Annotated in this window: 48 protein-coding genes, 2 tRNA genes and 1 pseudogene; 15 read left to right on the top strand and 36 right to left on the bottom strand. The window is 58.7% G+C overall.

Annotation, left to right across the window (positions count from 1 at the left end):
- The 3 genes from K9B37_RS23450 to K9B37_RS23440 all read left to right on the top strand — a co-directional run.
- The coding region (locus K9B37_RS23450) for an electron transfer flavoprotein subunit alpha/FixB family protein (protein ID WP_224316070.1) at positions 1–629 on the top strand (629 nt) is incomplete at its 5' end.
- A 78-nt stretch (positions 630–707) separates the two neighbouring features.
- The gene (locus K9B37_RS23445; protein WP_224316068.1) at positions 708–1,589 is read left to right on the top strand and encodes a 3-hydroxybutyryl-CoA dehydrogenase; all 882 of its coding nucleotides are present in this window, start codon (positions 708–710) and stop codon (positions 1,587–1,589) included.
- 120 nt (positions 1,590–1,709) lie between these two features.
- A complete protein-coding gene (locus tag K9B37_RS23440) occupies positions 1,710–2,717 on the top strand; it encodes a c-type cytochrome (RefSeq protein ID WP_224316066.1) in 1,008 nt (335 codons plus the stop codon).
- Here the strand turns inward: K9B37_RS23440 and K9B37_RS23435 are convergent.
- Positions 2,689–3,207, bottom strand: coding sequence for a DedA family protein (locus tag K9B37_RS23435; RefSeq protein WP_224316064.1), 519 nt, complete (start codon positions 3,205–3,207; stop codon positions 2,689–2,691). The genes K9B37_RS23440 and K9B37_RS23435 overlap by 29 nt on opposite strands.
- Positions 3,208–3,403: 196 nt before the next feature.
- On the opposite strand from K9B37_RS23435, the gene K9B37_RS23430 reads away from it, so the two are divergent.
- Entirely contained in the window at positions 3,404–3,973 is a 570-nt protein-coding gene (locus K9B37_RS23430) for an HNH endonuclease (protein WP_224316062.1), read from the top strand.
- 1 nt (position 3,974) lies between these two features.
- On the opposite strand, the gene K9B37_RS23425 is transcribed toward K9B37_RS23430, so the two are convergent.
- Together K9B37_RS23425 and K9B37_RS23420 are read right to left on the bottom strand one after the other, a co-directional pair.
- On the bottom strand, positions 3,975–4,463 hold the full coding sequence (locus tag K9B37_RS23425; RefSeq protein WP_224316060.1) for a disulfide bond formation protein B: 489 nt from the start codon (positions 4,461–4,463) through the stop codon (positions 3,975–3,977).
- A gap of 12 nt (positions 4,464–4,475) precedes the next feature.
- Complete coding sequence (locus K9B37_RS23420; protein WP_224316059.1) at positions 4,476–5,057, bottom strand: YqaA family protein; 582 nt, start codon at positions 5,055–5,057, stop codon at positions 4,476–4,478.
- A gap of 163 nt (positions 5,058–5,220) precedes the next feature.
- On the opposite strand from K9B37_RS23420, the gene K9B37_RS23415 reads away from it, so the two are divergent.
- Positions 5,221–5,305 (top strand) — tRNA-Leu (locus tag K9B37_RS23415).
- A 270-nt stretch (positions 5,306–5,575) separates the two neighbouring features.
- Here the strand turns inward: K9B37_RS23415 and K9B37_RS23410 are convergent.
- From K9B37_RS23410 to K9B37_RS23400, 3 genes are all read right to left on the bottom strand, one after another.
- A complete protein-coding gene (locus K9B37_RS23410) occupies positions 5,576–6,181 on the bottom strand; it encodes a hypothetical protein (RefSeq protein ID WP_224316057.1) in 606 nt (201 codons plus the stop codon).
- Positions 6,182–6,736: 555 nt separating this feature from the next.
- Positions 6,737–7,321 (bottom strand): protein-S-isoprenylcysteine O-methyltransferase, encoded by a 585-nt coding sequence (locus K9B37_RS23405; protein WP_224316075.1) that lies wholly within the window; start codon positions 7,319–7,321, stop codon positions 6,737–6,739.
- Positions 7,321–8,550 (bottom strand): RBBP9/YdeN family alpha/beta hydrolase, encoded by a 1,230-nt coding sequence (locus K9B37_RS23400; protein WP_224316055.1) that lies wholly within the window; start codon positions 8,548–8,550, stop codon positions 7,321–7,323. The genes K9B37_RS23405 and K9B37_RS23400 overlap by 1 nt, the downstream gene beginning before the upstream one ends.
- Positions 8,551–8,682: 132 nt before the next feature.
- Between K9B37_RS23400 and K9B37_RS23395 the strand changes: the two genes are divergently transcribed.
- Entirely contained in the window at positions 8,683–8,916 is a 234-nt protein-coding gene (locus K9B37_RS23395; protein ID WP_224316053.1) for a hypothetical protein, read from the top strand.
- Positions 8,917–9,019: 103 nt separating this feature from the next.
- On the opposite strand, the gene K9B37_RS23390 is transcribed toward K9B37_RS23395, so the two are convergent.
- The 7 genes from K9B37_RS23390 to K9B37_RS23360 all read right to left on the bottom strand — a co-directional run bounded on the left by K9B37_RS23390 (position 9,020) and on the right by K9B37_RS23360 (position 15,433).
- Positions 9,020–9,562 carry an RNA pyrophosphohydrolase gene (locus K9B37_RS23390; protein WP_224316051.1) on the bottom strand — a complete coding sequence of 181 codons (543 nt, stop codon included), beginning with the start codon at positions 9,560–9,562 and terminating at the stop codon, positions 9,020–9,022.
- Between the two features lie 214 nt (positions 9,563–9,776).
- Positions 9,777–11,093, bottom strand: coding sequence for a S41 family peptidase (locus tag K9B37_RS23385; RefSeq protein WP_224316049.1), 1,317 nt, complete (start codon positions 11,091–11,093; stop codon positions 9,777–9,779).
- A complete protein-coding gene (locus K9B37_RS23380; protein WP_224316047.1) occupies positions 11,093–12,448 on the bottom strand; it encodes a murein hydrolase activator EnvC family protein in 1,356 nt (451 codons plus the stop codon). Before K9B37_RS23380 ends, K9B37_RS23385 begins: the two co-directional genes overlap by 1 nt.
- Positions 12,449–12,451: 3 nt before the next feature.
- Positions 12,452–12,946 (bottom strand): 23S rRNA (pseudouridine(1915)-N(3))-methyltransferase RlmH, encoded by a 495-nt coding sequence (rlmH, locus tag K9B37_RS23375; protein ID WP_224316045.1) that lies wholly within the window; start codon positions 12,944–12,946, stop codon positions 12,452–12,454.
- Positions 12,947–12,961: 15 nt separating this feature from the next.
- Positions 12,962–13,291: a ribosome silencing factor gene (gene rsfS / locus K9B37_RS23370; protein WP_224316073.1), complete on the bottom strand. Its 330-nt coding sequence runs from the start codon at positions 13,289–13,291 to the stop codon at positions 12,962–12,964.
- A 151-nt stretch (positions 13,292–13,442) separates the two neighbouring features.
- A complete protein-coding gene (locus K9B37_RS23365; RefSeq protein ID WP_224316043.1) occupies positions 13,443–14,072 on the bottom strand; it encodes a nicotinate-nucleotide adenylyltransferase in 630 nt (209 codons plus the stop codon).
- Between the two features lie 23 nt (positions 14,073–14,095).
- Positions 14,096–15,433 (bottom strand): glutamate-5-semialdehyde dehydrogenase, encoded by a 1,338-nt coding sequence (locus K9B37_RS23360; RefSeq protein ID WP_224316041.1) that lies wholly within the window; start codon positions 15,431–15,433, stop codon positions 14,096–14,098.
- On the opposite strand from K9B37_RS23360, the gene K9B37_RS23355 reads away from it, so the two are divergent.
- The 4 genes from K9B37_RS23355 to K9B37_RS23340 all read left to right on the top strand — a co-directional run bounded on the left by K9B37_RS23355 (position 15,432) and on the right by K9B37_RS23340 (position 17,750).
- Positions 15,432–16,274 carry a DUF72 domain-containing protein gene (locus K9B37_RS23355; RefSeq protein WP_224316039.1) on the top strand — a complete coding sequence of 281 codons (843 nt, stop codon included), beginning with the start codon at positions 15,432–15,434 and terminating at the stop codon, positions 16,272–16,274. The two genes, K9B37_RS23360 and K9B37_RS23355, sit on opposite strands and share 2 nt — an antisense overlap.
- Before the next feature lie 158 nt (positions 16,275–16,432).
- Entirely contained in the window at positions 16,433–16,762 is a 330-nt protein-coding gene (locus K9B37_RS23350) for an ArsR/SmtB family transcription factor (RefSeq protein ID WP_224316038.1), read from the top strand.
- Positions 16,759–17,223, top strand: a complete 465-nt coding sequence (locus K9B37_RS23345) for an SRPBCC family protein (RefSeq protein WP_224316036.1) — start codon at positions 16,759–16,761, stop codon at positions 17,221–17,223. The genes K9B37_RS23350 and K9B37_RS23345 overlap by 4 nt, the downstream gene beginning before the upstream one ends.
- A gap of 113 nt (positions 17,224–17,336) precedes the next feature.
- Positions 17,337–17,750, top strand: a complete 414-nt coding sequence (locus K9B37_RS23340) for a GFA family protein (RefSeq protein ID WP_224316034.1) — start codon at positions 17,337–17,339, stop codon at positions 17,748–17,750.
- A 52-nt stretch (positions 17,751–17,802) separates the two neighbouring features.
- Here the strand turns inward: K9B37_RS23340 and proB are convergent, their stop codons facing one another.
- The 5 genes from proB to rplU form a co-directional block, all read right to left on the bottom strand.
- The gene (gene proB / locus K9B37_RS23335) at positions 17,803–18,921 is read right to left on the bottom strand and encodes a glutamate 5-kinase (protein ID WP_439651784.1); all 1,119 of its coding nucleotides are present in this window, start codon (positions 18,919–18,921) and stop codon (positions 17,803–17,805) included.
- Positions 18,918–19,952, bottom strand: coding sequence for a GTPase ObgE (gene obgE / locus K9B37_RS23330; RefSeq protein ID WP_224316030.1), 1,035 nt, complete (start codon positions 19,950–19,952; stop codon positions 18,918–18,920). Before obgE ends, proB begins: the two co-directional genes overlap by 4 nt.
- A 149-nt stretch (positions 19,953–20,101) precedes the next feature.
- Positions 20,102–20,746, bottom strand: coding sequence for a GNAT family N-acetyltransferase (locus K9B37_RS23325; RefSeq protein ID WP_224316028.1), 645 nt, complete (start codon positions 20,744–20,746; stop codon positions 20,102–20,104).
- 186 nt (positions 20,747–20,932) lie between these two features.
- Positions 20,933–21,199 (bottom strand): 50S ribosomal protein L27, encoded by a 267-nt coding sequence (gene rpmA, locus K9B37_RS23320; protein ID WP_109599731.1) that lies wholly within the window; start codon positions 21,197–21,199, stop codon positions 20,933–20,935.
- Positions 21,200–21,234: 35 nt separating this feature from the next.
- Entirely contained in the window at positions 21,235–21,627 is a 393-nt protein-coding gene (rplU, locus tag K9B37_RS23315; protein WP_224316026.1) for a 50S ribosomal protein L21, read from the bottom strand.
- Between the two features lie 264 nt (positions 21,628–21,891).
- Here rplU and K9B37_RS23310 point away from each other — a divergent pair.
- From K9B37_RS23310 to K9B37_RS23300, 3 genes are all read left to right on the top strand, one after another.
- Positions 21,892–21,981: transfer RNA gene (locus tag K9B37_RS23310), tRNA-Ser, on the top strand.
- Between the two features lie 228 nt (positions 21,982–22,209).
- The gene (locus tag K9B37_RS23305; RefSeq protein WP_224316024.1) at positions 22,210–23,181 is read left to right on the top strand and encodes a hypothetical protein; all 972 of its coding nucleotides are present in this window, start codon (positions 22,210–22,212) and stop codon (positions 23,179–23,181) included.
- Positions 23,178–23,765 (top strand): hypothetical protein, encoded by a 588-nt coding sequence (locus tag K9B37_RS23300; protein ID WP_224316022.1) that lies wholly within the window; start codon positions 23,178–23,180, stop codon positions 23,763–23,765. The genes K9B37_RS23305 and K9B37_RS23300 overlap by 4 nt, the downstream gene beginning before the upstream one ends.
- A gap of 144 nt (positions 23,766–23,909) precedes the next feature.
- On the opposite strand, the gene K9B37_RS23295 is transcribed toward K9B37_RS23300, so the two are convergent.
- The 3 genes and pseudogenes from K9B37_RS23295 to K9B37_RS25085 form a co-directional block, all read right to left on the bottom strand.
- Positions 23,910–24,227: a hypothetical protein gene (locus tag K9B37_RS23295; protein ID WP_224316021.1), complete on the bottom strand. Its 318-nt coding sequence runs from the start codon at positions 24,225–24,227 to the stop codon at positions 23,910–23,912.
- 370 nt (positions 24,228–24,597) lie between these two features.
- Positions 24,598–24,876 (bottom strand): terminase small subunit-like protein, encoded by a 279-nt coding sequence (locus K9B37_RS25025; RefSeq protein ID WP_369414417.1) that lies wholly within the window; start codon positions 24,874–24,876, stop codon positions 24,598–24,600.
- A 1,550-nt stretch (positions 24,877–26,426) separates the two neighbouring features.
- Positions 26,427–27,347: pseudogene (locus tag K9B37_RS25085) on the bottom strand (nSTAND3 domain-containing NTPase); the annotation flags it as partial.
- A gap of 1,801 nt (positions 27,348–29,148) precedes the next feature.
- Between K9B37_RS25085 and K9B37_RS23285 the strand changes: the two are divergent.
- Positions 29,149–31,695, top strand: coding sequence for an RNA-binding domain-containing protein (locus tag K9B37_RS23285; protein WP_224316017.1), 2,547 nt, complete (start codon positions 29,149–29,151; stop codon positions 31,693–31,695).
- Positions 31,696–32,113: 418 nt separating this feature from the next.
- Here K9B37_RS23285 and K9B37_RS23280 read toward each other — a convergent pair whose 3' ends face one another.
- The 12 genes from K9B37_RS23280 to K9B37_RS23225 form a co-directional block, all read right to left on the bottom strand.
- Positions 32,114–32,608: a helix-turn-helix domain-containing protein gene (locus K9B37_RS23280; protein WP_224316015.1), complete on the bottom strand. Its 495-nt coding sequence runs from the start codon at positions 32,606–32,608 to the stop codon at positions 32,114–32,116.
- A 133-nt stretch (positions 32,609–32,741) separates the two neighbouring features.
- Positions 32,742–33,053, bottom strand: coding sequence for a winged helix domain-containing protein (locus K9B37_RS23275; protein WP_224316014.1), 312 nt, complete (start codon positions 33,051–33,053; stop codon positions 32,742–32,744).
- Entirely contained in the window at positions 33,050–33,268 is a 219-nt protein-coding gene (locus tag K9B37_RS23270) for a hypothetical protein (protein ID WP_224316006.1), read from the bottom strand. Before K9B37_RS23270 ends, K9B37_RS23275 begins: the two co-directional genes overlap by 4 nt.
- A gap of 45 nt (positions 33,269–33,313) precedes the next feature.
- Positions 33,314–33,523, bottom strand: coding sequence for a MerR family transcriptional regulator (locus K9B37_RS23265; protein ID WP_224316004.1), 210 nt, complete (start codon positions 33,521–33,523; stop codon positions 33,314–33,316).
- A gap of 143 nt (positions 33,524–33,666) precedes the next feature.
- Positions 33,667–34,227: a hypothetical protein gene (locus K9B37_RS23260; protein WP_224316002.1), complete on the bottom strand. Its 561-nt coding sequence runs from the start codon at positions 34,225–34,227 to the stop codon at positions 33,667–33,669.
- Positions 34,224–35,429, bottom strand: a complete 1,206-nt coding sequence (locus K9B37_RS23255) for a tyrosine-type recombinase/integrase (protein ID WP_224316000.1) — start codon at positions 35,427–35,429, stop codon at positions 34,224–34,226. Before K9B37_RS23255 ends, K9B37_RS23260 begins: the two co-directional genes overlap by 4 nt.
- Before the next feature lie 224 nt (positions 35,430–35,653).
- Positions 35,654–35,953 (bottom strand): response regulator transcription factor, encoded by a 300-nt coding sequence (locus K9B37_RS25080; protein ID WP_439651785.1) that lies wholly within the window; start codon positions 35,951–35,953, stop codon positions 35,654–35,656.
- A 287-nt stretch (positions 35,954–36,240) separates the two neighbouring features.
- Positions 36,241–37,161: a S1C family serine protease gene (locus K9B37_RS23245; RefSeq protein WP_224315997.1), complete on the bottom strand. Its 921-nt coding sequence runs from the start codon at positions 37,159–37,161 to the stop codon at positions 36,241–36,243.
- A 130-nt stretch (positions 37,162–37,291) separates the two neighbouring features.
- A complete protein-coding gene (locus tag K9B37_RS23240; protein WP_224315995.1) occupies positions 37,292–38,257 on the bottom strand; it encodes an ABC transporter permease in 966 nt (321 codons plus the stop codon).
- Between the two features lie 8 nt (positions 38,258–38,265).
- On the bottom strand, positions 38,266–39,246 hold the full coding sequence (locus K9B37_RS23235) for an ABC transporter permease (protein WP_224315993.1): 981 nt from the start codon (positions 39,244–39,246) through the stop codon (positions 38,266–38,268).
- The gene (locus tag K9B37_RS23230; RefSeq protein ID WP_224315991.1) at positions 39,243–40,784 is read right to left on the bottom strand and encodes a sugar ABC transporter ATP-binding protein; all 1,542 of its coding nucleotides are present in this window, start codon (positions 40,782–40,784) and stop codon (positions 39,243–39,245) included. Before K9B37_RS23230 ends, K9B37_RS23235 begins: the two co-directional genes overlap by 4 nt.
- A 72-nt stretch (positions 40,785–40,856) precedes the next feature.
- Complete coding sequence (locus K9B37_RS23225; protein WP_224316072.1) at positions 40,857–41,981, bottom strand: sugar ABC transporter substrate-binding protein; 1,125 nt, start codon at positions 41,979–41,981, stop codon at positions 40,857–40,859.
- 16 nt (positions 41,982–41,997) lie between these two features.
- Between K9B37_RS23225 and K9B37_RS23220 the strand changes: the two genes are divergently transcribed.
- The gene (locus K9B37_RS23220) at positions 41,998–42,219 is read left to right on the top strand and encodes a hypothetical protein (protein ID WP_224315989.1); all 222 of its coding nucleotides are present in this window, start codon (positions 41,998–42,000) and stop codon (positions 42,217–42,219) included.
- Positions 42,220–42,408: 189 nt separating this feature from the next.
- Here K9B37_RS23220 and K9B37_RS23215 read toward each other — a convergent pair whose 3' ends face one another.
- The 3 genes from K9B37_RS23215 to K9B37_RS23205 form a co-directional block, all read right to left on the bottom strand.
- Positions 42,409–44,466, bottom strand: a complete 2,058-nt coding sequence (locus K9B37_RS23215; protein WP_224315987.1) for a response regulator — start codon at positions 44,464–44,466, stop codon at positions 42,409–42,411.
- Positions 44,463–50,309, bottom strand: coding sequence for a HAMP domain-containing protein (locus tag K9B37_RS23210; RefSeq protein ID WP_224315985.1), 5,847 nt, complete (start codon positions 50,307–50,309; stop codon positions 44,463–44,465). Before K9B37_RS23210 ends, K9B37_RS23215 begins: the two co-directional genes overlap by 4 nt.
- A 430-nt stretch (positions 50,310–50,739) precedes the next feature.
- A partial coding sequence (locus tag K9B37_RS23205) for a DNA translocase FtsK (RefSeq protein ID WP_305072174.1) occupies positions 50,740–51,167 on the bottom strand: 428 nt, incomplete at its 5' end.

Below are 51,167 nucleotides of genomic sequence, written 5' to 3'. Positions count from 1 at the left end.
TCGACGTGATGCAGGTCTCGGACATCACCAAGGTGGTCTCGCCCGATACCTTCGAGCGGCCGATCTATGCCGGCAACGCGATCCAGACGGTGCAGACCACCGATGCCAAGACGGTGCTCACGGTGCGGACCGCGGCCTTTCCTGCGGCGGCTGAGGGTGGCTCTGCCCCCATCGAGGCGGTCGGCCCGGCCGACGATCCCGGCCTGTCGCGGTTCAAGGGCGCGGAGATCGCCCAGACCGACCGGCCGGAGCTGACCTCGGCGAAGATCATCATCTCGGGCGGGCGCTCGCTGGGCTCGGCGGAGAACTTCGCCAAGTACATCGCGCCGCTGGCCGACCAGCTCGGGGCGGCGATGGGGGCTTCGCGGGCGGCGGTGGATGCGGGCTATGCGCCGAACGACTGGCAGGTCGGCCAGACCGGCAAGGTGGTGGCGCCGGATCTCTACATTGCGGTGGGGATTTCAGGGGCCATTCAGCACCTGGCGGGTATGAAGGATTCCAAGGTGATCGTGGCGATCAACAAGGACGAGGAGGCACCGATCTTCCAGGTCGCCGATTATGGTATCGTCGGTGACCTCTTCCAGATCTTGCCACAGCTCCAGGAAGAGTTGACCAAAGCCGGTCACTGAGTTCAGGAATGGAATAGGATCGGGCGCCGCCGCCCGGTCTCTTTTGACGGCACGGAAGGTGTCTGGGGCAGCAGGCAGATGGGTATCGAGATCAAAACGGTTGGCGTAATCGGCGCCGGTCAAATGGGCAACGGCATAGCCCACGTATGTTCGCTCGCAGGTTTCACGGTCCGGCTCCATGATCTCTCCGAAGAGCGGATCAATGCTGGACTCGCGACCATCAACGGCAACATGGCGCGCCAGGTCTCCAAGGAAGCGATCACCGATGCCGAGCGGCAGGGTGCTCTCAGCCGCATCATCCCGGCCCTGACCTACGACGATCTCGCCTCCTGCGATCTCGTGATCGAGGCGGCCACGGAGAACGAGGAGGTGAAGCGCAAGATCTTCACCAACCTTTGCCCATCCCTTCGCCCCGACACGATGATCGCGACCAACACCTCGTCGATCTCGATCACGCGGCTTGCTGCGGCGACAGATCGGCCGGAGCGCTTCATCGGCATTCATTTCATGAATCCGGTGCCGGTGATGCAGCTCGTCGAGCTGATCCGCGGCATCGCCACCGAAGATCCGACCTATGAATCCGCCAAGGAATTCATCGGCAAGCTCGGAAAGACCGTCACGGTCTCGGAGGATTTTCCGGCCTTCATCGTCAATCGCATTCTGCTGCCGATGATCAACGAGGCGATCTACACGCTCTACGAGGGTGTGGGTTCCGTCGATGCGATCGATACCGCGATGCGGCTCGGCGCCAACCATCCGATGGGCCCCTTGCAGCTCGCCGACTTCATCGGCCTCGATACCTGTCTCTCGGTCATGCAGGTCCTGCACGAAGGTTTGGCCGATTCGAAGTACCGCCCCTGCCCGCTTTTGGTGAAATATGTCGAGGCCGGGTGGCTCGGCCGCAAAGCCAAGCGCGGCTTCTACGATTATCGCGGCGAACGGCCCGTTCCTACCCGGTAGAGCTTTCCGAGCTTATCGTTACGCTTGTCTCTGGCGCTCGCCCCTTCCGGCTGCCATCATGTTCCGGTTCGTAAGCGTGGCGGTTCGATGCGTGGCAGATTTCGTTTGGCGACCAGGGCAATGGCTTATGTCGCGGCCCTCTTCCTTGGGACGCAGGTCCTTCTGGCGCAATCGACAGCGCCGGTACCGACCCCCGACCCGTTCTGGAACGTTCCCGATATCGGCTCCCTCCCCGATGACGACCATGGCCGTCTTGTGCGGCGCGGACGGGATCTGATCACCGCGACCTATGCGCATATCGGCCCCGAGGTGCCCGACCCGTCCAAGCGCTACGCGGGCAACAACCTCGCTTGCCGCAACTGCCATCTCGACGCCGGAGCCAAGAAGTTTGGCAATCCTCTTTGGGGACTGGAAGATCTTTTCCCTCAATATGGCTCCGAGGCCGGACGCCGGATCACTCTTAAAGACCGGCTCAATGCCTGCATGACCCGGAGCATGAACGGACGCCCTCTCCCGTTGGATGCGCCCGAGATGACAGCGATGGTCGCGTATATCGATTTCCTGTCACAGGGTGTAAAACCGGGCGAGGTTCTGACCGGATACGGCTCTGGTCGCATGGCGGAGCTCGACAGGCCAGCCGATCCGCGACGCGGCGAGACCATCTACCGGCAGACCTGCGCGATCTGCCACAATTCCGGCGGTCAGGGCCTTCGCCGGAGCCTGCCCGATACCGATCTCGGATACATGGTGCCGCCGCTCTGGGGACCCGACAGTTTCAACAACGCTGCCGGAATGAACCGTCTGACGACCATCGCGAACTTCATCCATGACAACATGCCGAACGGGACCAATTACCTGTTCCCTAGGCTGTCACCGGAGGAAGCATGGGACGTGGCCGCCTTCGTCGTCTCGCAGCCACGGCCGCAAAAGGCGGATACGGACAAGGATTACCCAGACCTGCTCCAGAAGCCGGTCGATACGCCCTACGGCCCCTATGCCGATGGGTTTAGCCGGGAGCAACATGTCTATGGGCCGTTCGGTCCGATCCGTGCCGAGCTGGCGCGCCTGAAGGCGGAGCGGGCCGTCTCCGGCCCTCGGCCTACAGGAAACGGCGGAACCAGTCGGTAAAAAGATACGGGCCGAAGCTCCAAACCCCGGCCCAGAGCCCTGCACCGATGCTGTTGGCGGCCACGAAATGGGGCCAGGGCATTCCCACGGAACCGGCCACGATGCCGTTGAGCTGCCGCAGCACCACGACGAAACGGGCCGTGAGCACCACCATGAAGCCCTTTTCGCGCGCCGTTTTTTCGAGGCTGTCCAGACGCTCAGGTGTCAGGTGGAGCAATCCACCGTAGCGCCGGAGCACGTATCGCCCGCCCCACCGTCCGATCAGGTAGCCGGTGCTGTCACCAAGAACCGCACCGCTCCATGCCGCCAGGAAGACGCTCGCAATGTGAAGATCGCCATGGGCCGCGAGCAGCGAAGCGGCGATCAGACCGCTCTCGCCAGGGAGAGGCAAGCCAAAGGATTCGCCATAAAGGATCAGAAAGAGGACAAGCGCCCCGTGAGCGGCGATGGCCGGCTGCAGCCAAGAAAGGCTCTCGTGAACGAGGTTCATGGGCCGCAACGCTTCCCTGAAAATCCGATAATACGTCGTGATTTCAATAACTTGGCCTGAGGCATCGATCTCACCGGGTCTTCGCAGGTTTCCTGTGGGTGCGTCATAGACGCCCTCGTCCAATGCTTCACAACAGCGTCACACTCTCTATAGTCATAATAGAACGGGATGCGGCTCTTCTTCATGGGGAGGTGATGTGACGATACACGTCCAGCCTGTTGTACGGCCGGAAGCTTGTCCGGCCCTCGTCCTCAATGCCGATTACCGGCCTTTGAGTTACTACCCCTTGTCCATCTGGTGTTGGCAGGATGCGATCAAGGCGGTCTTTCTCGATCGCGTCAACATCGTCTCGGAATACGACAAGGTCGTGCGAAGTCCGAGTTTCGAGATCCGACTTCCCTCGGTGATTTCTCTCAAGACCTACGTTAAACCTTCTCGGAATCCTGCCTTCACCCGCTTCAACGTCTTCCTCCGCGACCGCTTCACCTGCCAATATTGCGGCACTCATGAGGATCTGACCTTCGACCACGTGGTTCCCCGCTCAAAGGGCGGTCAGACGACCTGGGAGAATGTGGTTGCCGCCTGTGCCCCCTGTAACCTGAAGAAGGGGGATCGGATGCCACACGACGTGGAAATGTGGCCGCGACAAAGCCCCTTCGCTCCGACCCTCCACGACCTTCACTCCAACGGCCGTCTTTTCCCGCCGAACTATCTCCACGACAGCTGGCTCGACTACCTCTACTGGGACAGCGAATTGGAACCGTAGGTCAGGCCTTGCCTCTGTAGGCTGCCAATCCCGCCAGGGCGGCGAGCGCCACAGAGATCAGTGCATTCCATCCCGCCAGCGATATGCCAAGAAAGCGCCACGCCGCTTCCGTGCAGCTGACGACACGGATGTTTGAGAGCTGGCCGAGCAGATCTCCCACGTTGCCGGAGCTCGCCGCAGGTCCGCCGCCGCAATCGCTCGGGCCGAGCCAGAAGCCCCATTCGACGCCCGCGTGATAGGCACCCATGCCGGCGCTGACGACGAAAACGACGGCAAGGCACCACAACCCGATCCACATCCAACGCGGGGGCAGGAGCGCCGTGATAAGGGCGAGCGGGATGCCGAGATAATATGGGTTGCGCTGTTCAAGACAGAGCTTGCAGGGTTGATAGCCCCACACATGCTGGAAGATAAGCGCTCCGCCCACGGTTGCTGTCGCCGCCACGGCGACGGCAAGCGCCGCCTGCCGCATCGTCAGACGAAAACGCATCTCTCTCTCTCCTCAGAACAGATATCGGAACGCCACGAACCCGCCGATGAAGGCCGCGATCGCCAGGAAAGCCACCAGATTGAAATGGCGGTCTATCACAGACTTGATCGTCGGTCCGAAACGACTCATCAGCAGCGCGATCACAAAGAAGCGCGCGCCGCGGGTCAACGCCGACAGCAGGATGAACCAGCCGAGGCTGTAACCGGCGAATCCGGACGTGATCGTGACGAGCTTGTAGGGGATCGGCGTCAGGCCCTTGAGGAGAATCACCCAGTGGCCGTATTGGGCATAGCCGTGCCGGAACGCCTCCGCCCCATCGGTCAGGCCATAGAGCTGGAAAAGCCAGGCACCGAGGGAATCATAGAGCAAGAGCCCGATGAAATAGCCCAGGATGCCGCCGAGCACCGAAGCGATCGTGCAGACCAGGGCGTAGGACCATGCCTTGTCCGGCCGTGCCAGCATCATCGGCACCAGCATGACGTCCGGCGGCACGGGAAAGAAAGAGCTTTCCGCGAACGACACGGCCGCCAGGGCATAGGGAGCCGAAGGCTTGCCCGCGAGAGAAAGGGTCCAATCGTAGAGGCGTCTGAGCATGGTCATCCGGCGGCTGGAAGAGGTCGAGGCCTTGGAGCCCTGACCCTTTGAGCACAAGCCGGGTTCGCTGGCGAGAGGTCTCCGATGCCGCGGCAAGAGCTCAACAGGTTCAAGGCCGCGATTGACCGCCCTTCCCGGCCCGTGTTACTCGGCTCTCCGCGTTGCCCCTGTGGCGGAATTGGTAGACGCGCTCGACTCAAAATCGAGTTCCGCAAGGAGTGCTGGTTCGATCCCGGCCAGGGGCACCACGCCGTTTGAAGCGGCTTTCCAAAATCCCTGCGAATCAAATGCTCTCTTTGAAACTACCCTCCGCAGGCTTCCCGAGGTGTCTTCGCTCGGCCTCGCCGTGAAACGTCGCGAAATCTCAAGGACGTGAACATGATATGGGCGATCTTTCGTCCCGTCTCGGGCGACGCGGATCCATTCATCTCTTGAAGAAGACATCGGGCCGATCCTGAGCGTCGAATCCACGCTCAAGATCGATGCCTTAGCCGCAAGATCGAGGCGCACCGGGGAAATCATCCGGTTGGCAGAGTTGTCGGCCGGCCTCCGTTGTTGAGAGTCCGCATTTCATTGATGAAATCCGCCGGATACGACAGCGTTGACGACGGGGTCTTGAGCCCCATGAACTTTGCAATGTCGGCGACAAATGCGTTGCAGTTGTAAAGGACAGCGTGCCACATCGGCGAATTGGCCTGCAAATCAGCAATGAAGGCCGTAACCTTGCGGTATTCGGCTTCGCTCAGGGGCACCCGATAACGGGCAGAGACGTATCGCTCCTCAAGGTCGCCGTCGCTCGCCCCGGTTTCTGACGGCACGAGAAAAACATGGCCAATCATCCAAGGAACGGGGCTGTCCCCGGCGGGATGGAGGCCGGCAACCCTGCTTTCGACAATCTTGCCCTGCCCATTCAGCCGACCGAATGTCGCGTATGTGTGGCCATAGCTCAAAGCCTGCCGCGCCCGGAACTCGATAAAATACTGCGTGCCGGCATGTTGAGCCTTTTGTGCCGTGGCGGAAACATCGTAGCGAGAACTGGCCGTTGCGGCCGTGGACATCGAGAGCACTAACAGGGTGGCGAGCAAGCCCGCACTCATGCGGTTCTGAGAAAAGATTTTCACCATCAACTCCTGGCAGTTATTCGCCCCCGTTTCGGATCGTTACGGTCGGCACTGCATGCCAAGCATCTGAAAATCATCACATTCTAGATTCTAGGCCGAGGAAATCATTTCGTCACAGGTTTGGAAGGGCCAGCGCGTCCGGCCCCTCCTGGATCCCCAAGGATATCAACCCTTTCGGACCAACGGAGCCGCCGGGGCCGGCGCAGGCGGCGGAGCCTTGCCCCATCCATATCCCGGAGCTTTGCCAACACAAGCGGCCATCCCGAACGCGACGACAGTCAGCGCGGCAGCGAACGCAATTTTTCTAGCAATCACCATGCAAACACCCCTCCTGTTGTACGGAGGAAGCGTAAATTTACTTGGGACCATTTGCCAACTGCCCTAAAGATTTGGGATTTTCTTGCCAGCAAAGTGTTGCCTTACGCTGCGTTATGCCCAGTTTAGTCGAGCTGGCCACTACTGATCGAAAATTGCCCTCAATCGCCCAGTTTCTTGCCAATCAATGCCGCTCCGCACGCGTTGACGCTCCGCGAATCACTGCGAATCAACGACGATTTGTCAGAGAATCCAGGGAACGAGTCGCGCCGTGCGGGCCATGTAGGCACGATACTGATCGCCAAAAGTATCGAGCATCAGGCGCTCTTCCTGGCCGACGCGGAAGAAATACAAGGTGCCGAATCCAATCATGCCGGAAAAGCCCGCCACCCAATTAGGGAGCAGCAGCGCTTGCGCGAGAGCCCACATCCAAAAGGCCGTGTACATGGGATGGCGGACGCGTTCGTAGACGCCTTCAGTCACGAGCTTGTGGCGCTCTCGGACCTCCAACGTCACTGACCAGTTACGCCCGAGCGCCCGATGCGTCAGATAGAACATGATCAGGGAGCCGATCGCCAGCAGAATACCCATACCGGCGACAGCTGGCTGGAACGGATGGCTCGCAATACGGGGAAAGCCCGTAACAACATAGATGAACGGAAGGATGCCGAGGCCTGTGAGCGAGATGAGCAACAGCACGATTTCCCTCATGCCCCGCGCACTCCGGGAGATCGGCGTACGCCGGGAGCGTCGAGCATGCGGAACACGGATAACGTACCAGCCGGCCGCGAGGAAAACGAAGACCGCCTTGGCGATGGTAGGCGTGATCAATGGGCAGCCCTTTCTGCACGCTCAAGAAAGGATGCCTCGCCGGAATTGATATCGAGAAGGCACCCGTCCGACCCAATAGCCGACATTGCGCCGGTCGGGGAATGGATCTGCACGGCTGCGGGCAGCGGACCGCACAGGAACATGAAATAATCGTACGATGTCCGGCAATCGTTTGCTCGGACGAACTGGCAATGCACGCGGAAGAAGTTGCGCCGGATACGTCTGTAGGCCGCGGGTTCAAGCATGCGCCTGATGCGCACCACGCGAACCACGGGAGACCTCTCAGTGGCCAGCCCAAGGCATGCGACCGGGTTTGTCTTGTAGAAATTCATGACATCGGTAAGGGCCTGGTACTCGCCCCAGACCACCCCTTCGGCATTCGCCACACGCTGAAGAGCGGCGCGAAAACGGCTCGCTCCCCGGTGCAGCCCGATCTTGAGGATTGAGGATCCGACCGACAACAGGACCACGCGCGTGTCGCTTCGACCGAGCGCGGGATAAAGCGACAAGGCTCGATCGAGAATATCGACAGCAAGCACCGCTCCGAGGCTATGCCCGACCAGGACGATCTCCTCAGCCCTCAGGTCCCTTGCCGCTGCAACGACCTCGTGCGCTATGCGTTCAAGGCGACGATCAAGGACAGGATCGAGCGCCTTGATATAGGCCCGCGAAAAATTCCAATCATCGAAAAGCAGCGGCAGGTGCAGCCAGCGCCCCGGCCAATGGATCAAGCCTGCGAAGGCCGCAACGCCGACAAGGATTCCAGCCGAAGCAACACCACTCACGCGCCCGACGAACACTCCGACAAGTACCGCTACGGCAACCAAGACCGCGAGCAAGACCACCGGATAAAGGAAGAAACCTGCATAACGCCAGTTGGTGCGCAGATACGCACCGAGCGCCCCCCCGGCGAGGAAATCGGTAAAGGCGTGAACGCCACGCGGAATCCTTCGCCACAACGATCCACGTTCCGACGATTCGATCAGGTCGTCCCAGCGGACCAAACGATAGTCGGTTTTCACCCGCCAATTCGGGCCCTCCGTCAGGAGGTTCCAGCGCGCCTCGTCAGCCGTAATGATTGGCTCAGACGCGACGGCTTTTACTGACCAGGTCGCCTCGAAACGACGCAACTCTTGCACGAAGCGTCGATGTACGCGCTCTGGCGATCGGGGATCATAACCGCCGACATGGAAAACCAGCCTTGTCGACGTGACCCTATCCGCCATTCGCATCCAGCTTTCGACTTTCTTAGGCGCCCCAACATAACTTGTAGTCGATGGTTAAAATGCCCGCCATACGTTTTGGGCGCCTCCCCTCTAGATCACAGTGGGTTTCTCGCAGTCGGGATGCTGCTCTACATGAGCCACGACAAGCAACTGCGGGAATGGGACTACATACTTGGTAGTCATCGACGAATTTCTTCTCATTTTATCGAAACGGGAGTTCCGAAGTCTGCTCGATGGGCGGTCATGGGCACTACAATTATCTCGGCGCCCACTGCCGAAGCTTATCGCGCCCAACTGGAGGGCGATGCAAATGCGGCAAATATCTCGCTTGATGGGGTTTCATCAGTTTCATCAAAAATCTGCTGAGAATCCTGCGGGAAGCACCACGACATAGGCACAAGGTGGCCACACCGCCCTTGGGATATTTCGTCCACAGATTGGAAGACGACCTGGGCGATGGTTACGCCGCTCACCGCCCTGCGCTACCTGCCTCCAAGTGGCGGAAGACGCCGACCACGTTCTCGTAGACCGGCCGCTTGAAGGGTATGATCAGTTCGGGAAGGAGACGCATCTCTTCCCAGCGCCATTCATCGAATTCGGGGCGATGATGGCCGCCGCCCGGATGCTGGACCTCGATTTCGCTCTCATCGCCCTCGAACCGGAACGCGAACCATTTCTGCGTCTGGCCGCGATAGCGTCCACGCCAAGCGCGACCGGCGACCATGGACGGCAGGTCGTAGGAATACCATTCGGGGGCCTCCGCCAGAAGCTTGACGGACCGAACGTTCGTCTCCTCGTAGAGCTCCCTCAGGGCAGCCTGATAGGGCTCCTCGCCGGGATCGATGCCTCCCTGCGGCATCTGCCAGGCATAGCCGTCGGACACGTGGTCCCCGCCCCCCTCGGACCTTCGACGGCCGATGAAAACTTGGCCTTGTCGATTGAGAAGCATGACGCCGACACAGGCACGATAGGGAAGATCTGTCCTGGCCTGCTGTCCTCTCGCGCCTCTCATCAGATCTGACCTCCCGTTCGCAGATGCTCGTGCCCCACACCAAGCCATCCTGTTATGATCGCGGGATGCGTGTGTTGGTTCCGAAGCAGGCTGCAAGAGTGCCGTGGCGTTTCGTCAGGCACAAGCCTTTCTGTGCGCTCATGCATCGACCAAAAGAAAGACCCGGCGGTTCCTCACCGCCGGGCCCTGTTTTCGGATCGTCTGTAACAACGATTCAGTTCGGCACGTTGGTCGTGTTGGCAGCGCCCTTGCGCACCCCGTGCAGGAAGTCATAGGCGGCAGTGAGCTGCTTGTCCTTTGCCGGATCCGGCGGGACATAGGCCGAAGACCCGCCGCGCTCGTCCTTCTCGCCGCCATTCATGAGGTGACCACGCAGACCGGCTTCGCCCTTGGTCTCATCCTTGCCCTTCAGCTCGTCCGGGATGTCCTGTGTGACCTCCTGGTCCGGCTCGATTCCCTTCGCCTGAATCGAGCGGCCGGACGGCGTGTAGTAACGTGCCGTCGTCAGGCGCACGGCACCGTTGCCACCGAGCGGGATAATGGTCTGCACGGAGCCTTTGCCGAAGGAGCGGGTTCCGAGCACCGTCGCGCGCTTGTGATCCTGCAGAGCACCGGCGACGATTTCCGAAGCGGAAGCGGAGCCGCCATTCACGAGCACCACGAGCGGCTTACCCTTCGTCAGGTCACCACCCTTGGCCGTGAAGCGCTGCGTATCCTCCGGGTTGCGGCTACGGGTCGAGACGATCTCGCCGCGATCCAGGAACGCATCGGAGACCATGATCGCCTGATCGAGGAGACCACCCGGATTGTTGCGCAGATCGATGACGAAACCGGTGAGCTTGTCGGCTCCGATATCGCTCGTCAGCTTCTCGATACCGGCGCGGAGACCCTCGTAGGTCTGCTCATTGAACTGGGTGATGCGCAGAACACCGATATCGCCCTCGGCACGCGCCCGCACCGGCCGAACCTTGATCGTCTCGCGGGTGAGCTTCACCTCGATCGGATCCTTCGCTTCCTTGCGCTGGATCTTCAGCGTCACGGACGAGTTGATGGGGCCGCGCATCTTATCCACGGCCTGGTTCAGGTTAAGGCCCTGGACCTGCTCACCATTGATCTGGGTAATGATGTCGTTGGCCAGGATACCGGCCCGGGATGCCGGGGTTTCGTCGATCGGAGCCACGACCTTCACGAGGCCGTCCTCCATGGTGACCTCGATGCCGAGGCCACCGAACTCGCCGCGGGTCTGGACCTGCATGTCACGGAAGCTCTTCGCATCCATGTAGCTGGAATGCGGGTCCAGTGAGGTCAGCATGCCATTGATCGCCGACTCGACCAGCTTCGATTCATCCGGCTTTTCGACATAGTCGGTCCGGATCTTCTCGAAGACATCGCCGAAGAGGCTCAGCTGCCGGTATGTATCCGCGGAGGCGGCAATCGCACTCGTCGAGGACAGCAAGCTGGTCTGCGACACCGCCGACATGCCGCCGGCGCCTATCACCGCACCTAGAATTAAAAGGGACACTTTGCGCATTATCCGCGAACCTTCTCGCCTTGCGATTTCGCCCACCATGGACCTGGATCGATCGAACCGCCGTCTTTCCTAAACTCTACATAGAGAATCGGATTGTTCTTTTCTATGGCACCGCCCGCCAAGGAAATGAGAGAGGTGTCTCCCATCGCGGCAACCGGTTCTCCAGCGAGCACGAACTGCCCGACGTCGACATTGATCTGGTCCATTCCGGCCAGGAGCAAATAATACCCCCCGCCGGCATTGATGATCAAGAGTCGCCCATAAGACCGGAACGGTCCGGCAAAGGCAACCCAGCCGTCCGCCGGTGATACGATAGATGCCTTCTGACGGGTCGTGATCGAAATGCCGCGCGTCGTTCCGCCATAGCCGTCGGAAATGCCGAATTCCTGCACGACATCGCCGCTGACAGGCCTTGGAAGCAGGCCTTTTGCGGCAGAAAACGGGACTTTCGGAGCAAGGCGCGCCGGATCCTGGAAAGCGGCCTGGGCGAACCGGGACCGGGCTTCTTTCTCCTGAGCTTCCGCAGCCTTGCGGGCCTCCTCGGCGGCCCGCTGGGCGCCGGAGATTTCCTTTTCCATACGGTCGATCAACTCTTTGAGAGTGCCGGCCTGTTGAGCCAGATTGGCGGCCCTTTCCTTCTCGGCCCCCATGCTTTTCTCCGCCTCGGCCAGGCGCTTCTGCCGGGCATCGACAAGGGCGGTGAGGCGCTCCTGCTCGGTATTGAGGGCTTTTAGCTCCCCGCTGAGGGTCGTACGGTCGGTGGTGATGGCGTTCTTCAGGCGGACAAGCTCTCCGAGATCGCTTACGAGGGTCTCGGCCTCCGCGCGCAGCTCCGGCAGCACGGCCCCGAGCAGAATCGAGGCACGGACCGCCTCGAGCATGTCCTCCGGGCGGACGAGGACCGCCGGCGGCGGCCGACGTCCCATCCGCTGGAGAGCCGCGAACACCTCGACGATAATGCCGCGGCGGCTTTCCAGGGACCGTCGGGTCGCTGCTTCGCTTGACGTCAGGTCCTGAAGGCGCTGCTCCAGGTCCCGAATGCGGTCCTCCGTCGCACGGACGCGACCCGCCGTATCGATCAAGGCCGCGTTGAGTTTCGCCCGATCAGCTCCGATTGCCGCGACCTCAGTCTCCAGCCTCCGTCGCGCCTCGGCGCTCGCCGCCATCGCCTCTTCGAGAACCTTCAGGTCCTTTTCGCGCTGATTCTTTTGCTCGACCGTTTCGGGGGGAACGGCCGGTGCAGTCGGCGCAGGCGGCTGCGCCTGCTGAGCCTGGACAGCTCCCAGCGCGAGAAACATCGAACATACTGCAAGGCCGAGAGCCTTGCGCGGGAGCGGAGACGGAAAGCGGATCATCCCTTACGTATCGTCGTGGCCGGCACGATGATAAGGGTGACCGGCGATGATTGTCAGCGCTCTATAAAGCTGCTCGGCCACAAGTGCCCGCACAATCTGATGCGGCATGGTGAGTGCCCCGAAGGACACCACCGATTTGGCTTTTCTGAGAATCTGAGGATCGAGCCCGTCCGGCCCGCCAATCACACAGGCGACCCCCGGAGCCCCCTCGTCCCGCCATTGTCTGATTCGCTCCGCGAATGCCTCGCTCGGCGGACTCTTGCCACGTTCGTCGAAGGCGATGAGAAAAGCTTGGCCAGCCCTTTCCAGAAGCGCCGCCGCCTCCTCGGACCTGCGGTCGTCATCGCGACGCGCCCGGCTTTCCGGAAGCTCGACCATATCGAGACCGGTTATGCCGAGGCTGCGGCCCATCGCCTCGATCCGCTGTCTATAGCGCTCGACCAGCTCCCGCTCGGGGCCACTCTTGAGTCGGCCCACGGCCAGCAAGCTCAACCGCAACGCTTGTGTTTCCCGTCAGCTGGCGCGGTCTTGCGGACGGTCGGCGCCCCACATCTTCTCGAGGTTGTAGAAGCTACGAACCTCCGGACGGAAAATGTGAACCAGGATGTCGCCGGCATCGATCAGCACCCAGTCGCAGGCGGGCAGCCCCTCGACGCGTGCGTTCCCGAAGCCCTTGTCCTTGAGATCCTTGACCAAGCGATCGGCGATCGCGCCCACATGACGCTGGGAACGTCCCGATGTGATGATCATGGTGTCTGCAAGCGAGGTTTTGCCGGCAAGGTCGATCTCGACCGTATTCTCGGCTTTCATATCCTCGAGGCTGGCCAATGCGACGGCCTGAATGTCCTCACCCTGCGGAGCCTCCGCTCCGGAGAGAAGGGGAAGCGGATTCAGTTCCGCTTCAAACGAAGATAGTCGGTTCAGGTTCAAACCCTTTCAACCAGCGCCACATCATGCGCCGTGACTCTAAGATAATGTCGAACGGCACTCTTTTTCAACGTCCCCCGACGGGAGAAGTTCGTCGCAAACGGCGAAGGTCAGTGGAGGAAAGGAAGGAGCGCGGGCCATGCAGGAAGACCCAGGCCGGCGGAGCAAGATCAGCCAAGGCTGCAGCCGCGCTCTCCGGAATGCGGGCCTTCGACAGAGCGAGCGCCGCCCGGGAGTTCATGGCCTTCAAAGTCCAGCGTGGCCGGTCGATCACGGCCATCGGCATCATCCCGGCAATCCGCTGCCAGCCACGCCAGCGATGGAAACTGGCCAAATTGTCCGCTCCCATGATCCAGACGAAGCGGACGCCAGGATGCCGGCGTGTCAGATAGGTCAGCGTATCGATGGTGTAGCGGGCCCCAATCGCCTCTTCGAAGACGGTGACGTCGATGCGGGGATGATTGGCGATGCGCCGCGCCTCCTGCGCCCGCTCGGCCGTCGAGGCCAGTTCTCCCGGGTCCTTCAGCGGATTGCCCGGCGTGACGATCCACCAGACCCGATCGAGCCCCAGGCGCTTGAGCGCCAGCATGCTGACGAGCCGATGGCCCCCGTGGGCTGGGTTGAAAGACCCGCCATAGAGCCCGATCCGCATCCCTGGCGCGGCATAGGGCAGACGGGCGAGACCTGACGGCCTCAAGCGAAACTTCGACGGCGGCAATCTCACGGACGCGTCTGGCCCGAACCACGGATACGGTATTTGAAAGAGGTCAATTGCTCGACGCCTACCGGACCGCGGGCATGCATGCGCCCCGTCGCGATGCCGATCTCCGCTCCGAATCCGAACTCGCCGCCATCGGCGAATTGCGTCGAGGCATTATGCAGGACGATGGCTGAATCCACTTCGGCCAGGAAGCGTTCCGCCGCCTCATCGTCGTCGGTCACGATGGACTCCGTGTGGTGCGAGCTGTAGGTCTCAATATGATCGATCGCGGCCGACAGGCCATCCACCACCCGGACGGAGATGATCGCGTCGAGATATTCCGTCCGCCAATCCTCTTCGGTGGCGGGCGATACCCGTGCGTCAACCGTCTGAGCGGTTGCATCGCCCCGCACGGCGCAGCCGGCATCGAGCAGCATCATCACCAGGGGCTTCAGATGGGTTCCGGCACAGGCCCGGTCGACCAGAAGCGTCTCGGCCGAGCCGCAGATCCCGGTGCGGCGCATCTTGGCGTTGAGGACGATCCTCTCGGCCATGGCGAGATCGGCCTTCGCATGAACGAACACATGGCAGATGCCTTCGAGATGAGCGAAGACGGGAACCCGCGCCTCCTCCTGCACCCGGGCCACGAGGCTCTTGCCGCCACGCGGCACGATCACGTCGATATTGCCGTCCAGACCGGCGAGCATGGCCCCCACGGCAGCGCGGTCGCGAGTCGGCACGAGGCGGATCCCATCAGCGGGAAGGCCCACCTCCTCCAACCCCTCTCCCATCGCTTCGGCGATGGCCATGGAGGTTCGGAAGCTTTCCGACCCAGTCCGCAGGATCGCCGCGTTGCCGGCCTTGAGACACAGTGCTCCCGCATCGGCGGTCACGTTCGGCCGGCTTTCGAAGATCACGCCGACGACCCCTAAGGGCGTCGCGACGCGCTCGATCAGGAGCCCATTGGGCCGCTCGAACGCGGCGAGAACCCGCCCGACCGGGTCGGGCAGCGCGGCGATGCTCTCCACGGCTTTCGCAATCTCTTCCAGCCGCGCGGGATCGAGGGTGAGGCGATCGAGGAAGGCGGGCGTCTGCCCCCTCGCCCGAGCCGCAGCCAGATCCTCTCGGTTGGCAGCCAGGATCGCGTCGGCCCGAAGGCGAATTCGCCGGGCCATGGCCATCAACCCCGCCTCCTTCTCGGCAGCAGTGGCGGTGGCGAGACGGCGGGCCGCCTTGCGCGCCCGACGTCCCAACGCGTTGAGCAGGGCCGGGATGTCCTGCGCTCCAACCGAATCCGCAGCGGCGGCGTTGAGTCGGTCAGCGGGGTCGGCCCCGCTCACGATCAGAGTATCATCCATGTCCAAGCCTCGCGGACGATCCGCATCTCACCCTAAATCCATCGCGCGCTCGGCAAGCCGGGATCCCAGCCGCACCCTCTCTCCGAGCAAGGCCGGTCATGGGCTCACAGCCGAGCAGCGCATCGGCACGTCGGGATGGCATTACAAGAGCTGGATCGGCCCCTTCTACCTGCCCGATGTGAAACCGAAGGATTTCCTGTCCTTTTACGTTGAACATTTCAATACCACCGAGATCAACAATTCCTTTTACCGCCTGCCTACGGAAAGGGCCGTCAAGGCATGGCGCGAAAGCGCGCCGCGAGGCTTCCTGTTCGCCTGGAAGGCATCCCGCTTCATCACCCATCTCAAGCGACTGAAGGACGTCGAGGACAGCATCCGTTTGATTTTCGGCCGCATGGCTGGGCTCGGCCCGGCCTTCGGTCCCGTCCTGTTTCAGCTACCGCCGACCTTCCGGGCCGAATCGGAGAACCTTCAGAGGCTGGCGCGCTGCCTGAAGCATATCCCGGCGCATCGCCGATGCGTGGTCGAGTTCCGTCATCCGAGCTGGTACGAGGAGCCCGCCCTCGACCTGCTTCGCGACCATAACACGGCGCTCTGCATCTCGGATCACGAGGCTGCACCGGCCCCATGGGTCGCGACGGCCGATTTCGTCTATATCCGCGCCCACGGGACCGCGGGGCGCTATGCCGGGCACTACAGTCCCAACACGCTGCAGAGCTGGGCAAAGAAACTCGATCACTGGCGCCGGGAAAGGCGCGATACTTACGTCTACTTCGACAACGATGTGAAAAGCGCAGTTCCTCAGGATGCGCAGAAGCTCAAGGCGATTGTGGCCGCGTGACAAGACGCATGTTTCTTTGCCCCGTTGGTCGGAAGAAGTGCGTCGCGACAAGCCTCATGGCCAGCATCAATGGCAGCACGCCCCAGCTGCGGGGGCAGCGCCGCCGGTCCCAATGAATTAGTATTGACTAATTGATTAGTGTTCGCTAATTATTTCCCATGCATGAAGCAGCCAACATCAACAGCGTGATGCGCGCCCTTGCCGACCCGACCCGGCGAGCCGTGTTCGAGCGGTTGGTCGGCGCCGACGAAATTACAGTGGTCGAGCTGACGCGGGGAAGCGGCGTGACGCAGGGCGCCATCTCCCAGCATCTCAAGGCGCTGAAGCAGGCCGGCTTGGTCACCGAACGGCCCGAGGGCAGGAGGGTCTTTTATCGCGCCGAACCGGAGGGCCTTGCTCCCCTCTTCGATTGGATGAGCCACTACGGCGTCTTCTGGCGTGAGCGGTTCGCCAACCTCCGTACCCTTCTGAAAGAGATCGATCCATGAACGACGCCGTATTGAAATCCGACACGCAGGAGATCGTGATTGACGAACTCTTTCCGCATGCGCCGAAAACGATCTGGAGGACGCTGGTAGACGGCGAACTGATGGGCCGCTGGATGATGGCGCCGACAGGATTCAAGCCTATCACGGGCCAGCGCTTCACGTTCCAGACGAAGCCAGCCGGTGACTGGAACGGAACCATTCACTGCCAAGTGCTGGAGGTGATCCCGAACGAACGACTCGTCTATGCCTGGAAAGGCGGCCACGAGGCCAATGTCGGGTACGGCTCCCAATTGGACACAGTTGTCACCTGGACGCTTTCCAGGGCAGCAGGCGGAACACGGCTCCGCCTAGTCCATTCCGGCTTCGTCCTGCCCAGGAATGACACGGCTTACAAGAACATGAGCGAAGGCTGGAAGAAGGTTGTCCAAAACCTCGGTAATACCGCTGCCGAACAGGACTGACGCGACCGACAAGACGGCGGCCCGAGCCTGCCGCGGAACGCGAGGCGAGCGAACATGTTCGACGCCCTCGAACGCACCCTGGCTCGACAATACTTCAAAGGAGATGGAAAGACATGAGCGAGCCTTATACGGGAGGGTGCGCCTGTGGCGCGCTCCGCTACAAAATCTCAGCCGAACCGGTGATGATGGGCGATTGCCAGTGTCGCCAATGTCAGCGTGAGAGCGGCACTGGGCACGGATCTCATCTCACCTTCCCGCGCGCAGCTGTGGAGATCGAGGGCGAAGCGGCACACTGGAACTTGGTCAGCGACAACGGAACGGTCAAAACGCGCGCTTTCTGCCCTACTTGTGGATCACCGATCGCTATGACGTTTCCCGACATGCCGGACTATTTCGTCGTGCGCGCCGGAAGCCTCGACGACCCAAGCCGGTATAAGCCACAGATGGTTTTCTGGAGCGCTGCCAGTCAGCCCTGGGACCATATCGATCCAAACCTGCCGAAATTCGACAAGATGCCGCCTATGTGACCGCTGACTGCGGCCAGACGTCATTCCGCAGGCCGGATAGGGGGCCCTGACCCTACTCGGCCTGCAAGGCCATATCGTCCCGGTGAACCATCTCGGTCCGGCCCGGATAGCCGAGGATCGCTTCGATCTCGCGGCTGGGCCTGCCGATGATCCGCAAGGCATCCTCTGCATCGTAGGCGACGAGGCCGCGCCCCAGGATACGGGCCTCGTTACGAATGGTGACAGCGTCGCCCCGGGCGAAGATGCCTTCAATCCGACGAACGCCCACCGGCAGGAGACTCGCTCCGCCCTGAAGCGCGCGCGTCGCTCCATCGTCGACGTAAAGAATGCCGCGTGGCTCGAGTGCTCCCGCGATCCAGGTCTTGCGGGCCGTTGCGGGGTTGGAAGGGGTCAGGAACCAGGTGCAGCGCCCACCTTCAGCGACACATTTCAGCGGGTTCTTCGCGCGTCCATCCGCGATGATCATATGCGTGCCACCGGCGGCGGCGATCTTGCCTGCCTCGATCTTGGTACGCATGCCGCCGCGGGAGAGTTCGGAGGCCGCCCCGCCCGCCATCCCCTCGATGGCCGGCGTGATGCGGTCGACGACGGGAATATGCTGCGCGTCAGGATCGGATGCAGGCGGCGCCGTATAAAGCCCGTCGATATCGGAGAACAGAACCAGCAGATCGGCCCCGATCATGGTGGCGACACGGGCCGCCAGGCGGTCATTGTCGCCATAGCGGATCTCGCTCGTCGCCACCGTGTCGTTCTCATTGACGACCGGCACGGCCCGCATGTCGAGGAGCTTCAGGGTGGTCGCCCTGGCATTGAGATAGCGACGACGCTGCTCCGTATCGGCGAGCGTCACCAGGATCTGCCCGGCCGTTATCCCATGATGCGCCAGAACCTCGGACCATGTCCGTGCAAGGGCGATCTGCCCGACCGCCGCCGCCGCTTGGCTCTCCTCGAGGCGGAGAGGCCCTGGCGGTAATCCCAGCACCGTGCGGCCCATGGCAATGGCACCGGAGGAAACCACAAGCACGTCTGCCCCGCGAGCATGCAGGTCCGCGATATCCTCCGCCAGGGCGGCTAGCCAGGCATGGTTGAGGCGCCCCCGGGCACGATCGACGAGAAGTGAGGAGCCGACCTTGAGGACGATGCGGCGGAACTGGCGAAGGTCAAGACTCACGGACGCCATTCCTCCTGGGTCTCGACCACCTTTTCTGCGACCCTGGCCTCATCGATGATGGAGAGCAAGGCCTGCAGAACTTCCTGCACCCCCTGTCCGGACGCGGCGGAGACCACGTAAGGGGTTCGCTTGGCGGCGCGCTTCAGGCGTGCCAGCTGTTCTTTCAAGGTGTCGGGATCGAGAGCGTCGGTTTTGGAGAGAGCGACGATCTCGGGCTTGTCCGCCAAGCCGTGGCCATAGGCCTCGATCTCGTGCCGGACGGTCTTGTAGGCCTTACCCGCATGCTCGCTGGTTCCATCGACGAGATGCAGAAGCACACGACAGCGCTCCACATGGCTTAAGAATCGGTCGCCGAGACCGACGCCTTCGGATGCGCCCTCGATGAGACCCGGAATGTCGGCCAACACGAATTCCCGGTTGTAGGCCCGCACGACGCCAAGGCCCGGGTGCAACGTGGTGAAAGGATAATCGGCGATCTTCGGTTTCGCAGCCGTCACGGTCGCAAGGAACGTTGACTTGCCGGCATTGGGCAGCCCGACGAGGCCGGCATCCGCGATCAGCTTGAGACGCAGGATGATCCAGCGCTCCTCCCCCTCCTGGCCGGGATTGGCACGACGGGGGGCGCGATTGGTGGAGGTGGTGAAATAGGCATTGCCGAAGCCGCCATTGCCGCCCTTGGCCAGAAGCACTTTCTGGCCGACCTCGGTCATGTCGGCGATCACCGTTTCGCCGTCCTCATCGAGGATTTCGGTGCCGGCCGGCACCTTGAGGATCACGTCGTGCCCCTTACCACCGGCACGGTTCTTCCCCATGCCGTGATCGCCCTTCTTGGCCTTGAAGTGCTGCTGATAGCGGTAGTCGATGAGGGTGTTGAGACCCTCGACGCATTCAGCCCAGACGTCTCCGCCGCGTCCGCCGTCGCCCCCGTCGGGCCCGCCGAACTCGATGAATTTTTCACGGCGAAACGACACGCAACCGGCGCCGCCGTCGCCTGAGCGGATATAGATCTTGGCTTGGTCGAGAAATTTCATAATCCGCTCCCTTTACGGGACTGGAGCATTTTTCGCAAAAGCGTATCCCGTTCTGCGGTGAAAAAATGCGACCGTCTACATCCATCGTGCGGGGGCAACGCGCACAAGGCGTCGAGCGCTCCCAGTTCATCCGGGAGCGCTCGACGGACTTAGCTTGCCAGCGAAAGTTCCGACCCCGCCTCGGGCGAAACCGGCTCGCGGACGAGGCCTGTATGGCCCCAGCTCTTCAGGCTTTCCCAGGCCCGCCGGTCGAGACGAAAATGATCGGCCGGGTAGAACCCGCCCCGGGCCTGGAGTTCCGCAAGGCCGGAGCCCTGATAGGCAAAGCCGCACTTCTCCAGCACACGGCGGGAGGCCGGGTTGATCACCCGAGTCGATGCCCTCAGCTCGCTTTCATGGCCGTAGGCGAAGAAGGCATCGATGAGGGCCCGCGCTGCCTCGGTGGCATAGCCCTGCCCCCAGAACGGGATGCCGAGCCAGTAACCGAGACTGGGACAACCGTCCTCCGGGCTTGGGCCGATGCCCACGAGCCCGATCAGATTGTTCGGCTTGCCTTTTGGCGTGATGGCGAGCTGCAGGCTGAGGCCATCCGCATTGGACTGCCGGGCCTGGAAGATAAATCGCTCCGCCGTCTCCGGTGCGTATGGATGCGGAATTCGAGCCGTCATCTCCGCGACAGCTTTCTCACCGGCAAGGCGTACGATCGCTTGGGCATCCGCAAGGCGGGGCCAGCGCAGCCACAGGCGGCGGGTTTCCAGGCGGAAAACATCGTCACGGGTGAGGTCGGGAAACATAGTCGTGCTCCGATCCGGTCGGGCCCTTTCTGAGCCCTGAAATGACGAAGGGGAGGTGGACATCCCACCTCCCCTGTCGATCTCGGATCTTCTGGAGCTTGGCCCTTTTAGGCCTTTTCGGGAGCTACCTGGATCCGCCGGGTCGGTGTGATGCCGGCGGGAGCTCCTTCGTTTTGCTCTCGCCGTTTATTCTGCGGCCTCTTGGGCCGGGACGACCGATACGAAAGCTCGGCCTTGTTTCGTAAGGAATCGGACTCGGCCATTGGCCGTGGCAAAGAGGGTATGATCCTTGCCCATGCCGACATTGACGCCCGCGTGCCACTTCGTGCCGCGCTGACGAATAATAATGTTGCCCGCTACGACCTGTTGATCGCCGAACTTCTTGACGCCCAGACGACGGCCATCGGAGTCGCGACCGTTACGAGACGAGCCGCCTGCTTTTTTGTGAGCCATGGGTTACTCCCGTGTTCTGTCTTTCGAAGCCGCGATTATTCGGCGGCCGGCGCAGCGTCTTCAGCCGCAGCCTTGGTGGTCTTCTTCTTTGCCGCAGCCTTCTTAGGCTTCTCGCCCTGACCCAGGATCTCGGTGATCCGGATCACGGTATAGTCCTGGCGATGCCCGCGCTTGCGGCGCGAATTCTGGCGACGACGCTTCTTGAAGGCGATGACCTTCTCGCCGCGCGTCTGTTCGACGACCTCGCCCGCCACGGTGGCGCCCTCGATGAGGGGCGCGCCAACCTGGGTGCCGTTGTCGTTCGTGACCATCAGAACTTGGTCGAACGTGACGGCGGCGCCCGGCTCGCCCGCGAGCTTGGCGACGGTGATGACGTCATTGGCGGCAACGCGATACTGCTTGCCGCCGGTCTTGATCACTGCGAACATCTTTCGATCCTCGTGTTCAAACCCGGCTCTCCGCGGGAGACCCGCGCGGCCGGCTTTTTGGCAGTTCCGGCTTCAAACCACGACAGGCACGAGGCCCGTCGCAACGAAAAAGCGCGGGCATACGTCCCCACGCTCCAGGGAGCCTCTCCTAGGGGAGGATCCTTGCCATGTCAATCAAATCCATCGATTTAAGTGCTTGTGAAGACAAAAAACGCATGATATCCACCCGGCCTCAACCAGCGGGCCTTACGGCTTTCGCCCTCCGGAGAGGTGGCAGAGTGGTTGAATGCACCGCACTCGAAATGCGGCATACGGGCAACCGTATCGGGAGTTCGAATCTCCCCCTCTCCGCCATTTATCTCTACTAATGACTTAGTATCTAAGAGAGATTTCTGTTCCCATAGCGGTCTTCCCCACCGCCTTCCCCATCCAGCGTTCTCGGTCCTTGCCGAAGCCCTCGGAGGCCGCAGGGGCACAGTACCCAATAGAAGGGTAGAGCCTGTCCACAACGGCGCAGCGACACTTGTCCCGTGAGCCGGTTAACTCATAAGGTTGCGCTCGTTTAGGTATAAAGGCTTATCGATGCCGACCAAGCGCGTTCGTGTTCACTATCGCCGTTTCCACCGAAGTTCAGAGCCGCTGATTGCCGAGACGCTCTCCCTGTCGGTTGCACAGGCGCTACAGCATAAAGTCGACGGCGTGCCGTTGGATACAGCAGCCAAGCTTCGGACTTACCCAGATCCAGATTACGGGAGCATTTTGCTCAATGGTCGAAAGGCGACCAGGACCGGCGATGTTTATGGGGAGTTGGTCCGCTTCCGCGAGGACACTCATATCCCGCTCCTTATGCAAAATGCCTCCAACGTGGCCGAGCTTGAGGTCCGAGAACTTGTAAAGCCCAACGATGCCGAAGTCCTACGTGGCATGAGCTTCTTTTTGATCCGAGGCGATCACGTCCTGATTGTCGAACAGGATCTGACCACGAGTGTCTTAGAGCGGTACCTTTATTGGCTTCTCTGCGAGAGAACCCAAATTGCGACCAGAAATGGAAAAGTTCAGCTTCTGCGCGAAGTCCTGCTCGACGACAGCGCACACATCCTCAAGGATGTGAACTCAATCAACCTGCGGCCTCCGCCTGTCAGTCTGGACGACCTCAGATTGGACCCCGAAGGCAGTTTCTCGGTGCGAGCGACAGGAGAAAGCCCAACAGACGTGTGGGGCGTTCTTCAAGCCGCGCATTTCGATACCGGCGTCATTGAGAAGATTGCCGGCGACTACGGAGCAACGATTGAAATTAATCTTAGCGTTTCCTTGAAAACCGGCCGGAAGAAGCTAACCCTTAAGGGAGATGAGGCCCTCGCCATGCTCCGGCATATCCCTGATGAGGAGTTAGTCCTTAAAGGAAGCGGGATGCAGAGAAACCGTGGGAGGCTTGAACGTCTTAGCGTTGAGGCCGATATTGAACATAGAGGGAACATCCTGATTCGGAGCGAGGCTTGGCGGGCTCTGCAAACAGCAGCGACCTCCTATAGGGACGCGGGATTAATCGAATGAGACGCCTACGCCTCACGGGATGGGAAACGATTGTAGCCTTGGCCGCAGGTATTACCTCGGCCATCTTCATGCCGAGCGACTTCTACAATGATGGTATTGCTGAGATTGTGACAGTGATCGGCTTTCTCATGGCCGCTTTCATTCCAGCAATGGTCCTGGGCGCAACCGCACTTCGGGCAGGCAATTTCAGTGTAAAGCGCCTTCGCTCGATTTCCGGAGCAATCGACCGGCAAATTGCGGTCTTCGGAGGCCTATTTCTCTATGCCCTCATGGCATGTGTGATAGCTGTCATGGGCAAACTTTTAAAATGGACACTTCCGGCACTTTCGACAGGGCGGGAATTGGTGCCTACGATCCCACTCGGACAGCTCCTTCCGGCAGCACTTACCTACGCTCTCGTTCTGCTAATCCTGCGTTCAATCAGAGTTATTGCTGCGGTACGAAGCATTCTTCATCTCTCGACGACAATTGCGGAGGATGAGGCTCGGGCGCGTGACAAGCCTGCGACAGATGCCGCCGTGGACGAACTCGACGATTACCAAATGCCCCCTGGCTATGGCTCACGAATTGAACTGCCCCATTAAATATGTCCTGCCTCTTGTGACCGGCGAAAATTTGAGCGTTGGGTGCGTCCCTAATTGGATGGGATAGGTTGCCTGCTGAAGCAGTCAAGAGTCGAGACTGGAAAGACGCAGCCAGCCAAACTTACTCAATATGAGCAACCAATGTCAGAATGGCAGAGTGTCTGTTGTGGGGAATGCTTGACACCGAGCGCGCTCGTCCTCTGATATTGCCCACGATGCTGTTGCGTCTGCCAAATCCCGGCACAGGTTATGAAAATCAGCTCTCGCAACTCTAACCAGCTCTTCATCCCGATAGGCGCTGTCATATGTCAGAGCGACCGTAAGAAACTCCTTCTCTGATAACTTTGCATCACGTTGGAACACGGCGAGCGTCACAGTCTTTGTAGAATGAAGAGTAATTCCTCCAATCTTCTTCGGCTCAATCGAAACCAGCCGAATTTGCTCTTCAGAAATCATCGTCATCCCGCGCTTCCTTGATTCTTCACTCATGGAAGAATGCACAACTGCCGTAGGACTTGCGGCCGACTTTAACGTCAATCCACACTATCCACAGCGTTGGCCCGAGCGCCCTAAGTCCGCACAATGTAAGCGGTGTCTGATAGCCGCGAAATGTTGCACTCGTGCAACGAGATTCATCCCGAGACCTGTCGAAACCCTACCGCAAAATCGTCAAACTGATACGCGGGCTCTCACCCGTGCTTCTCTTTTGGACAAGCGCGTAGGCCACAGGTGGCTGATTGCTAAGCATCTGCTAGGACTGCAAGGATCGTACGTTGAAAACAAGGTCAGGATCTTCGCCATACACGCCGATGCTCTGTCGAATTCGGCTGCCCTATTTCCTCGGTGCGCGCTTCGCTAGGATCCAAATATGCGTGTCAAGTCCGGTCTTTGAGTGTTGAATGTGATCGAAATAGACCTTCCAGCCGATGATTGCCCTGCCAGAATTATACCGCGTCATCAAACCGTTACGGGCATTGTCAGTAATTTCCACTCCATGAACATAAGCTCGATGCTTTTTGCGCGCGTATTGGCCCCAAAACTCAGGATCGGCATCACTAGCCTGAGCCCCGTAGATCGTAGAGCGGTCAGACATATTCTCGCTTTTCACCATTGACCTGACCGTTGCTGCTCAAGATGCGGGTACAGATTCTGGCCTTTAGCTATGGCGTCAGCACCTTCGGCCGAGCCACCACACCATCTAGGAGATCCAGCTAACCTAGTAGCACCACCACTTTTTGCCCCGAGTTCCGGAGTGCTTAGGCGAGTTGTTCGCGACCGCAGGGATCAACCACGCTCTAGCAGTGGCTGAAAAAGGTTGCACAAATCAGCGTCATCGAACTGGTCTGGCTCTTTTTTTGGGCCGGTTAGGACAGGCGCTTCTGCCACAGAGGTTTCTTCCTGCAGTTCGGCCATACGCTCTTCGACGACAGACACCGCGCTTTTCAACTGAGTGGCACCGATGCCTGCCCTTGGCCCTAACTTTTGTAATATGCTGATGTAATCACCAAGAGTCGACTCCGAGTCGATATTCTCTACGACCGAGCTTACATACTCAAACTCCTCGCGGATTGCGTTTCTTACCGCGTCCAAAACTTCGGAACTCAATGTGTCGGGCGAGTCTTCAATAGCGTCCGAGAGCGTACTAAGGTCATCGGAAGACATGCTATTGTTGACCATCAGACAAAGGCCGTCCTCAAGGGTTTCTATAAGCGCCTCACGCAGCGGGAAGTTTTCATAATACCACTCCGCCCTCAGCCTGCCGATCAACTCGACTAGCTTTTCGCTATCTCGCCAAGAGCTAAACAACTGTCGTGTACCAATATCGAGTGGGTTCTTTGCTATCTCAAGCGCGCGTTCGGTAAACCAACCGTCCCCGCTAGCGTCCCACCACTCAAGCAACAGTTCGATGCGATCACCATTTGATGTATCCGCCACTTGGTATGAATCGTCATTCGATTTAGCGCGCTTCCACGTGGGTAACTGACCGAAGCGGGATGCAATGCTCTTGAAGAGCAGCGCGAGTTCTCGCTTCTGCTCCGGATCAATCGCCAGGCTCCCCGCCTTGATCCATACAGCCTTCGCCCAGCTGATTGTCTGTGCAGCGTTAGCGCAATCGCATAGTAGATTGTAGTCAGCGACGTAGCCGTCCATATAGTCACGGAAAGACGGGTTGATGTAGTTGACTGATGTATCGCGGATTGCAATGAAGCTGCCTTCGAGTATCCGGACAGCTTCTTCGAAATCCTTTGGATCACGAACATTTCCATACTTTTTACAAAAATGCTGATGAAGCGCTTCAAAGACCTTTTGGAGCTCGGTGATTTCAACGCCATATTGCGAGCAAAAAAACATCGCCACAAGGAGGTGGCGACATTTCTCCGGAATGTGCGTCCTATAAGCGGTATCCCAGAGCCGCTGCGGATTGGCGAGCGCGGCCAGGAAGGCGTCTGGGTACTGTTCAGGAGCGATTTCGGATAAGTGGATTGTTTCCGTCATCCACTCGACCACTCGGGGATTGTAATTCCTATGATCGACAATCGATGGCAACTTTCCGCTCTGAATGAGCGTTCGGATGTAAGGCGGCGGCGTGCGCGCTACTAGTAAGTGATTGTAGAGAATGCGGGCGCGGATGCGTCTCGTATAGACACCAAGGTCGAGCACATACTTACTAATGTCGATGCGCTGATCCGCCAGATGCTCCGAAACGCGACGAGCCTCTTCGAAAATGTAAGCTCGTGTCGTCAGGATGAACCGCGCGTTCGGAGAATTTCGGACACGCTTCATGAACCGGGCAAGGTCCGAATCCTTGGCGGCTAGTGCGCCCGCGTCCAAGGCAATCTTGCCTAGAAAATCATCAAACAGGAATACCTGCTTCTTGGTATCGATAATGGCAGCAAAGCCATCATCGAGGCTTCGGATAGCGACGAGCTCCCATTTGTCACTGATGTAGGCGAAGGAGAGCATCTCAGCCAGGGTCGTTTTTCCGACCCCTGGTGGCCCGGATATGATGAGGACGTGCTGTTTCTCCAGAATGGACCTAGACTCTGTGAAGCTCGGGTTATGGGCATAGACGCCCACCTTGGCCTCGATTTCCTCACGGGTGATGGAATTGAAAGTGTGGGCCGCCGCGTGAACAAGCCTATCGAGAACTGTTGAACTGGAGAGCCACAGCTTGAAGTGGGCGCGCTCGATCTCCGGATAGTTTCGAAGGAGGGCATTGAGGTCTCCAGGGCCGAAAATATCGTCCTCGGCCTTAAGCGATGGGCCGATCAACGCCGCAAGCACTCTCTTGTTCGGAGGCGTAAGCCGACGAGAAGTCGCGAGAATGTAGCGAGCGGGCGTCAACTGGTCGATTGCCTTTCTTTCTCGCTTCATTGCAGACTTGAGTGTGGAGAAGGGAGAACCGACGAGGTGCTTGGCCTGGATGATAGTCGTCTTTTCGCCGCGAGCGTGACGGCCATCGATTCCGCCGTCTGGACCAGCGGCGAATGCTTCAAACCGGATGCCGATTTCGCGCCCGATGAGCTCACGGACGATATCCTCAAAGTCGGCAGGAGATAGGCTGGTGAAATCGTAGTTCATGCGTCAGACTAATGTCCCAGATATCAGAATATATGTCCTCCGTTGCCCTGTGCGACGGGCTAAGCAATGATATCCACAGGTGCGGTGTCGAACCGATTAGCGAATAAGTTGAGCTGGAGCCGCACTTTGGAACGAGAGCTACCGAGGAGGCACAGCCTCAGGAGCTGCGATGGCGGGAAAACATATCGATGAGTTAGTTGGACCCTCAGCGGCGTGTTGGGTGGACAAGAGCGATAGCGATCCCTTCCTCTTCCACGAGCCTGTGTCATCGCCCAGATGGTCCGGGCCACACCTTGAGCCACACCTTGACCCGACTCCCGTCAGCATCACCGCTGTCCGCGAGAGTAGCGCTTAATCGCTCTCGTTCTGGAGCTCACCACGGCCAACATTGTGCCCGCCGGCGCCTCCCTACCTCAAGGAACCGAAATGCCGCTCACAGCGCCTTCTGTGAGTCTGGTGTGCCGATTGAAGTGAGGCTGATGCTCATGCGGGGCGACGGTTCGCAAGCGACATGGGACGAGCGGCCAAGGATCGCCTAGTCACAGAAACCGAGTCAAAAAGAAGCGCCTCATCTGGGCACTGAAGGTTCAGTCTCGCTCAGGCAAGATTGGAGCCCCCTGAGTGTAACATATATCTCTGAATTAGCCTCCTGATCGACTGCCTGAAGTCAGGGATGGAAGAGGTAATATAGTGGATTGCGAAAATCAGGCTGGCCTTCGCGCTTGTGTCGCTCCGCCACGAGCTGCCACCTTTGACGTGGGGCGAAGCCGTCGGGCTGATCGCTACAGGCCTTCCCTTTGCTTACTGCGCAGCTTGATCAGCCCTCACAATCCGCTCGCAAGTCCAGCTAAGGATTATCCGAAGCATTCACGCGCCCTCGGGGCCATGCACCGTGAGCTGGTCAAGGACGAAGAGTTTCGGGACCAGTACGCGCGGGCGCGGGAGACCCGCCTTCTGAGAGGGAAACAAGGACTAACCGAATTTTCGGAGGCCATAAAAAGGGGAAGGTGCTCGCCGATGCCAATGTCGCCGAGCGCCTCTACAGCCGTACCGTCGGCCGCCGTTGTGAGAGAGCAGCGAATCTTCAGAGGCAGTCAAGTGCCTTTGCGCGCTCTCGGAACGTGAGCTGTCGAGGAGGAATTTTGCGACCAGTACGCGCGTGCGAGGGAAATCCGCCGTCTAAGAGTGGAGGAAAGGCCACTCGGAGTTTTTTCAACGCCAAAAAGGCGACAATCACGCTAGTTGTTACCGGACAATCGCTTTCGCTCCGGAGCCTGCCGGAGGCATATCTCTGCTCAGCTGGCTTTCTATGCATGGAGGCCTGAAATACCGCCGCAATCGAAAGACCCTCCAATGGTACTCTGGAACGTCTTCTTTGTGCGAACAGCTCCTTTTTGCGCATCAATGCTTCGAGCTGGCGAGCGACCGCTCGAACGGATTCATGTCGGGCGAGCAAATCGACACGTTATAGCGGAAACAATCCGACTGTTTAGATCCCCTGAGTGCCTACCACCTTGCGCGTGTCCAAATTATCGAACTCGGCCATCTCCCCGAGGAGAGTTCTGAGACCAGCCTGCTCGACATAGTCGGTCGGCCTATGTCGCCAACCATCGGACCGCTCAGTACCAAACTGCTAGCGCGCAAACCGACCGTGGGGATTGCAATCTTCTAGTAGTCCCAGGATCTGTTGGCATTTCCAGGAGGCCGCTTTCAAGTACTGAATCTGCAAAGTCTTTATCTAGACAATCATAGCCTGATTCGGCATTTATTCATCTCTGGGCTGTGGCTGGGGGATGTGCAAATGATTGCAGATATTAGATCCGTCATTGAGTCTGGCGACCTGCCCGATGACAAAGCCAACGCGATTGGCTTCCTCCTTGAAGATGAAAATCGTTTTACCTCGCAAGAAGGACAATACTGGGACTTTAAGCACGAGTGGCCCTTTTCATACTCAGATAACTATTTTGGTGGCATCGCACGGCTCATATGTGCCTTCGCAAACTCTGGCGGTGGAATGATCATCTTTGGGGTTCACGATGGAACGAGATTGCCTGGGCATAACAAAGTTATTCCTAATGTTGACCGGCTTCAGAAGGCGCTCGATCAACTACTCACGGAACAGGTAACTATCTCGCTGCGTCGGTACGAAACCGGAACTCCGACGGCGGTCGATGTGCTTCTCGTGCACCCTCTGAAATCTTCCACACTTCCGACCCGATTTAAGAAAGACATTGGCCCATATAAGGCACGTACTATCTGGGTCAGACAAGGTCATGAAGTAATCATTGCAGAACCCAAGCACGTTCCCCTGCTTTATTGCCGCAGCGATCCGACCCAAGACAATCTTGAAAGTGATTTAACTCTTGGCGGCCTCCTTCCTCCCAGCTCTGCAACTGTCAAGAAATTTGTAGGACGGCTAGACACAATTGACCGAATATTCGGATGGCTAAAGCACTCGGATGAGCCACGGACCTTCTTGTATGGAAAGGGTGGCTCAGGAAAGACCACAATAGCTTATCAAATCGCCAAGGTTTTGAAGTCTAATGGAGCAGGTTTTGTCATCAGTGATGGCGAAGCTCTCGACAACGTGATTTTTGTTAGCTCAAAACAAAAGACGCTCAATACTGTTACCGGGACGCAAAGCGACTTTGTAGGACTTGACTTCAGCACCGACCGGGAACTGTACCAAGCAATTCTTTCGCTGGGAAATTGGACCTCAGCCGACCTGAGTGAACTTTCACTCAACGAACTCAAGGAAGAGATCAGATCATTTTTTGATACGGCATCAAATTTCGTCGTTATCGATGACATCGACACATTAACGACCAAGGGGCAGGAAGCTGGTTTTGATTTCTTATACGGAGTGCTCTGGAGAGCGAAGCGGAAATCAAAGATCCTCTATACCTTGAGGAATGCGCCCTCGCACTCACTCGCGAATGCTATTGAGGTTCCCGGACTTTCTCGTAGAGGTGAATTCGAAGAGTTCGTTACTGTTTGCTGCGCGCAGTTCCGGGTAAATGAGCCAGATCCAGTGTTTAGAGATAACAAGCTCGCAATCGTTTCAGAGCAACGGCCGCTAGTCATAGAGAGCATAATAGCCTTAAGGCGCAACTCCGGGAATTATGACAGAGCTATTCAGCTATTTGAGGAATCAAGTGGCGACGACGTTCGGCGGTATGTATTTCAACGAGAATGGGATGCTTTACCAGCGGACAACTATGGACGCTATGTGCTCGCAATTTTATCTCTATATGGAGAACCTTTGAGCTTTGCCGACCTAGCTGCACTAACTCGATATGATGAAAGTCGCATAACTGATGCGATTGCAGATATCCGTGAGATGTTTCTCCGCCTTAACGAAGTTGGTTCCGAAACCACTTATGAGGTTGGCAATCTGACTCGCGCATTTGTCGCAGAGGAGTCTAAGAAGCTCGATCACTACGCAGCCATACGTGAGCGAGTGGAGAAATATAAAAAGAGCATTTATCCAGAGAATCCTCTTCTAACCCGACTCCGCGACAAAATCGAAGGCCTCATCGAACGTAGTCATAAACAACGCGAACCGGCGGCCACAAGCGAAGCATGGAAGCTCGCATCAGATAGAAATCTGTCGCCAAAAATTTCAGAAGATCCAAGATTTCTCTCGTTACAAGGCTATGTCGCAGCGAAGCAAGTTCCACCAAAGCTTGATGACGCGCGGCGTTTTTTCAACAATGCGTTTCTTATGAAAAGCGAGCCTGAGATCCACCATCTTCGAAGTTGGTTTAATGCAGAACGCCATTCTGGGTTCGGAACAGCTGAATGTATTAAGATTGCGAACTTTGTACAAAGCGGCAGAAGATATAGCGACGCTGAGAAGATCGAGTTTCTATCGAAAAGAGCAATCGTTCAGTTTGTCGCGGGTCGAGATATGCGCTTCTCTGACCCAGGGAAAGCTGTCGAGCACCTCAGGGCCGCCCTAAAAGGGCATTTATCCTGTCTATATCAAGCTACGAGATCAGAGTCGATTAGGCTTGAGAAGTTCGAGGAGTATAGCAGAAACACCGCTTATGTTCTTTTTGATATGCTCACATTACCAAGCGTAACAGAAGACTTCTTTCAACTTTTGCAAGAGCTTCAAAATGAGCGCAACATTGTACTAGACCCCTTGGAAGGGCCACTCGGACGAGCGCTTGGGTTTATCGGAGAAACGCGAGGCAACAAGGCAGATCTGAACAGACTTCGTGGCCGACTCGATAATGGGTTTCGAGGAATTGAAACAAACAGCCTATGGCAGGACAGTTCCGCAGGAAAGCGCATTAGTCACGTAGTTGAAAAGCTTCGTACCAAACTTGCAAACAGGGTCTAATTTCGTATTCGACTTTGCTTGTCTGGAAGCTGCGTCCATCAGCAGGCGTTTCTCAGCGATGCGCCTTCTTAACCCTCGCCAAGAGCTTTTGGGCTACATTATGAGTCCGGGCAAAGTCATGTATGCCTGCGTCTCTGCCTTGTGAAGAGCGAGCGACCCCCCTGCCGCAAACACGCTCAAACTTGATTCAGACAGATTGAACTTGTCAGTTGTTTCCCGACTGTCAGGATTTTTCGGCAAACAGCGCTATGGCGGATCAAAGGCACCCACAGATAGCATTCCTCATACGTCGAAATGAGCGGCGCAGAACTAACGCACCAAGTGGCGCGAACAGCTCTCCAGGCATCACCCTCACATGGTAGATTATATGTGTACCTGTGGTGACACCGTGAGAGGCATCGGAGCACGCATCACGGTCCTATGAGAGGGACCGTGAGCGGTAATTTTCTTTCGCGGAGAGCAGAACTGACCCTGCGGTGACACCGTCAGTATCTCCAGTGACACCGCTTATAAATTTTTCCTTGTCAGGAGGATGCCAGTTCGTAAAGGCTTTTGATGCGCGCTCGCCAGTGCGGTGACAGTCATAGATTGTCAGGCGATACTCGGCAGCATGACGCGACTTCCGATTAAAATGCCCTTGCTGCATGCAGCGAATGAAGCCTTTCTGCTCTAAGTCGATGAAGGCTCGCGCCGCCGTATTTTTGGAACAGCCAACCCGTTTAGCAGCATCTCGCGCCGACAACGCCAGCCAGCCATTGTTGCCGCCGTTATAGATGGTCGCCAGTTCGATATAGACGCTCCGCGCGACCGGCGAGAGCGAGTGCCAAGCGTCGGTGCGCAGCATATAATACGGCAGAGACACATAACGCTCCTTTATTGTGCTCCGGCCTTTTTGGTTGTGACGTTTCGGCATCTGGATGCCTCATGGCAGTCCTGATTAGATCAAGGACGCCCTTCTTGATGATTAAAAAGGGAAATGGCCGGAGCCCGAACCCCGGCCATCGGCTGTCTCTGACGCTTAGGAGGCGCGATCCGTCAGAAAGAGGTCACGCTGCACGGCGCTTCTCCCCAGCGCGGACCACCTTGCGAATCTCGACCGTGCCGTGCAGCACGTAGCGCGCATGAGTGCCCGCATACGCCCCAGCGTGCTTCTCGGTGATGGTCTCGATAACAACGCCCTTCTGGCGGAGCACGAAGACATAGTGACTCCAACGGGGCGCAGGCTGCTCGATAGGCGTGCAGCCCTTCTCGTCGGCATGGATCAGCTCGAAGAGCGTCCAGGCGTAGCGGCCGACGAACTTGCGCTCGGAGCCGCCGTCAATCGAAACGTGAAGCTCAACGACATCGTTGGCGCTCATTCGCTCATCTCCAGGAAAAGGCCGGCAAGCTCCGCAACTGCGCGCGCCAGCGGCACGGAGAGGCCGTGCCGTTGCGCGAGCTTGGTGATGATGCGGGGCTCGGTGGGGTCAATGGAGGGGGCCGAGCAGTAGGCCGCTCGGCTCTGGAAGGGCGGCTTGCGGGAAGGCAAAGCTCCGCCCTTGCGGCACAAGGCCGGTATGGTAGGCTTCAACATTGTCAATAACCTTATGCCCGGCTTCCAGCCGGGCTTTTCTTTGCGCTACTGTGCAGTCGCCTTCACAGCCGGAAGGGAGTCGAGCCACGACTGGCGGTCGTGCTCCAGCACGATGGTGCGGCGTCCGAGTTTCTTGGCGCGGAGGCGGCCGCTGGCAATCGCCTCATAGACGATGCTGCGTCCGCAGCCAGATTTCTTGGCGGTTTCCCGAACCGAGAGACCGACAAATTCGGGAGTTTGATCCTTGGTCGTCAAGGAGCCCTCCTTTGATCCGGGACAGCTCCCGACAGCACGTCACGGGACTGCCCGGACGCCTGGCGACATTGGGCCGATTAGGACGGATCATCATCAGCGAACAGGTGCATTCATCAGGGTATTAGAATGCGAGGAACTACGTCCTACTTGGCGCGTCGTAGTGCTCTTACTTCAGCAATCGCTTTGAGCACCGTCCTGTCTTTGAGGCGATGCTTGTCGCCAATCTCACCTCGAACCCTTTTCCAAAGACCTCGCGAATTATGACCGTCTCTTATCAGACTCTCATAACGCTCGATGGCTTCATTCCCCACCCAGATGAGGTTCATCATTGCCTCATCGGCTGCAACCGGGTTTCCGGCCCTGCGCCTCCGGAAAACCAACTGCCAGTCAGGATCGCCATTCAATCCTGGATCAAGCATCCTTGCGAGTCGCTGGATTGTTGTCGAATTGGGGCCCGGCGTGCGATTCAGGTAGTCGGACAGGGTTGCCATGTCGCCCTGTCCAGCAAGACGCAGGATCGTCTCGTGATCGGGTACAGGCGAGAGCGCAAGGTATTCAGCGATGGTTGCTTCGTCCCCCGCTTCAAGGGCTATATCCACCTTAGCCAGCGGAACAATCCGATGCCTTCTCAGGAGGGCCTGATATTCATCGTCGCTGAGGTGCGAGAACTGCTCTTCAAGCTGCTTTTCGCGGCTTTTTCTCATGAGCCTACTCCTGTGCTATGCCGCTTGAGCACAACCACCGGTGCTTCGGATATTGGCCCACAGAAGCGCGCCCAGGCGTCCATGAGCCGCCGTCGCTTTTCCAGGGCGTCCCCACGTCGGTAAGCGCGCTCGATTGCGTCGCCCACAAGGTGAGCGAGTGCCGCTTCGGCAATCTCGCGCGGGAACGACGTGCGTTCGCCTGCCCAGTCGCGAAACGCGCTGCGGAATCCGTGAACCGTCGCATCAACCTTCATGCGGCGCAGCACCATCTCCAACGCCATCGCCGAGAGCGGCTTCTCTCGCTTCATGCCAGGAAATACGAAGGCGTTCAGGCGCACTTGCTCCAGCTCGCGCAGGATCTCGACGCTTCGCGCCGAGAGCGGCACGCGGTGTTCGCGCCCGGCCTTCATGCGCTCTCTCGGCACGGTCCAGAGGCCGCGCTCAAGGTCGATTTCGTCCCAGCGCGCGCCTAGCACCTCGCCCGAGCGGGCTGCCGTCAGAATGGCGAACTCCAGCGCGCGCGCAGCGACACCCTCCTGTTGCCGCAGGACAGCCATGAAGTCAGGCACGTCGGTGAAAGGCAGGGCCTTGTGATGGCCGCGCGTCAGCTTGGCGCGCTTGGGTAGGATCGCATCAAGATGGCCACGCCAGCGGGCCGGATTCTCGCCTGACCTCTGTCCCCGTGCCTGCGCGAAGTCGAAAACGCGCTCGATGCGACCCCGCAGGCGTGAGGCGGTCTCAGGCTTCGTCGTCCAAAGAGGCATCAGAACGTTGAGGACATCCTCGGTTGCCACTGCATCGATCAGCTTTTCCCGCAGCGGCGCGCAGTAGGTCGTCAGGGTCATCACCCATTGGGCGCGATGCTTCTCGTTGCGCCAAGAGGAGGACATACTTTTGATAAGCGCGTCCGCCGCCTCGCCAAAGGTCATCACCTTGGGGCGGGCACGCGCGGCAATGGGATCTAAGCCGTCAACAAGCTTCTGGCGGGCATCGGCCGCCCGCTGGCGTGCCTTCGCGAGCGGAACGTCACGGAGCGGGCCAAGGCCCATCTCGCGGCGCTTGCCTGCCACTTTCCACATGAACACCCACGAGCGCGCACCGCTCGGCGAGATGGAGAGATAGAGCCCGCCGCCATCTGAGTGCCGCCCTGGCCTGTCCAGTGTGGCGACCGTCCTGGCGCTCAGTTTGTGGAGCCTGTTCATGACCGCATCCCCACCGCCTTCCCCACCGGGTACGCTGGATTGTAGCGCACAAGCGTGGACAGCAGCAGACGTTAAGCGGCTGAAAAGGCGAGGCTTTACGACGCATGACGGATATCAACGGACGTGTGCAACCGGGTCTGCGGCGGACCCCCTCTCCGCCATTCCAACTTGAAAATGCGCGAATTACCTGGTCGCCTGGTTCAATGTCCCGGCCACGCTTGTCCTCATAACATAATAAGCTTGAGGCGAATCGCTTGTGCCACCGCATCGGTTCTGCCGGTGGCGTCGAGCTTTGCTGCGATCGACGCGACATGAAACTTGGCCGTATGGATCGAAATGCCGAGCCGCCGCGCAATCAGCTTGTTGGACGCTCCCTCTGCCAGCAGACGCAGGACCTCGACTTCCCGGGTCGTGAGGAGACCGTCCTCCCTTGACGGGTCCGCATCTCCACTGTCCGCCATGGATACATTCTGGTCCGCAAGCCCCTGAGGCACGATCGTAAAGCCGCGAACGACGGCCTCCATGGCGATCACAAGATCAGTGGCAGAACAGTCTTCCGGCAGGATACCGGCGACTCCCGCCTCTCGTGCTGCGAAAGTCTCCGGCTGGGATCCGAGGAAGATTGTTGGCACTGGAACATCGGATGGAAGATGGTCTGTGATCAGGACATCGGGCCTGTCCGGCGCATGCAGGATCACGATTTCCGTCTTCTGGGCCAGCATCGCGGCGATCCGCCGGGCAAGATCGGGATTGTCGATGAGGAGCGCGGCGCGGCGCACCAACCTGCCTTCTCCCGTCCGGCGTTCGTTTTTCACGGATGCGGCCGCTCCTGGATGTGAGCCGTGAGCGCGATCCGCTCGCCAGCGCGCAGAACTCCCAGCTCGACAGGCTGGCCGACGCTCTCTGCTCCAAGAAGCGCATATAAGCCGCGGATCGATCGCAGCGGCTGCTTGTTCCATGCGATGAGGACATCACCTTGCCGGAGACCTGCGTTGTCCCCTGGAGCTCCAGGATCCACGCTCACGACCATAAGGCTTCGAGGCTCTTCAAGCCCGACTGCCGCGGCAATCGCTTCGTCAACCCGCAGCGGCTGAACACCGACCCCGAGATATCCACGTGCGATGCGGCCATGATCGCGCAACTGCCGAACAACCCGCTCAATGGTCTCCGACGGAATGACGAGGACACGCCCCCGTGGCCCGAGCGCTATCATTCCGAATACGCGCCCTTCCGCATCGATCGCGGCAGCCCCCTCGAGATGAGGATCGGGGCGAACATCCAAGTGAATAAGCCGATCGATCGTGCCCCCACGCAAGCTTCGCCAGGAGCCACCCGCCAGAGCCACGATGCCAAGCATCGCCGCCAATCCTTCCCGTCGCCGACCTGCGACAATGGCCAGATGGCCAACCTGAATGGCATCCGTCGATGTTACCGAAAGCTCACCGGCAACTGATCTCGTCTCGGTCCGAAGCAGCGCAATGTCCGTGCTTGGATCTCGACCGACCAGGGTGGCAGCATGCTGTGCACCATCCGCATCGACGATCGTAAGATCCTCATCCGCCTCTAGCGCTTCTTCCGCAGCGACGACGAACCCAGGCTGCCAGAGAATACCGGTCGACGAGCCACGCCTTCCACCGTGAATCGTCACAAGTCTGGTAGAAACGGCGCCGATGAGGCTCGCAAGACGATCCGAAACGGCGCCAAGTGAAGGAACGGACGACGAAGCTGTCATGAGATGCCTCCGTGATGCTTGGGCCATTCTGTTCGCGACCGCATCGTCGCGGTACTGTCCAGGTGGCTAGGTCGAGCCGCCAGCTTGGCCGCACGCCTGCAGGACGTGTGGAAGATCGAGCAGACGTCCGCTATTGAACCCGGCGCTCTCGTCCGTAGAGCAGAAGCATTAGGATGATGACGACGCCGTAGATGATCTGGCGGCCAGCCTCCTCGATCTGCATCACGGAAAGGATCGATTGGAGGAGTGTGATGAGAATGACGCCGGCGATCGTGCCGAGGTAAGTTCCCCGTCCACCAAGGATTGATGTTCCACCGAGAACGACGGCGGCGATGGCCGGAAGCAGATAGGCATCGCCCATGCCTTGTGCAGCCTTGCTGGCATAGCCAGCAAGAAGCACACCGCCGAAGGCGGAAAGCCCGCCCGAAAGGGCGAAGGCGAGCATGACGATTCTTTGTGACCTGACGCCCGACAAATAAACGGCGCGCTCCGAATTCCCGATGCCGTAGACAGCACGGCCGAAGACAGTGCGGGAGAGCAGGAATGTCGCCCCGCCACCCACAGCGGCCCAGACAAGAAGGGCATTCGGAATGCCGAGCAGGCTGTTTCCCGTCGCAAGGAAACGCATTGCGAAGGACGATGCATCCTGGGGAGAAAATCCGCCTGTGTGAACAACCATCAACCCTTGTGCCACGGCGTTGACGGCGAGAGTGATGATCATCGAGGGGATTCGAAGATAGGCAACCGCGAATCCATTCACGAGGCCGAATGCGACGCCGCACAGGACACCGAACGGAATGGCGAGAACTTCTCCCATCGGACTCCGCCATCCGACGATCGCCGTCGACATCATTCCTCCGACGGCCACCAACCATGGAATGGAAAGGTCTATCTGTCCCAACAGGATGACAATCATCGCACCCGTCGCGATGATTCCCAGAAAGGACGCGACCTTGAGTTGCTGAAGCAGGAACGCGGGCGATATGAAACTCGTGGAATAGAAGCTTCCGAACAACAGCAGAGCGGCGATGCAGCCGAACGCAATGGCGACTGCGGGATCGATATGTCGAATGAGAGATTTGGCAAATATCGACATTGCAGAACTCATCCGAACAGATCGAGGCGATTGCGTATCTGGAAAAGCCTGAGCGACCCGAGCGAGACGGCCAGGAGGAGGACGACGCCTTGAAAGAGAGGTTGCCAAAGCGGCTCCAGATCAAAGACGAAGAGAAGATCCCCGATCGTCCGGAACATCAACGCGCCGAAGACGGCGCCGATGACACTCCCCTTACCGCCGAACAGCGAGATGCCCCCTAAGACGACCGCGGCAATGGAATAAAGCGTGTAAGCACCGCCGTTGGCGGCTGACGCTTCGCCGGAATAGGTGAAGAAGGTCAGGAACAGACCGCCCATGGCGGCGAACAGGCCAGACAGGCAATAGGCGACGAATTTGGCTTTCCGGACCGGCACGCCGGACATGTAGGCGGCGGCCTCCGACGAACCTACGGCATAGACGGCACGGCCGATTTCCGAACGCCGGAAAGGCAGCCAAATTGTCAGGATGATGAGAAAAAGCACCACGAGACTCGCCGGAATGCCGCCGGGAAGCTGACCCGTCAGGCTATCGGCGAGCTCGGAATTCACGTCGCCCCCCGGAACGGGCCTCAGGAAGAGCGCGAGACCAAAATAGACGGCACCGGTCGCGATCGTCGTGACGATCGGCTGCAGACGCCCGAAGATCACCACGAGCCCATTGATCGCACCACAGAGCAAGCCCACCAGAAGAACACCAAGGAGGCCGAGAGCCGTCATTCCGGGTGAACCCACGACGATCCACGAAGCGAGGCAATTGGCCAGCAGAAAGATCATTCCAACCGAAAGGTCGATTCCGGCAGTCAACACGACCGCGGTCTGCGCCATGGCGACAAGAGCAAGGATGACGCCCTTGTTGGCAGCCGTCGTCACCACGTTTGCCGTAAAGCCAGCCGGGTGATTGCCGGTATAAATGCCGAACATGATCAGGAATACGGCAAAGGCGAGCAGCGTGTCTCTGTTCTCGCCAACGTGGTATCGCCAGTCTCTCACCTGGCAGCGACCGACTTCTCGCCGGCCTCCTCTGCTTGGCGCCCAATGTTGAGCGCACTGCTGACAAGTGCGCGTTCCGTGATCTCCTTCCCCACCAGCTCCCGCTTTATGGCGCCGCCATAAAGCACCAGAACGCGGTCGCAACATCCGATCAACTCGGCATAATCGGTCGAATAGAAGATGATCGCCCTGCCGGCATCGGCCAGCTGACGCAGAAGCTTATAGAATTCCTGCTTCGTTCCGACATCGATGCCGCGCGTAGGATCGTTGAGAAGGATGATCCTGGGAGTAATCATGAGCCATTTGGCTATCAGGACCTTCTGCTGATTGCCTCCGGAAAGCGACCCGACGGGAATGTCTGTTCCATCCGCGCGGATCGCGAGGAGCCGGATCATGTCTGCCACGGCGGTGTTCTCGACGTCCCGATCAATCACGCCGAAATGCGACAGGCGCCCGAGCGCCGCGAAGGACAAATTGTCCCGCACGGACATGGGCAGCATCAATCCCTCGGTCTTACGGTCCTCCGGGATGAGAGCCATGCCCAGATCGGAGGCCTTCGCGCGGTGGGGGCTTGCCACGGAAACGGGTTTGCCCTCGATCCGGATCTCGCCCGAAAGCCCGCGGAGCACACCGAACAAAGCGAGCAGCAATTCGCGCTGCCCCTGCCCATCCAAGCCTCCCAGACCGACAACTTCGCCGGCGCGTACACGGAATGAAATGTCTTTAATCCGGCTCGTCCAGGACAAGCCACTGGCCTCAAGCAGAATTGGCGTTTCCTGTCGTCCGACGTCCGGCTTTGGCGGGAAGACGTGACTGTATTCTCGCCCAATCATGAGCTCGACGACTTCATTGTCGGACTTCGTACCCGCCCTGTACGTCGCGATGTTCCGGCCGTTGCGGAAGACGGTGCAATCATCGGCGAGTTCGGCAATCTCTTGCATACGATGGGAAATGTAGAGCAGAGCAAGTCTCTCGGATCGAAGGCGCTTAAGAACCGTGTAGACTTTCTCCACGTCCGCGGCTGCCAACGCCGATGTCGCCTCATCGAGGATCAGAATGCGCGGCTTGCGAGCCAGAGCCTTGGCGATCTCGACGATCTGACGCCGAGAGAGAGGCAAATCCTTGACGAGCGTCAGGGGATGAATGTCCGGTCCTCCAGCCCGTGCGAGCGCTTCCTCAGCAATTCGGCGCTGAGCCTTTCGATCGATCAAGCCGAAATGCTTCGGCGGGTTGCTGATGGAAATATTGTCCGCGACAGACAGATCGGGGAGGAGCGACAGTTCCTGGAAAATGCAGGCAATTCCAGCACGGTTGGCGGCGGCGGGCGAGGCGAACTGCACCTCCCTACCCTCCATGATCATCCGTCCCTCGTCAGGCGTCACGACGCCGGACATGACTTTGATCAGGGTCGATTTTCCGGCTCCGTTCTCCCCCAGGATCGCGTGTATGCGGCCCATCTCCACGCTGAGGCTCGCGTTCTGTAGGGCGCTGACGCCGCCGTAGCGCTTGGACACTCCTTCCATCTGGAAGAACGCCATGAGGGACTCATCCGGTTCGTGACGGGAAGCCGCGTCGCGGGATGACCTGCGACGCTGGGCGCAGTGCGTCCATTATTGGTTCGCCTCCGACTGTCCCATGATTTCCTGCGCGGTGAAGTTGATGCCACAGGTGGGGAAGGCGTTCCCGACAAAGAAGTTGTCGGATTGCTCGGAATAATAGTCCTGACCATCCTTGAGGTTCGGATCCTCGACTCGAGCAAGAGGCAGCTTGATCGATTGCGGCACCACATTGCCCTCCAGAGCCGCAATGGCTGTCTTGATGGCAACGGCCACTTGAGCGGGCCCCGTGCCACCGGACGCGCATTTCAGGCCATCTGCCGAGTACTTGGCGCAGAACTTGCGAAAACCGTTCTCCGTTTCGCCTCCGAAGGCGACGAACGGATGCTTGGCGTCGATCATCGCCTGGACAACGCCCGTGTCCCCACCCTGCGCGGTCATCCCGTCGAAGTGCTTATGCACGGCGATGGCATCGGCCGTGACCTTCTGGGCGGTCGGGTCGTCCCATTTTCCAAGGACCTCGACAGTCTCCCATGGCTTGCCAGAAGCCTTGAAGACCTCTTGAATGCCGTCGTGACGGTCTCGATCCACTGAGGTGCCGGATACGCCGCGCACTTCAAGAATCTTGCCGCCGTTCGGCAGGTTCTTGACGAGCCAATCGGCCCAGTACCTGCCGAGCCCCTTCTGATCGACGTTGACGTTGATGGCGTCCTCGGTATCCAGCGTATTGTCGAATGCGACGAGAACCACGCCGGCATCGTTTGCGCGCTTGATGACCGGCCTGAAGGCCGTCGGATTTTGCGCATTGACGACGATCGCATCATACCCAGAATCGATGAAGTTATTGACGGCTGCGATCTGCGCCGCGACATCTTCGCCCGTGGACACAACCTTGAACTCCTTCAGCTTCGCGGCCACATCCGGCTGCGACGCATAGGCCTTCGCGGTCTTGATCATCTGAATACGCCACGTGTTGGCGATAAAGCCGTTTGCGAGCGCTATTCTGTAAGGCCCTGCTTTTCGTTGAAACTGGAAGAGCTTCACATTCTCCGTCCATGGCGCGAAACAATTCGGATCGGAGTTCGGCCCACTCACCACCTTGGGCCCAGCGGCATAGGACGCCACACTGAATATGCTATGGATAAGCAAGACACCGCCGAAACCTGCGACACGGCGCATGCAGGAGCGCGATTTCATGGCTGTTCCTCCCATGGAACATCTTATTGCAAATCGCCGAAAAGCCTCGGCTTACGATTCAGGCCTCGAATCCGATTCTCTTATTAGCCTCTCTACTTTAGCACAAAACAAACATACTAGCATTCCCGATCAGACGCCAGGTTGTCATGGCACCTTCGCCAAGAATTCAGCTTACATTATGATTAAATTTTTAGCTCAGTACTTCGAAGTCTGCTTTTGATACTTCTGTTTGGGTAATCCAAACGGTTGAGCTGATGCTCGGTTCGCATCTGATGCGCCTTGACACCACTCTTACCCGGCAGAAGGTCCATTTGTCCTTCAAGGACCAAGCTCAGCCCGCCCCAGTATATAATCCACTAGCAGGCATCCCATGCGATGCGGAGTACTCAATCGTCGACTTAGTGCACACTCAATCGCGAGATCGGATCATTAAAGACTGTATCTTCTCGGCGAGATCTGTGACGCGGTAAGGCTTGTAGAGAAGGTCGAATTCATCGATGGTCTCGACACCTTCCATATAGCCTGTCGTGAGAAGGACCTGTACGTCCGGTCTTTCCCCCTTGATATATTGCGCGAGATCAATGCCGGTCAGTTCTCCCGGCATTCGCACATCCGAGAGAACCAGCCGAACGCGCTCGTTCGATTGTAGAACGTGAATCGCCTCATCCCCGGTCTCCGCTTCCACGACGTCGAATCCCAAGGAGCGGAGCGTTGAAGTTGCCACCTGACGAACAGACGGATTGTCCTCGACGACGAGCACGGTTCTCCCTGCTCCGAACGGTTCCACCGTATCGGCTGGCACAGTCTGGAGGGCCTCGCCGAGATTTTTGGTACGAGGCAACAGAATTCGAATGGTCGTTCCCTCGCCAGGCACGCTTTCGACGTCGATATGACCGTGAGATTGCTGCACAAATCCATAGACCATGCTGAGCCCGAGACCGGTCCCTTTCCCGCTTTCCTTCGTCGTGAAGAACGGCTCAAATACGCGCTCTAGAACTTCGGGAGACATTCCCATTCCGGTATCGCTCACCGACAGCACGACGAATTCGCCCGAGGGATGATTTCTTCCCTCTTCCAGCGTTCGGTTTTCAACCGTGACAGTCAGATCTCCGCCGTTTGGCATCGCATCCCGCGCATTGACGGCGAGATTGAGTAAGGCGGCCTCAAGCTGTGCCCGGTCCACCTCAATCGGCCAGATGTCCTGATCAATCTGAAGATCCACATTGATCCGCTCGCCAAGCGTTCTCCGCATCAGTTCCAGCAGTCCTGGCATCAATGTTGCCACATCAACTGTCGTAAGCTGCAATGGCTGGCGCCTTGAGAATGCCAACAAGCGATAAGTCAAATCTGCGCAATGCTGCGCGCTATCGATCGCCATGCGAACGCGACGTTCCGCCTTGCTGTTGCCCTTGATGGAATTTTGCAACAGATCCAGGTTGCCGATTACCACGCTCAGCATGTTGTTGAAGTCGTGAGCAATGCCACCGGTGAGCCGGCCCACTGCTTCAAGCTTGCTTGTATGGAGCAAATCCTGCTCCATCTGTTTGCGCTCGGTCATGTCGAACCACATGCCGAAGACCTCGGCTGGTCCGCCTTCGTCATTGCGAATGAGGACGGTTTGATCGAGAAAATGACGTTCCATTCCGTCGGCGCAACGCCAGCGATATTCCAGAGTGACCGCACCATCCTCCGGCAAGCGCTGGAGCTCGGTGATGACTCGTACCCTGTCGTCAGGATTGAGGCGCGACGACCAGAATTCCGGATCCTTCGCAAAGTCGTCAGGGCGAAAGCCTGTAATGCGTTCAATGCTCTCGTTCGTGAACTGGAGCCGGCGATGGTCCTCCCGCACGGACGCCGTGTAGAGTGCGATAGGAAGGGATTGTAGGACGATGGACTGATGCTCTTCACGGCGGCGCAGAGCTTGCTCGGTCTTCAGCTTTTCGCTGCGGACCCGGAGGTTCTCCATAAGAAGCCTCCGTTCCTCTTCACCCTGCCGACGAATTTCCTCAGTTTTACGGTAGAGATCGACGAAAACATCGACCTTGGACTTTAAAATCAGAGGTTCGATGGGTTTGAAAACGTAGTCGACGGCCCCAGCCGAGTATCCTCGGGAAACATGAAGTTCATCCTTGTTGTATGCTGTCAGGAAGAGAATCGGCACACGCGAGGAGCGAGGGCGGCTACGGACAAGATCGGCGACCTCATACCCGTCAAGACCCGGCATCTGAACATCCAGAAGGATCACTGCAAAATCCTCCTGGAGAACGCTTCGCAACGCATCTTCTCCAGAGTCCGCCGTGACGATCTCGATTCCCGGCGCCTGCAGCACCTCTGCCACCGCTTTAAGATTCCGAGAATCGTCATCCACGATTAGAATTTTTGCAAGGATGGGATCCGAGAATCCTCTCAGCGGCGTCGCGACGAACTCCGCTGAGATCAGTTCCTGCGATCTAATACGCTCTTTCATGACCTCGGCCTGATCTCGGCGGCGCCGGTCGGAATAGCCTGCCCGTCCGCCACATAGACGCTTCGTCCGAGCTGAACGCGCAGGACGGCAAGCAGTTGATCGATGTCAACAGGCTTCGAGACATAGTCCGTCGCTCCAGCCTCAAGGCATTTTTCTCTGTCGCCCTTCATCGCCTTTGCCGTAACAGCAACCAGCGGAATGTCCCGATAACGATCGATCTTACGGATCTCCCGCATGGTTTCGTAGCCATCCATTTCCGGCATCATGATATCGACAAGGACGATATCAACCTCCGGCGTCGCCTTGAGTTTCTCAATGCCCTCCAGACCATTCTCAGCGAAGACGACGGACATTCCCTGCTGCTCAAGAGCACTCGTCAGGGAAAAAATGTTGCGCATGTCATCGTCAATGATCAGAACGCCACGACCCGCCAAGGATCCGTCTGTCCGCCGCTCAATGACGATTGGCCGCTCCTCGGCAGCCAGATTGATCGCACGGTGCAAGAACAGGGCTGTATCGCTCAAAAGCTTTTCGGACGACCCTTCGCCCTTCACGATGACCGTCGCCGCGATCCTCTCGAGCCGTCGCTCTTCGGCACGCGTGAGATCCTTTCCAGTGTAGATGATCACCGGAAGATCTTCCCCACCTGGTGTCTTACGGACACGCTCTATGAGTTCAGCTCCCGAGAGGTCGGGCAGCCCAAGATCGATGACCGCACAGTCGAAGCGCCTAGCCTGTATGGCTTCCAGCGCGCTCTCCGCCGTACCCACGGCGGTTACGTCAACCTGCTCGTCTCGAATGAGTTCATTGATGCTCATCCGTTGCTTGTCGTCGTCTTCGACAAGGAGAAGCTTCTTGACGGGCCTGTCGATGAATTCCTTCGTGCGGTCCAGAGCGCCCATCAAAGCGTCCCGGTCGACCGGCTTCTCCAGGAATCCGAAGGCGCCGGCCCTCAGGCCTCGCTTCTTCTGGTCGTCCACCGAAATCACATGAATCGGTACATGCCGCGTCCGAGGATCATGCTTAAGGAGGTCGAGAAGCGCCCATCCATCCATATCGGGAAGGCCGATGTCGAGCGTGACGGCGTGTGGCTTGTAACGATGCGCCAATGCCAAGGCGGCCGCGCCATCCATCGCGATGAGCCCCTTGAATCCTTGCTCACGCGCAAGCTCCAGAAGGACAGAGGCGAACATCGCGTCGTCCTCGATGATGAGAACCACACGGTCGCCAGCCGAAATCGAGTGCCTATCGTCCAAAGAGGCGGAGAGGGCCATTGCGGCGGGAGGCTGCCTTAGAAGCGACGCATGCGGATCATCGCCTCCAACCACGTGCGCGTCATTGCCACTTCCGAGACGGGAACTTACCGACGTTGGCAACACATGATTTGCTGGCGGTTCAAGAGGCAAGAACAGCGTGAACGTTGACCCACGCCCGGGTGCGCTCGACAGAACAATTTCTCCTCCAAGAAGGCGCGCGATCTCTCGGCTGATGGAGAGGCCAAGGCCGGTTCCACCGTATTTACGACTGGTCGTGCCGTCGGCCTGTTGGAATGCTTCGAAAATGATGCGCTGCTTGTCCTCGGAGATGCCGATTCCGGTATCTGTCACGGAGAGAGCGATCCATTCGCTGCCGGCTCGAAGTGGCGTCCCTTCGGCCGAACCGATACGAAGCGTCACGCCGCCCTGTTCCGTGAACTTGAAGGCATTCGATAACAGGTTTCTTAGAACTTGCTGCAGTCTCTTCGCGTCAGTTTGGATGGCCGGCGGCAGTTTGGAATCCATCTCGACATGGAAATCAAGGTTCCGCTCCTCCGCCACTTGGCGGAATGTCCGCTCCATATGACCGATGAGATCCTGGAAGCCTACACTGGAGATCTCAAGACTTACAGTTCCTGACTCGATTTTGGAGAGGTCCAGAATATCGTTGATGAGAGCCAGCAGGTCTGATCCTGCCGCGTGGATCGTCTTTGCAAATTCACGCTGTTTATCCGACAGATTGCCTTCAGGGTTCTCTGTTAAGAGCTTTGATAGGATCAGCAGAGAATTCAACGGCGTGCGGAGCTCATGGCTCATATTCGCCAAGAACTGGGACTTGTACCTGGAAGTGAGGGAAAGCTGCTCCGCCTTTTCCTCCAAGGCTGTCTTGGCGACAGAAACTTCCTGGTTCTTCGTCTCGACCTCACGCTTCTGCAATTCGAGGAGCCGGGCCTTCTCTTCAAGCTCCTCATTGGTCTGTTGCAATGTATCCTGCTGTTGACGCAGAAGCTCTTCCGATTGGCGCAACGTCGCCGCCTGCTGCTCCAGGCGATCGTTCGTCTTCTTCAACTCCGCCTGCTGACTCTGGAGCTCCGTTGTCAAAAGTTGAGATTGCTTCAGAAGACCTTCGGTTCGCATGTTCACGGCAATCGTATTGAGAACGATGCCGATCGATTCCGTCAGTTGATCGAGGAACGACTGGTGCGTTTCCGAGAATCGATTGAACGATGCCAGCTCGATAACAGCCTTGACATCCTGCTCGAAGAGAACGGGAAGGACAATGATATTGAGGGGAGGCGCTTCTCCCAGAGCCGAACTGATCCTGATGTAATCCCCGGGAACATTCGTAAGAAGAATGCGATTCTTCTCATACGCCACCTGCCCCACAATACCCTCTCGGAAACGGAAGCGATTGGCCAGATGTTTTCTCTCTGTGAAAGCATAGGAGGCCACGAGATCAAGAACAGGCCCGTCGCCATCGGACTCAACCGTGTAGAACACACCATGCTGTGCATTCACGAGTTGGGCGATCTCCGACAGGATCATGTTTGAGACAGTGGTGAGATCACGCTCGCCCTGCAGCATGCGCGTGAACTTCGCAAGGTTGGTCTTCAACCAATCCTGCTCCGCATTCTTCAACGTCGTATCGCGCAGATTGCGGATCATCTCGTTGATATAATCTTTCAGGGCAGCGACTTCGCCGGAGGCCTCGACCGTGATCGACCGCGTCAAGTCGCCCTTCGTGACGGCCGTCGCCACATCTGCGATGGCTCGCACCTGAGTCGTCAGGTTCGCTGCAAGCTGATTGACGTTGTCTGTCAGGTCTCGCCAGAGGCCGGCCGCTCCAGGGACCTTCGCCTGTCCACCAAGCTTCCCTTCGACACCCACTTCACGCGCCACGTTCGTCACCTGGTCGGCGAAGGTCGCGAGCGTATCGATCATCTCATTGATCGTGTCGGCAAGCGCCGCAATCTCGCCTTTTGCCTCCACGGTCAGCTTTCGCTTCAGATCACCCTCGGCAACGGCGGTCACGACACTGGCGATGCCTCGCACCTGGCCAGTGAGATTGTTCGCCATCATGTTGACGTTGTCGGTCAAATCTTCCCATACGCCTGCGACACCGCGCACCTGCGCTTGACCACCCAGCTTGCCCTCGATGCCCACCTCGCGCGCCACGCGGGTCACTTCGGAAGCGAAGGAGTTAAGCTGATCCACCATCGTATTGATGGTGTTCTTGAGTTCCAAGATCTCGCCGCGCACCTCGACGGTGATCTTCTTCGACAGGTCGCCGTTCGCCACCGCCGTGGTCACATCTGCGATGTTGCGCACCTGACCGGTCAGATTTGCCGCCATCATATTGACGTTGTCGGTCAAGTCCTTCCAAACGCCGGCGACCCCTCGCACCTGTGCTTGGCCGCCGAGCTTGCCTTCCGTGCCCACTTCTCGCGCCACGCGGGTCACTTCACCTGCAAAGGAGTTGAGCTGATCCACCATCGTGTTGATCGTGGATTTAAGCTCCAGAATTTCTCCCTCAACCGCAACGGTAATTTTCTTGGAAAGGTCGCCGTTCGCTACTGCGGTCGTCACTTCGGCAATGTTGCGAACCTGCGCAGTGAGGTTTGCTGCCATCATGTTGACGTTGTCGGTGAGATCTTGCCAGACGCCACCGACACCACGCACCTGTGCTTGGCCACCGAGCTTACCTTCCGTACCCACTTCGCGGGCGACGCGGGTCACCTCGCCTGCGAAAGAGTTGAGCTGGTCTACCATCGTGTTGATCGTGGATTTAAGCTCCAGGATCTCGCCACGCACATCCACCGTGATCTTCTTGGAAAGGTCACCGTTCGCCACCGCCGTGGTTACATCTGCAATGTTGCGCACCTGACCGGTCAGGTTCGCCGCCATCAGGTTGACGTTGTCGGTCAAGTCCTTCCAAGTGCCAGCAACGCCTTCCACGCGGGCCTGACCACCAAGCTTACCTTCTGATCCGACCTCGCGCGCCACGCGCGTCACTTCCGAGGCGAAGGAATTGAGCTGGTCCACCATCGTATTGATGGTGTTCTTGAGTTCCAAGATCTCGCCGCGCACCTCGACGGTGATCTTCTTCGACAGGTCGCCGTTCGCCACCGCCGTGGTCACATCTGCGATGTTGCGCACCTGACCGGTCAGGTTCGCCGCCATCAGATTGACGTTGTCGGTCAAGTCCTTCCAAGTTCCGGCGACCCCTCGCACTTGCGCCTGGCCGCCGAGATTGCCTTCTGATCCGACCTCGCGCGCCACGCGGGTCACTTCCGAGGCGAAGGAGTTGAGCTGGTCCACCATCGTGTTGATGGTGTTCTTGAGTTCCAAGATCTCGCCGCGCACCTCGACGGTGATCTTCTTCGACAGGTCGCCGTTCGCCACCGCCGTGGTTACATCTGCGATGTTGCGCACCTGTCCGGTCAGGTTCGCCGCCATCATGTTCACATTCTCGGTCAGATCGCGCCAGACGCCGCCGACGCCCTCCACCTGTGCTTGGCCGCCGAGCTTGCCTTCCGTGCCCACCTCACGGGCGACGCGCGTCACCTCAGAAGCGAAGGAATTGAGCTGATCCACCATCGTGTTGATCGTGGATTTCAAGGCCAGGATCTCACCCTTCACATCCACCGTGATCTTCTTGGAAAGGTCACCCCGGGCGACCGCCGTAGTCACCTCCGCGATATTGCGCACCTGGCCGGTCAGGTTCGCCGCCATCATGTTGACGTTATCGGTCAGGTCCTTCCAGACCCCGCCGACACCGCGCACCTGTGCCTGACCGCCGAGCTTTCCCTCCGAGCCCACTTCCTTCGCAACACGCGTCACCTCGGAAGCGAAGGAGTTGAGCTGGTCCACCATGGTATTGATGGTGTCCTTCAGCTCCAGGATCTCGCCCTTCACATCAACGGTGATCTTTTTCGATAGGTCTCCGTTCGCCACAGCGGTGGTGACTTCCGCGATGTTACGCACCTGACCGGTCAGATTTGCGGCCATGAGGTTGACGTTGTCGGTCAGGTCTTTCCAGGTTCCGGCAACGCCTTTCACCTTTGCCTGGCCACCGAGCTTGCCCTCCGAGCCAACCTCGCGGGCGACACGGGTCACTTCCGAGGCGAAGCTTCCCAATTGTCCAACCATCGTGTTTACGACTTTGCCGATTCTCAGGAACTCGCCGCGTAGAGGACGCCCGTCGGTCTCAAGCTCGATGGTTTGCCCGAGATCGCCCTTGGCAACGGCGCCGATCACACGAGCAACCTCGACGGTCGGCTGCACGATGTCGCCAATCATGGCGTTCACCGAGTCGATGCATTCGCTCCAGTGGCCCGTCGCACCAGCAAGCCGGCCGCGTTCGCCGATCCGGCCCTCTTTCCCGACGACCTTCGCGACACGATCGATCTCTTTCGCGAGGCCGTGGTTCAAGTCCGCGATATCATTGAAAGCTTCGGCAATCTCCCCATCGATACCAATCAGGTCGGTTGGTAGTCGGACGGAGAAATCGCCCTTCCGGAAGGCGCGCAAAACCTTGAGAAGCAGCCTGGGATCAAGCTGCGGAGCGGAAGTTTCGACTTCAGGCATGGGCCCCTCGTAACTTTGTTCCGGGCCGTTGCCGCCCAGACCCCGAATGTGCTGACGTTTGTACGGCTTTTGTCGATTGTCCTCGCACGGATGCCGGCGAAATATAACGGACTATGGAAACCTTAGTTCCATTTGAAAGAATAGATTCTTCCCTTCAGAAAGGGCAATTCGGCGCTTAAGCCGCCCTGGAGAAGCAGTATTTTTGAAAGATGGTAAATATCGGCCCTCAGTTGAGGACAGATCGTCTCATGATTTCGGATACTTTAGAGATTGCCGGTGGCAATGACATGTACCGGCGAATGAAATATCGACCCGTTGGCGTAAATTACTAGAGCCTTTACATCCGTCCCACCAACAAAAAGCCCCGCCGAATGGCAGGGCTTTGGAGAGATCAGGTCAAGGCTCTCGCCTTTTCGGACGCTGAGCCAACTCAGTCATGGAAGTCGTGGCTCTCCATGAGGATTTCGCGTTTTCCGGCATGGTTGGCCGGGCCGACGATGCCTTCCTTCTCCATCCGCTCCATCAGCGAGGCAGCGCGGTTGTAGCCGATCTGCAGCCGCCGCTGGATGTACGAGGTCGATGCCTTCTTGTGCCGAATAACGATGGAAACTGCTTGATCGTAGAGATCGGCTGATCCCAAGTTCAAATCCTCGTCTTCGATGAGAGGCACATCGTCCGTGTCGGCCTCAGTCTCGTCTTCTGCAGTGACCGCCTCAAGATAAACCGGCTGCCCCTGACGCTTGAGGTGGGCGACGACCTTCTCGACCTCCTCGTCCGAGCAGAACGGTCCGTGCACGCGGGTGATCCGCCCGCCGCCGGCCATGTACAGCATGTCGCCCTGGCCCAGAAGCTGCTCGG

This window comes from Microvirga puerhi, from assembly GCF_020089865.1.
Lineage (GTDB): Bacteria > Pseudomonadota > Alphaproteobacteria > Rhizobiales > Beijerinckiaceae > Microvirga > Microvirga puerhi.
Note: the sequence above shows the minus strand (reverse complement) of the source record. Positions and strands in the feature narration are given on the sequence as shown.

Coding starts and splice junctions, on each gene's coding strand:
- K9B37_RS23345 (WP_224316036.1), top strand. CDS start 16,759: ATGAACGACGCCGTATTGAAATCCGACACGCAGGAGATCGTGATTGAC.
- K9B37_RS23240 (WP_224315995.1), bottom strand. CDS start 38,257: ATGTCGATATTTGCCAAATCTCTCATTCGACATATCGATCCCGCAGTC.
- K9B37_RS23325 (WP_224316028.1), bottom strand. CDS start 20,746: ATGTTTCCCGACCTCACCCGTGACGATGTTTTCCGCCTGGAAACCCGC.
- K9B37_RS23260 (WP_224316002.1), bottom strand. CDS start 34,227: ATGAGAAAAAGCCGCGAAAAGCAGCTTGAAGAGCAGTTCTCGCACCTC.
- K9B37_RS23245 (WP_224315997.1), bottom strand. CDS start 37,161: ATGACAGCTTCGTCGTCCGTTCCTTCACTTGGCGCCGTTTCGGATCGT.
- K9B37_RS23410 (WP_224316057.1), bottom strand. CDS start 6,181: ATGGTGAAAATCTTTTCTCAGAACCGCATGAGTGCGGGCTTGCTCGCC.
- K9B37_RS23225 (WP_224316072.1), bottom strand. CDS start 41,981: ATGCGCCGTGTCGCAGGTTTCGGCGGTGTCTTGCTTATCCATAGCATA.
- K9B37_RS23380 (WP_224316047.1), bottom strand. CDS start 12,448: ATGATCCGCTTTCCGTCTCCGCTCCCGCGCAAGGCTCTCGGCCTTGCA.
- K9B37_RS23395 (WP_224316053.1), top strand. CDS start 8,683: ATGAGCCACGACAAGCAACTGCGGGAATGGGACTACATACTTGGTAGT.
- K9B37_RS23440 (WP_224316066.1), top strand. CDS start 1,710: ATGGCTTATGTCGCGGCCCTCTTCCTTGGGACGCAGGTCCTTCTGGCG.
- K9B37_RS23285 (WP_224316017.1), top strand. CDS start 29,149: ATGATTGCAGATATTAGATCCGTCATTGAGTCTGGCGACCTGCCCGAT.
- K9B37_RS23390 (WP_224316051.1), bottom strand. CDS start 9,562: ATGAGAGGCGCGAGAGGACAGCAGGCCAGGACAGATCTTCCCTATCGT.
- K9B37_RS23305 (WP_224316024.1), top strand. CDS start 22,210: ATGCCGACCAAGCGCGTTCGTGTTCACTATCGCCGTTTCCACCGAAGT.
- K9B37_RS23420 (WP_224316059.1), bottom strand. CDS start 5,057: ATGCTCAGACGCCTCTACGATTGGACCCTTTCTCTCGCGGGCAAGCCT.
- K9B37_RS23340 (WP_224316034.1), top strand. CDS start 17,337: ATGAGCGAGCCTTATACGGGAGGGTGCGCCTGTGGCGCGCTCCGCTAC.
- rpmA (WP_109599731.1), bottom strand. CDS start 21,199: ATGGCTCACAAAAAAGCAGGCGGCTCGTCTCGTAACGGTCGCGACTCC.
- K9B37_RS23215 (WP_224315987.1), bottom strand. CDS start 44,466: ATGAAAGAGCGTATTAGATCGCAGGAACTGATCTCAGCGGAGTTCGTC.
- K9B37_RS23385 (WP_224316049.1), bottom strand. CDS start 11,093: ATGCGCAAAGTGTCCCTTTTAATTCTAGGTGCGGTGATAGGCGCCGGC.
- K9B37_RS23280 (WP_224316015.1), bottom strand. CDS start 32,608: ATGCCGAAACGTCACAACCAAAAAGGCCGGAGCACAATAAAGGAGCGT.
- K9B37_RS23350 (WP_224316038.1), top strand. CDS start 16,433: ATGCATGAAGCAGCCAACATCAACAGCGTGATGCGCGCCCTTGCCGAC.
- K9B37_RS23220 (WP_224315989.1), top strand. CDS start 41,998: ATGGCTGTTCCTCCCATGGAACATCTTATTGCAAATCGCCGAAAAGCC.
- K9B37_RS23445 (WP_224316068.1), top strand. CDS start 708: ATGGGTATCGAGATCAAAACGGTTGGCGTAATCGGCGCCGGTCAAATG.
- obgE (WP_224316030.1), bottom strand. CDS start 19,952: ATGAAATTTCTCGACCAAGCCAAGATCTATATCCGCTCAGGCGACGGC.
- K9B37_RS25025 (WP_369414417.1), bottom strand. CDS start 24,876: ATGGTGAAAAGCGAGAATATGTCTGACCGCTCTACGATCTACGGGGCT.
- K9B37_RS25080 (WP_439651785.1), bottom strand. CDS start 35,953: ATGGAGGCCGTCGTTCGCGGCTTTACGATCGTGCCTCAGGGGCTTGCG.
- K9B37_RS23355 (WP_224316039.1), top strand. CDS start 15,432: ATGTCCAAGCCTCGCGGACGATCCGCATCTCACCCTAAATCCATCGCG.
- K9B37_RS23210 (WP_224315985.1), bottom strand. CDS start 50,309: ATGCCTGAAGTCGAAACTTCCGCTCCGCAGCTTGATCCCAGGCTGCTT.
- K9B37_RS23300 (WP_224316022.1), top strand. CDS start 23,178: ATGAGACGCCTACGCCTCACGGGATGGGAAACGATTGTAGCCTTGGCC.
- K9B37_RS23295 (WP_224316021.1), bottom strand. CDS start 24,227: ATGACGATGATTTCTGAAGAGCAAATTCGGCTGGTTTCGATTGAGCCG.
- K9B37_RS23360 (WP_224316041.1), bottom strand. CDS start 15,433: ATGGATGATACTCTGATCGTGAGCGGGGCCGACCCCGCTGACCGACTC.
- K9B37_RS23275 (WP_224316014.1), bottom strand. CDS start 33,053: ATGAGCGCCAACGATGTCGTTGAGCTTCACGTTTCGATTGACGGCGGC.
- K9B37_RS23230 (WP_224315991.1), bottom strand. CDS start 40,784: ATGGCGTTCTTCCAGATGGAAGGAGTGTCCAAGCGCTACGGCGGCGTC.
- K9B37_RS23255 (WP_224316000.1), bottom strand. CDS start 35,429: ATGAACAGGCTCCACAAACTGAGCGCCAGGACGGTCGCCACACTGGAC.
- rplU (WP_224316026.1), bottom strand. CDS start 21,627: ATGTTCGCAGTGATCAAGACCGGCGGCAAGCAGTATCGCGTTGCCGCC.
- K9B37_RS23425 (WP_224316060.1), bottom strand. CDS start 4,463: ATGCGTTTTCGTCTGACGATGCGGCAGGCGGCGCTTGCCGTCGCCGTG.
- K9B37_RS23400 (WP_224316055.1), bottom strand. CDS start 8,550: ATGGCGGATAGGGTCACGTCGACAAGGCTGGTTTTCCATGTCGGCGGT.
- K9B37_RS23435 (WP_224316064.1), bottom strand. CDS start 3,207: ATGAACCTCGTTCACGAGAGCCTTTCTTGGCTGCAGCCGGCCATCGCC.
- K9B37_RS23270 (WP_224316006.1), bottom strand. CDS start 33,268: ATGTTGAAGCCTACCATACCGGCCTTGTGCCGCAAGGGCGGAGCTTTG.